General features: G+C 71.4%; 52 protein-coding genes and 1 pseudogene (2 of these 53 only partly in view). 23 read left to right on the top strand and 30 right to left on the bottom strand.

Features of this window, described 5'->3' with window-relative positions; all coding sequences use genetic code 11:
- The 7 genes from ACIBNA_RS01865 to ACIBNA_RS01835 form a co-directional block, all read right to left on the bottom strand.
- Positions 1-566 carry the 5' end (the start) of a CpaE family protein gene (locus ACIBNA_RS01865; RefSeq protein WP_399163311.1) on the bottom strand. The gene continues 712 nt to the left of window position 1, outside the view, so 566 of the gene's 1,278 nt are visible here — the first part of the coding sequence; the start codon lies at positions 564-566; its stop codon lies beyond the left edge, outside the window.
- 13 nt (positions 567-579) lie between these two features.
- Positions 580-1,284, bottom strand: a complete 705-nt coding sequence (cpaB, locus tag ACIBNA_RS01860) for a Flp pilus assembly protein CpaB (RefSeq protein WP_399163310.1) — start codon at positions 1,282-1,284, stop codon at positions 580-582.
- Between the two features lie 149 nt (positions 1,285-1,433).
- Positions 1,434-2,306, bottom strand: coding sequence for a hypothetical protein (locus tag ACIBNA_RS01855; protein ID WP_399163309.1), 873 nt, complete (start codon positions 2,304-2,306; stop codon positions 1,434-1,436).
- 203 nt (positions 2,307-2,509) lie between these two features.
- Complete coding sequence (locus tag ACIBNA_RS01850) at positions 2,510-3,826, bottom strand: Nramp family divalent metal transporter (RefSeq protein ID WP_399163308.1); 1,317 nt, start codon at positions 3,824-3,826, stop codon at positions 2,510-2,512.
- A gap of 205 nt (positions 3,827-4,031) precedes the next feature.
- Entirely contained in the window at positions 4,032-4,514 is a 483-nt protein-coding gene (locus ACIBNA_RS01845; protein WP_399163307.1) for an ATP-binding protein, read from the bottom strand.
- Positions 4,515-4,591: 77 nt separating this feature from the next.
- Positions 4,592-5,503: an anti-sigma factor RsbA family regulatory protein gene (locus ACIBNA_RS01840; protein WP_399163306.1), complete on the bottom strand. Its 912-nt coding sequence runs from the start codon at positions 5,501-5,503 to the stop codon at positions 4,592-4,594.
- 50 nt (positions 5,504-5,553) lie between these two features.
- The gene (locus tag ACIBNA_RS01835; protein ID WP_399163305.1) at positions 5,554-8,316 is read right to left on the bottom strand and encodes an ATP-binding protein; all 2,763 of its coding nucleotides are present in this window, start codon (positions 8,314-8,316) and stop codon (positions 5,554-5,556) included.
- Positions 8,317-8,585: 269 nt separating this feature from the next.
- On the opposite strand from ACIBNA_RS01835, the gene ACIBNA_RS01830 reads away from it, so the two are divergent.
- The gene (locus ACIBNA_RS01830) at positions 8,586-9,938 is read left to right on the top strand and encodes a M14 family metallopeptidase (protein WP_399163304.1); all 1,353 of its coding nucleotides are present in this window, start codon (positions 8,586-8,588) and stop codon (positions 9,936-9,938) included.
- Here ACIBNA_RS01830 and ACIBNA_RS01825 read toward each other — a convergent pair whose 3' ends face one another.
- The 5 genes and pseudogenes from ACIBNA_RS01825 to ACIBNA_RS01805 all read right to left on the bottom strand — a co-directional run bounded on the left by ACIBNA_RS01825 (position 9,939) and on the right by ACIBNA_RS01805 (position 13,279).
- A complete protein-coding gene (locus ACIBNA_RS01825; RefSeq protein WP_399163303.1) occupies positions 9,939-10,466 on the bottom strand; it encodes a hypothetical protein in 528 nt (175 codons plus the stop codon).
- Positions 10,467-10,590: 124 nt separating this feature from the next.
- Positions 10,591-10,880: pseudogene (locus tag ACIBNA_RS01820) on the bottom strand (helix-turn-helix domain-containing protein); the annotation flags it as partial.
- A gap of 184 nt (positions 10,881-11,064) precedes the next feature.
- Positions 11,065-11,478, bottom strand: coding sequence for a RidA family protein (locus ACIBNA_RS01815; RefSeq protein ID WP_399163302.1), 414 nt, complete (start codon positions 11,476-11,478; stop codon positions 11,065-11,067).
- Positions 11,475-12,236 (bottom strand): IclR family transcriptional regulator, encoded by a 762-nt coding sequence (locus ACIBNA_RS01810; RefSeq protein WP_399163301.1) that lies wholly within the window; start codon positions 12,234-12,236, stop codon positions 11,475-11,477. The genes ACIBNA_RS01815 and ACIBNA_RS01810 overlap by 4 nt, the downstream gene beginning before the upstream one ends.
- Positions 12,233-13,279, bottom strand: coding sequence for a sugar kinase (locus tag ACIBNA_RS01805; protein WP_399163300.1), 1,047 nt, complete (start codon positions 13,277-13,279; stop codon positions 12,233-12,235). Before ACIBNA_RS01805 ends, ACIBNA_RS01810 begins: the two co-directional genes overlap by 4 nt.
- A gap of 145 nt (positions 13,280-13,424) precedes the next feature.
- Between ACIBNA_RS01805 and ACIBNA_RS01800 the strand changes: the two genes are divergently transcribed.
- Complete coding sequence (locus ACIBNA_RS01800; protein ID WP_399163299.1) at positions 13,425-14,702, top strand: amino acid deaminase; 1,278 nt, start codon at positions 13,425-13,427, stop codon at positions 14,700-14,702.
- A 12-nt stretch (positions 14,703-14,714) separates the two neighbouring features.
- Positions 14,715-16,316 carry an amidohydrolase family protein gene (locus ACIBNA_RS01795; protein ID WP_399163298.1) on the top strand — a complete coding sequence of 534 codons (1,602 nt, stop codon included), beginning with the start codon at positions 14,715-14,717 and terminating at the stop codon, positions 16,314-16,316.
- 28 nt (positions 16,317-16,344) lie between these two features.
- Here ACIBNA_RS01795 and ACIBNA_RS01790 read toward each other — a convergent pair whose 3' ends face one another.
- The 5 genes from ACIBNA_RS01790 to ACIBNA_RS01770 all read right to left on the bottom strand — a co-directional run bounded on the left by ACIBNA_RS01790 (position 16,345) and on the right by ACIBNA_RS01770 (position 19,500).
- Positions 16,345-17,268 (bottom strand): trypsin-like serine peptidase, encoded by a 924-nt coding sequence (locus tag ACIBNA_RS01790; protein WP_399163297.1) that lies wholly within the window; start codon positions 17,266-17,268, stop codon positions 16,345-16,347.
- Positions 17,269-17,433: 165 nt separating this feature from the next.
- A complete protein-coding gene (locus ACIBNA_RS01785; protein WP_399163296.1) occupies positions 17,434-17,886 on the bottom strand; it encodes a hypothetical protein in 453 nt (150 codons plus the stop codon).
- A gap of 70 nt (positions 17,887-17,956) precedes the next feature.
- Positions 17,957-18,421 (bottom strand): P-loop NTPase fold protein, encoded by a 465-nt coding sequence (locus ACIBNA_RS01780; protein WP_399163295.1) that lies wholly within the window; start codon positions 18,419-18,421, stop codon positions 17,957-17,959.
- On the bottom strand, positions 18,406-18,768 hold the full coding sequence (locus ACIBNA_RS01775) for a P-loop NTPase fold protein (RefSeq protein WP_399163294.1): 363 nt from the start codon (positions 18,766-18,768) through the stop codon (positions 18,406-18,408). Before ACIBNA_RS01775 ends, ACIBNA_RS01780 begins: the two co-directional genes overlap by 16 nt.
- 36 nt (positions 18,769-18,804) lie before the next feature.
- Positions 18,805-19,500 carry a hypothetical protein gene (locus tag ACIBNA_RS01770; RefSeq protein WP_399163293.1) on the bottom strand — a complete coding sequence of 232 codons (696 nt, stop codon included), beginning with the start codon at positions 19,498-19,500 and terminating at the stop codon, positions 18,805-18,807.
- A gap of 127 nt (positions 19,501-19,627) precedes the next feature.
- On the opposite strand from ACIBNA_RS01770, the gene ACIBNA_RS01765 reads away from it, so the two are divergent.
- The 6 genes from ACIBNA_RS01765 (at position 19,628) to ACIBNA_RS01740 (ending at position 26,041) form a co-directional block, all read left to right on the top strand.
- A complete protein-coding gene (locus ACIBNA_RS01765; protein WP_399163292.1) occupies positions 19,628-20,839 on the top strand; it encodes a pyridoxal phosphate-dependent aminotransferase in 1,212 nt (403 codons plus the stop codon).
- A 112-nt stretch (positions 20,840-20,951) separates the two neighbouring features.
- Positions 20,952-21,374 (top strand): hypothetical protein, encoded by a 423-nt coding sequence (locus ACIBNA_RS01760; protein WP_399163291.1) that lies wholly within the window; start codon positions 20,952-20,954, stop codon positions 21,372-21,374.
- Between the two features lie 247 nt (positions 21,375-21,621).
- Entirely contained in the window at positions 21,622-22,686 is a 1,065-nt protein-coding gene (locus tag ACIBNA_RS01755; RefSeq protein WP_399163290.1) for a hypothetical protein, read from the top strand.
- A gap of 16 nt (positions 22,687-22,702) precedes the next feature.
- The gene (locus ACIBNA_RS01750) at positions 22,703-23,878 is read left to right on the top strand and encodes a toxic anion resistance protein (protein ID WP_399163289.1); all 1,176 of its coding nucleotides are present in this window, start codon (positions 22,703-22,705) and stop codon (positions 23,876-23,878) included.
- Positions 23,875-25,419 (top strand): substrate-binding domain-containing protein, encoded by a 1,545-nt coding sequence (locus ACIBNA_RS01745; RefSeq protein ID WP_399163288.1) that lies wholly within the window; start codon positions 23,875-23,877, stop codon positions 25,417-25,419. Before ACIBNA_RS01750 ends, ACIBNA_RS01745 begins: the two co-directional genes overlap by 4 nt.
- A complete protein-coding gene (locus ACIBNA_RS01740) occupies positions 25,406-26,041 on the top strand; it encodes a hypothetical protein (protein ID WP_399163287.1) in 636 nt (211 codons plus the stop codon). Before ACIBNA_RS01745 ends, ACIBNA_RS01740 begins: the two co-directional genes overlap by 14 nt.
- Here the strand turns inward: ACIBNA_RS01740 and ACIBNA_RS01735 are convergent.
- Positions 26,031-26,330 (bottom strand): hypothetical protein, encoded by a 300-nt coding sequence (locus ACIBNA_RS01735; protein WP_399163286.1) that lies wholly within the window; start codon positions 26,328-26,330, stop codon positions 26,031-26,033. The two genes, ACIBNA_RS01740 and ACIBNA_RS01735, sit on opposite strands and share 11 nt — an antisense overlap.
- Positions 26,331-26,495: 165 nt before the next feature.
- A complete protein-coding gene (locus ACIBNA_RS01730; RefSeq protein WP_399163285.1) occupies positions 26,496-28,325 on the bottom strand; it encodes a phosphoenolpyruvate carboxykinase (GTP) in 1,830 nt (609 codons plus the stop codon).
- Positions 28,326-28,651: 326 nt separating this feature from the next.
- Between ACIBNA_RS01730 and ACIBNA_RS01725 the strand changes: the two genes are divergently transcribed.
- The 3 genes from ACIBNA_RS01725 (at position 28,652) to ACIBNA_RS01715 (ending at position 30,848) form a co-directional block, all read left to right on the top strand.
- Complete coding sequence (locus tag ACIBNA_RS01725; protein ID WP_399163284.1) at positions 28,652-29,365, top strand: hemolysin III family protein; 714 nt, start codon at positions 28,652-28,654, stop codon at positions 29,363-29,365.
- 103 nt (positions 29,366-29,468) lie between these two features.
- On the top strand, positions 29,469-30,089 hold the full coding sequence (locus ACIBNA_RS01720; protein WP_399163283.1) for a TetR/AcrR family transcriptional regulator: 621 nt from the start codon (positions 29,469-29,471) through the stop codon (positions 30,087-30,089).
- Between the two features lie 33 nt (positions 30,090-30,122).
- The gene (locus ACIBNA_RS01715; protein ID WP_399163282.1) at positions 30,123-30,848 is read left to right on the top strand and encodes a Mut7-C RNAse domain-containing protein; all 726 of its coding nucleotides are present in this window, start codon (positions 30,123-30,125) and stop codon (positions 30,846-30,848) included.
- Here the strand turns inward: ACIBNA_RS01715 and ACIBNA_RS01710 are convergent.
- The 5 genes from ACIBNA_RS01710 to ACIBNA_RS01690 all read right to left on the bottom strand — a co-directional run bounded on the left by ACIBNA_RS01710 (position 30,845) and on the right by ACIBNA_RS01690 (position 39,563).
- A complete protein-coding gene (locus ACIBNA_RS01710) occupies positions 30,845-33,250 on the bottom strand; it encodes a galactose oxidase-like domain-containing protein (protein ID WP_399163281.1) in 2,406 nt (801 codons plus the stop codon). The genes ACIBNA_RS01715 and ACIBNA_RS01710 overlap by 4 nt on opposite strands.
- On the bottom strand, positions 33,247-34,440 hold the full coding sequence (locus ACIBNA_RS01705) for a glycosyltransferase (protein WP_399163280.1): 1,194 nt from the start codon (positions 34,438-34,440) through the stop codon (positions 33,247-33,249). Before ACIBNA_RS01705 ends, ACIBNA_RS01710 begins: the two co-directional genes overlap by 4 nt.
- Positions 34,437-36,086: an ArnT family glycosyltransferase gene (locus ACIBNA_RS01700; protein WP_399163279.1), complete on the bottom strand. Its 1,650-nt coding sequence runs from the start codon at positions 36,084-36,086 to the stop codon at positions 34,437-34,439. The genes ACIBNA_RS01705 and ACIBNA_RS01700 overlap by 4 nt, the downstream gene beginning before the upstream one ends.
- Complete coding sequence (locus tag ACIBNA_RS01695) at positions 36,083-37,393, bottom strand: glycosyltransferase (RefSeq protein ID WP_399163278.1); 1,311 nt, start codon at positions 37,391-37,393, stop codon at positions 36,083-36,085. Before ACIBNA_RS01695 ends, ACIBNA_RS01700 begins: the two co-directional genes overlap by 4 nt.
- Positions 37,394-37,529: 136 nt before the next feature.
- The gene (locus ACIBNA_RS01690) at positions 37,530-39,563 is read right to left on the bottom strand and encodes a thioredoxin domain-containing protein (RefSeq protein WP_399163277.1); all 2,034 of its coding nucleotides are present in this window, start codon (positions 39,561-39,563) and stop codon (positions 37,530-37,532) included.
- Positions 39,564-39,801: 238 nt separating this feature from the next.
- On the opposite strand from ACIBNA_RS01690, the gene ACIBNA_RS01685 reads away from it, so the two are divergent.
- On the top strand, positions 39,802-42,999 hold the full coding sequence (locus tag ACIBNA_RS01685; protein WP_399163276.1) for a tetratricopeptide repeat protein: 3,198 nt from the start codon (positions 39,802-39,804) through the stop codon (positions 42,997-42,999).
- A gap of 76 nt (positions 43,000-43,075) precedes the next feature.
- Here the strand turns inward: ACIBNA_RS01685 and ACIBNA_RS01680 are convergent, their stop codons facing one another.
- Together ACIBNA_RS01680 and mca are read right to left on the bottom strand one after the other, a co-directional pair.
- On the bottom strand, positions 43,076-43,351 hold the full coding sequence (locus tag ACIBNA_RS01680) for a hypothetical protein (RefSeq protein WP_399163275.1): 276 nt from the start codon (positions 43,349-43,351) through the stop codon (positions 43,076-43,078).
- The gene (gene mca, locus ACIBNA_RS01675; RefSeq protein ID WP_059414258.1) at positions 43,344-44,225 is read right to left on the bottom strand and encodes a mycothiol conjugate amidase Mca; all 882 of its coding nucleotides are present in this window, start codon (positions 44,223-44,225) and stop codon (positions 43,344-43,346) included. The genes ACIBNA_RS01680 and mca overlap by 8 nt, the downstream gene beginning before the upstream one ends.
- A 147-nt stretch (positions 44,226-44,372) precedes the next feature.
- On the opposite strand from mca, the gene ACIBNA_RS01670 reads away from it, so the two are divergent.
- Together ACIBNA_RS01670 and greA are read left to right on the top strand one after the other, a co-directional pair.
- The gene (locus tag ACIBNA_RS01670) at positions 44,373-44,771 is read left to right on the top strand and encodes a DUF4307 domain-containing protein (RefSeq protein WP_399163274.1); all 399 of its coding nucleotides are present in this window, start codon (positions 44,373-44,375) and stop codon (positions 44,769-44,771) included.
- 179 nt (positions 44,772-44,950) lie between these two features.
- Complete coding sequence (gene greA / locus ACIBNA_RS01665; RefSeq protein WP_399163273.1) at positions 44,951-45,448, top strand: transcription elongation factor GreA; 498 nt, start codon at positions 44,951-44,953, stop codon at positions 45,446-45,448.
- Between the two features lie 53 nt (positions 45,449-45,501).
- Here greA and ACIBNA_RS01660 read toward each other — a convergent pair whose 3' ends face one another.
- From ACIBNA_RS01660 to ilvA, 3 genes are all read right to left on the bottom strand, one after another.
- Positions 45,502-46,359, bottom strand: a complete 858-nt coding sequence (locus ACIBNA_RS01660; RefSeq protein WP_274818874.1) for an ABC transporter permease — start codon at positions 46,357-46,359, stop codon at positions 45,502-45,504.
- Positions 46,356-47,333: an ATP-binding cassette domain-containing protein gene (locus ACIBNA_RS01655; RefSeq protein ID WP_399163272.1), complete on the bottom strand. Its 978-nt coding sequence runs from the start codon at positions 47,331-47,333 to the stop codon at positions 46,356-46,358. Before ACIBNA_RS01655 ends, ACIBNA_RS01660 begins: the two co-directional genes overlap by 4 nt.
- Before the next feature lie 147 nt (positions 47,334-47,480).
- The gene (gene ilvA, locus ACIBNA_RS01650) at positions 47,481-48,710 is read right to left on the bottom strand and encodes a threonine ammonia-lyase (RefSeq protein ID WP_399163271.1); all 1,230 of its coding nucleotides are present in this window, start codon (positions 48,708-48,710) and stop codon (positions 47,481-47,483) included.
- A 163-nt stretch (positions 48,711-48,873) separates the two neighbouring features.
- On the opposite strand from ilvA, the gene ACIBNA_RS01645 reads away from it, so the two are divergent.
- The 3 genes from ACIBNA_RS01645 (at position 48,874) to ACIBNA_RS01635 (ending at position 50,474) form a co-directional block, all read left to right on the top strand.
- Positions 48,874-49,380, top strand: a complete 507-nt coding sequence (locus ACIBNA_RS01645; protein ID WP_399163490.1) for a MarR family winged helix-turn-helix transcriptional regulator — start codon at positions 48,874-48,876, stop codon at positions 49,378-49,380.
- A gap of 309 nt (positions 49,381-49,689) precedes the next feature.
- Positions 49,690-50,190 carry a sigma factor-like helix-turn-helix DNA-binding protein gene (locus ACIBNA_RS01640; RefSeq protein ID WP_399163270.1) on the top strand — a complete coding sequence of 167 codons (501 nt, stop codon included), beginning with the start codon at positions 49,690-49,692 and terminating at the stop codon, positions 50,188-50,190.
- A complete protein-coding gene (locus ACIBNA_RS01635) occupies positions 50,187-50,474 on the top strand; it encodes a hypothetical protein (protein WP_399163269.1) in 288 nt (95 codons plus the stop codon). The genes ACIBNA_RS01640 and ACIBNA_RS01635 overlap by 4 nt, the downstream gene beginning before the upstream one ends.
- A 16-nt stretch (positions 50,475-50,490) precedes the next feature.
- On the opposite strand, the gene ACIBNA_RS01630 is transcribed toward ACIBNA_RS01635, so the two are convergent.
- Positions 50,491-51,645, bottom strand: a complete 1,155-nt coding sequence (locus tag ACIBNA_RS01630) for a cystathionine gamma-synthase (protein WP_274818866.1) — start codon at positions 51,643-51,645, stop codon at positions 50,491-50,493.
- A gap of 176 nt (positions 51,646-51,821) precedes the next feature.
- Between ACIBNA_RS01630 and ACIBNA_RS01625 the strand changes: the two genes are divergently transcribed.
- The 5 genes from ACIBNA_RS01625 to ACIBNA_RS01605 form a co-directional block, all read left to right on the top strand.
- Positions 51,822-52,943 carry a hypothetical protein gene (locus ACIBNA_RS01625; RefSeq protein WP_399163268.1) on the top strand — a complete coding sequence of 374 codons (1,122 nt, stop codon included), beginning with the start codon at positions 51,822-51,824 and terminating at the stop codon, positions 52,941-52,943.
- A 660-nt stretch (positions 52,944-53,603) separates the two neighbouring features.
- On the top strand, positions 53,604-54,272 hold the full coding sequence (gene msrA / locus ACIBNA_RS01620) for a peptide-methionine (S)-S-oxide reductase MsrA (RefSeq protein ID WP_399163267.1): 669 nt from the start codon (positions 53,604-53,606) through the stop codon (positions 54,270-54,272).
- Entirely contained in the window at positions 54,269-54,865 is a 597-nt protein-coding gene (locus ACIBNA_RS01615; RefSeq protein ID WP_399163266.1) for a hypothetical protein, read from the top strand. Before msrA ends, ACIBNA_RS01615 begins: the two co-directional genes overlap by 4 nt.
- Before the next feature lie 74 nt (positions 54,866-54,939).
- Positions 54,940-56,046, top strand: a complete 1,107-nt coding sequence (locus ACIBNA_RS01610; protein WP_399163489.1) for an AI-2E family transporter — start codon at positions 54,940-54,942, stop codon at positions 56,044-56,046.
- A 99-nt stretch (positions 56,047-56,145) separates the two neighbouring features.
- A protein-coding gene (locus tag ACIBNA_RS01605) for a DUF4389 domain-containing protein (RefSeq protein ID WP_399163265.1) crosses the window boundary here: on the top strand, positions 56,146-56,209 show its start. 623 nt of this gene lie beyond the right edge of the window; 64 of the gene's 687 nt are visible here — the first part of the coding sequence; the start codon lies at positions 56,146-56,148; its stop codon lies beyond the right edge, outside the window.

The following is a 56,209-nucleotide window of genomic DNA, read 5'->3' as shown; positions in this document are numbered from 1 at the left end:
TGCAGGTCCAGGTCCACGAGGGCCGCTCTCCGGCCCGATGCCTGTGCCGCGAGCGCGAGCTGGATCGAGGCGAAGGTCGTCCCGACACCGCCCTTGGCCCCGCTGACGGTCACGAGCGTGCCGCCGGGGCCGCTGAAGACGTCCCCGCTGTTGCCGAGGTGACGGCGCACTCCGACCGCCCAGGCCGCCGCGCCCTGCACACGGCTGACCAGTTCCTCGTAACTCAGCGGCAGCGCCACCAGACCGCGCGCCCCCGAGTCCATGGCGGCCGAGATCAGACCGGGGCTCGCGTCTGTCGTGATGAGGACGACTCCGACGGCGGGGAAGCGCAAGGCGACTTCACGGATCAGTTCCAGCGCCGGCACCGGACCGATCCGCTCGTGCACGAGCACAACCTCGGGCAGCTCCTCGATCGACTCGCCGGCCAGTCGGCTGAGCGTGTCGATCAGTTGAGTGGAGTCGGCGACCGGCATCGCCGGTTCCGCGTCGGGGAGCTGGCTGAGGAGGGTCGTGACGGACCGGGCGGCGTCGGCGTCACCGACCGCCGGGAGGATCCTCGTGGGCATGTGATCCAGAACCTCACTTGTCCTTGGCGAGTTCGTAGGTCCGCTCGCTGGGACGGATGGTGGTGTCGCTGCCGGGCGCCACAAGGGCGAGCCGGACATGCTGCGCGAAGGACTCGGCATAGGCGACGCGCTGGGCGTCCATCGTGCTGAGGGCGAAGGTGATCGGCACGGCCTGTGTCGCCGCCCGCCTGTTCTCCTCGCTCGGCTCGAGGGCGGTCAGCCGGCCCACGTCGATGACCTTGGCCTTGGACACGATGATCCGCGACTCGGCGGGGTCACCCTGCCGGTCGCCCGCGAACGTGGCGAACACGTTGACGGTGGCACCCGGGGTGATCTTGCCCGCGACGCCGGTCTCGGCGTCGATCATGATGGCGATCTCCTGCTCACCGGGCTCCAGCGCGGGACGCTTGACGATCATGTCGCTCTGCAGCAGCGAGCCCTGGCGCAATTGCGTCACGGCGATCTTGCCGCTGATCTCGGAGAGATCGGTCACGGCGTTCTCCGACAGCCAGCGCTTGGGCATCGAGATCTTTTCGAACTGAGTGCTGCGCAGGTCCGTGTAGGGCGCGATATCGCTCTTGATCTGATAGGCGGTGACCTCGGGGCCGACTTTGGACTTCGCATCGCTGATGACCGAGAGCACTCCGGCGAACGCACCGAAGGCGCAGAGGACCGACAGGAGCAGGAGTATGACTCCGCGGCGCTGGCGGGAATTCATGAACCGTGCAACCTCATTGGGGGACGATGGCTGAGCGGACGTGGATGGTGTTGTTGTCGAGCGGAATTGCGTACAGCTGAGCTGGTGGCATGGGGCGAACTGCGATGAGCCGTCCCTTCGCGCGTCGCGCTGTGGCAGCCGGGGACCACTCAGGGCGCGAGTGTCTCTTGGTTCAGGACACCCCCGGCGGGAGTTTGGTTCTCGTAGACGGGCGGCGTCGCGGAGCAGAACACGCATCGGTCTCCGATGCGTTCGAGACCACACCAGTGACAGCGATCACGCCGTACGGAAGTCACCAGTTGATAGAGGACCGAGATGTCCGGCAGGTAGGAGGCGAACTCGATCAGTTTGGCCGTGCCCCACCAGCGCGCGGACTCGGCAGGCAGCGCGACCTCGCGCAACCCCTGGACCTGCCATGAGTGGGCGAGGGTGTCTTTGACCCAGTCGGACTGCAGCTGCCCCTGGGCGACCAGCAGCCAGGTGCCGAATTCCGGCCCGGTGAGGGCCGCGTCGGGGCCGATCTTCACCAACTGCGGTGCGGGGTTCGCGACCACACCGAACTGGCTGCCGGGCACCCAGGACTTCGCGTGTGACTTCAGACTGACCGGGACACGGTCGAGCTTGGCGACGGAGTTGAGCAGCGCACCCGCGTAGATGTAGTGGGTGAGCAGCCGGGCCGCAGAGGCCACCACTCCGGCGGAGAGGTCACAGACGGACAGCTGCCGCAACTGGCGGACCAGGGCGGCAAGTCCGAGCGGGGGGAGGTCTGACCTGAGCAAAGCGATGCGATCGCTCTCCAGAATCGACCGCACGGTGTGCAAGCGCCGCACGACAGCGGCGGAGGCCGCCGCCGAATAGACCACGATCACATACCCGTGCCGGTCGATCAGTACCTGCATGTCAGCGAGCGCTGCTTCCAGCGGCTGGGCTTCGGGGGGCTGTAACGGAATCGCGGTCGGGGTCTGTTGGTCTTCTGGTGGCAGCACCAGATCAGGACTGGTGACAGCGACAGCAGTCGGCACGACGAGTTCCCCGTTTCACTCCGGCCGCCACCAGACCCGGTGGCCATGGTTGTGGACAGCCCTCGAAGCTACCTCAGCACTTTATCCAGCCCCAACATGCCTAGAAAACACTTCTCTCCGACCCTGCGAGACAGTCACAGGGGGCAAATTGAGCGCTACATTCCGCTATATACTGACAGGACGGACAGGTGTGGCCCGTCCGATCAGAAGAACTCCCCCCACGGCTGGTCCCAGACCTGCTTCACGCACAGGATCAGGAACAGCAGGCCCGCGACGCCGAGCATCGCGTTGCTGAGCGGGCCGTTGCGCCACTCCCTGGGTGTGCGGGGGGAGTTCAGGAGCCAGATCAGCGTGCCGGCGAGGAAGGGCAGGAAGGCCGCGCCGAGGACGCCGTAGATGATGATCAGCCGGAAGGGCTGGCCCTCGAAGAGGAGGATCATGGGCGGGAAGGTCAGCCAGAGCAGGTAGGCGCGGAAGGGCCAGGAGCGTTCGCGTGTCCCCGAGGCGACCTCCTCGCCCTTGGCCTGGCCCTTGCCCGACAGCCGGGCCACGAAGTCGGCGAACATCAGGCTCACGCCGTGCCAGACGCCGATCAGCGAGGTGAAGGACGTGGCGAAGAAGCCGATCAGGAAGAACTTCGCCGTCGCCGTGCCGTACTCCTTCTCCAGGATGTCGCCGAGCTGGATCAGGCCCTTGTCGCCGCTCGCGATCGCGATGTTCGCCGAGTGCAGGAGCTCCGCGCCGACGAAGAGCATGGCGATCACGAAGATGCCGGTCGTGGCGTAGGCGACGCGGTTGTCCAGGCGCATGACCTTCATCCAGCCGGTGTCGGTCCAGCCCTTGGCGTTGACCCAGTAGCCGTAGGCCGCGAGGGTGATCGTGCCGCCGACGCCGCCGATCAGACCCAGGGTGTTGAGGATCGAGTCCTTCTCGTCGGGCAGCACCGGCAGGAGGCCCGCGAAGGCGTCGGGGATGTTGGGCGTGACGCGGATCGCCAGGTACACCGTCACCAGGAACATGACGCCCACCAGGACCGTCATGACCTTCTCGAACACCGCGTACTTGTTGAACCAGACGAAGACCAGACCGACCAGACCGCAGGCGATGCCCCACCACTTCAGGTCCATCACGTCGGGGAACAGCGCCTGGAGCGGCAGCGCGCTCGACGACATCGCCGCCGCGCCGTAGACGAAGCCCCAGACCACGACGTAGACGGCGAAGAACCAGGTGGTCCAGCGGCCGAGGCTGGCCCAGCCGTCGAACAGGGTGCGGCCCGTGGACAGATGCCAGCGGCCCGCCGCCTCGGCCAGCGAGATCTTCACCAGGCAGCCGATGATCGCGGCCCACAGGAGGGTGTAACCGAAGTTGCTGCCCGCGATCAGCGTGGCGACCAGGTCGCCGGCGCCGACACCGGTCGCCGCGACGACGATGCCCGGGCCGATGTACTTCCAACTCGCCTTACGCTGCGGGGGGTGTTGCGACGCCTCGTGGTCCGTGGTGTTTCCCGTGGTGTCCGCCATGCAGGTCAAGAAAGCCCAAAGGCGCCTGTGGGACAAGAGGGCGTGACCGGATCTTCACGTGATGCGCGTACAAGGCACCTTCCCGAACGGGGCCCCGGACAGGCCCCGGCTGGGCACACCGCCGGGGCCCGACCTGGGGTCCTGCCGTCAAATGCCCGTCGTCCGCCCGGAGGGCGGGCATTTGACGGCAGGACCCAGCGGAGCGTCACGGCTGTCGCCGACCACAGCCGTCCGATCCGCACGTGCCGAGCTCGAACCACACGGTCTTGCCCGGCCCGTCCTGGTGGCAGCCCCAGCGCTGGGCCAGCGCGTCCACCAGGAACATCCCGCGGCCGCTCGACCCGGTGCCGGCGTCCAGGACCCGGGGGACGCGGCGATCGGTGTCGGCGACCTCGCAGCGCAGTACGCCGTGCGCGGCGAAGAGTATGAGCCGGAAGCGGCTCTCGGCGTGCACCAGGGCGTTGGTGGCCAGTTCGCCGACGAGCAGTTCCGCCACGTCCGCCACCTCACCGCGCTCCGCGAGCCCCCACCCCTCCAGCTGCCTGCGCACCTGAGCGCGTGCCTCGCGGACGGCGCGGGGCTCGGGGGCGTACTCGACGCTCAGGTGGCCTGCTCCCAGGGGTGGTTGCAGGAACGGGCCGTACCTGGCGTCGGGGTCCGGGAGGTGGGGCCCGGAGAATTGCGGCATGGCTCCAGGGTGTCCCGGGGGCCGGTCCGGCACAGGGGGAGGACTACCCGATCCCCTACCTGCATGTGCCGGTGGGGTCACCCGTACTGGAGGCGGACCGTGGCTCCCTCGGCGTCGTCGCGGATGTCCACGTACGCGCAGACCTGGCGCGCGTACCACAGGCCCGGGCCGGGTTCCGGGCTGGTGGGCCGTGGCGGGACGAAGCCGGCGAGCGGGTCGCCGACGGGGCGGGCCGAGCGCAGTTCGCAGACGCAGGCGGGTGCCTCGCCCCACAGCAGGGCGGTGCCGTCGAGGGGCGCCAGGGCCGCCGCCGTCTGAGCGACGGCCGTGGCGAACAACTCGGCGTCGGCGGCGGGCAGCCCCCGCCCCTCCGCCCAGGCCTGCACGGCCGCGGCGTGCGGCTCGGCCAGGGGCTCGGCGCCGGCCGGGGGCAGCGGCAGCGGTACGGCGTCGAGTTCGGCCGCGAGCCGCACCGGGTCCTGGTACACCTCCGTGCCGGGGTGGGCGCGGCGGGCCGCGGCGACGACGGCGGGCCCGGCGGTGCGGATGCCGTACGCGCACAGGGCGGTCGTGGCCATGGGCGCGAAGAGGAGGTTGGCGAGGGCCTCGTAGCGGATCCATTCGGTGGTCTCGCGGGCCGAGCGGCCGGCGCGGCCGCTCCATACGGGTTCCATGAGCAGGTGGATCCGGCCGCCGGGTGCGGCGTGGGCGGTGAGGTAGGAGGCTGCCTGGGCGACGGCGTTGGCGGCGGAGCCGGTGTACCAGTCGGTGTGCGGGATGCAGGTGACGTCCTTCGCGTCCCCGCCGAGGGCGTCCCGCAGCAGGTCCAGGTTGCGGGGGTCGGCGATGGCCACGGGGGGTGGTTCGTCCGGGGCGGCGAGGCCTTCGCCGAGGAAGGGCAGGGCGGCGGCCACGAAGTCGTCGTCGGTGTCGAAGACGGCCATGCGGTGGTCGAACGCGGCGGGCGTGGGGGGCTGTCGGGTGGTCATGGGTTCCCCTCGGGGTCTGCGGTACGGGCGGGGGTCTGCGGCAGGGCGGGTCAGCGCTGTGCCGTCACCCAGGCGGCGATCTGGCTGCGGTTGCTGAAGCCGAGCTTGCTGAGGATGCGTTCGACATGGCCTTCGGCGGTGCGGCGGGCGATCACCAGACGGTCGGCGATCTGCTGGTTGGCGAGGCCTTCGGCGACGAGCCGGGCGACCTCGGTCTCGCGGCGGGTGAGACGGACCGCGGTGTCGTCGTGCGGTGTCCGGGACTCGCCGGGGTGCGGACGGGCCGGTTCCTGGAGCGCGTGGCCGACGAGTTCGGCGAGGCCGAGGTTCCCGCCGCGCCGGTGGGCCCGTTCGAAGGCGGCCCGTCCCAGGGCCCGGCAGGCCCGCTCCTCGCTGTCCCGGCGTACGGAGTTGAGGGTGTGCGCGCCCCAGCGGGCGGCGTCGATGTCGGCCCAGACCCGGTCGGCGCCGCCCAGCAGCACGGCCGCGTGCCGGTGGGCGCCGCGTTCGGTGGCGATCGACGCGAGCAGGTCCAGGGTGAGGGCGATGCCTATGGCGTCGTGGACGGCGAGCTTGAGACGCAGGGCCTCGCGGGCGTGCCGCTCGGCCCGGGCCCAGTCGCGGCGCACGCTGTGCGCGAGGGCGAACATGCGCAGCACGTACGACCGTACCCACTGCTCGCCGTGCCGCTCGCACAGCCCGAGGGCCCGCTCGCACACCTCGACGGCCCGGTCGGCCTGGCCCAGGAGCCCCAGCGCGCAGGCGAGTTCGACCTGGCCGAGGCCTACGACGCTGAGGTGCTGGCCGGGCACGGGGCCGCGGGCGACGGTGGTCTCGAAGTGCCGCAGCGCGCCGGGCAGGTCGTCGCCGAACAGCCTCAGGACGCCGATGACGTACTCGGCGTGGGCGGCCTCGGCGGCGTCGCCCAGGACCCGGGCGAGGGCGAGGGCGTCCCTGGCGTGCCGGCGGCCGCGGGGGAAGTCCTGGGTGGCGGCGGCGAGCAGCCCGGCGGCCCAGAGGCCGCGGGCCCGCTCCGGGGTCGGCTCGGGGGTGGCGGCCAGGGCCCGGCCGAGCCAGTACAGGCCCTCGCGCGGGGCGCCGCAGGCGTGCCAGTAGAACCAGAGGGTGCCGGCGAGCCGCAGCCCGGCGAGTGCCTCGCCCGGGGTGGAGAGGCTGAAGTCGAGGGCGGCGCGCAGGTTGTCCCGGTCGGCGCGCAGCCGGGCGACGGTCTCCGGCTGCCCGGGCCCGAACCAGCCGCGCTCACACTCCTCGACCCACCGCAGCATCCAGTCCCGCTGCCGCCGCCGGACAGCGTCCTCCTCCCCGACGGTCCGCCGCAACTGCTCCAGCCCGTACTGCCGCAGCGTGTCGAGCATCCGGTACCGCACCCCACCGGGCCCCGGCTCCCGGCACAACACGGACTTGTCCACGAGCCCGGCGACGGCGTCGAGCACGTCGTCGGCATGAAGGGCTGGGGCAGGCCACCGGGCGGTCAAGGCGCCTGCGGCGTCTGCGGGCGGCGGGGGCGAGTCGGGGCCGCCTGGGTGGGGCACGGGCGGGGGCAGCGTCAGCCCGTCGACGGTGCTGCCCTCGGGGCGGGAGGCGATCAGGGACTCGGGGCGCATCACGGGCAACGGCACGGGCCCGCCGGGCGGCCCCGGCACGGGCGGCGCCGCGTTCCCCGGACCGCCGTCGAGCGGGGTCAGTGTGAGGGTCCCGGCGAGCGCTCGTGCGGGTCGGGTACGTTCACCGGAGCCGCCCGCGAGCCGGGCGCCGCCCGACGGCACGTCGGAAGGTGCTCCGCCCTGGACGCCACCCACGAACGGCCCGCCGGCCCCGTGTCTGCCACCTCGCAGGAGACTCTCCGTCGGCGCCAGGCCCGTTCCCCACCCGGCGTCCGGCTCCCCGGTGTCGTCCGCGCACAGCGCCTCCGCCGTCTCCAGGTCGAAGCCGCCCGCCAGGACCGACAGCCGCGCCCACACCGCCTGCTCGGAGGCGGTGCACAGGTCGTGGCTCCAGGCGACCGCCGCTCGCAGGGTCTGGTGGCGGGGCAGGGCGGCGGGGCTGCCGGTGGTGAGGAAGCGGTAGCGGTCGTCGAGGCGGTCCAGGAGCTGGTCGACGTCGAGGACACGCATGCGGACGGCGGCGAGTTCGATGGCGAGGGGGAGGCCGTCCAGGCGGCGGCACAGACGGGCCACGGAGGCGCGGTTGTCCGGGGTGAGGCGGAAGCCGGGGACGACCGCGGCGGCCCGGTCGGCGAAGAGCGTGAGGGCCGGGTAGCCCTCGGCGGCGGAGAGGTCGCCGTCCGGGTCGGGCACCGGCAGCGGCCGCACCTCCAGCAGGTGCTCCTCGGTGAGGCCGAGCCGGTGCCGGCTGGTGGCGAGGATCCGGACGCCCTCGGTGTCGTGCAGCAGCGCCGCGGCGAGTTGCGCACAGGCACCCGCCAGGTGCTCGCAGTTGTCGACGACGAGCAGCAGCCGCCGCTCTCGCACCTGCTCGACGAGGGCGTCCAGCGGCGGCTGGGCGGAGTGGTCGTGCAGCCCCAGCGCGTCGGCGGCGGCGAGCGGCACGAGCGCCGGGTCGTGCAGCCCGGAGAGGTGCACGAAGCGCACGCCGTCCGGGAAGGCCCGCTGCACCCGGGCCGCGATGCGCGCGGCGAGCCGGGTCTTGCCGACGCCGCCCGGCCCGGTCAGCGTCACCAGCCGTGCCCGGGCCAACAGCTCGCGTCCCTGGGTCAGTTCGCCACGCCGGTCGACGAAACTGGTCGTCTCGACCGGCAGCTGGTGGTCCCGTCGTGGCGCTGATCCGCCCATGATCAGCCAGTCCTCTGGGGGGTTCCGAGGATCCGGACACCCCGGCTCCTCTTGCGCGGACCCTCACTCTCCCCTGCCACGTACACATATGCACGCCCGGGTCACACCCGTGGGTGCACTTCCGCCGGGACAGCTCGCCCGCCACGCCACACGCGTACACTACGCGTCCGCTTTCGGTCTTGACCTGCTCATGTCATTGGCAGAACGATGTGCGCCACCCGCACCACGTACGTCGCAGTGAACAACCCCACCTCCCACAAGGAGATTTCATGCGACTCCGCATACGAGGCTCCGGTGCCCGCACCGGCAGACGCACCGCCGCCCTCGCCGCCCTCCTCGCGCTCGCCCTCGCGGCGCCCCTGACGGCGACGACACCGGACGCCACCGCCGACAGCGCCCGCAAGGCGGCTCCGTCGGCCGACGACGTCCGGCAGTACGAGATCCATATGCACTCGACGGCAAAGGACCGCACGGCACTTCAGCGCACCGGCGTGACCGTGGACGAGGCCCACGGCCACGGTGTCGTCGTCTCCGGACGCGCGGACCAGATCAAGAAGCTGCGCGCGCTGGGCTACGAGGTCACCCCGCTCGGCGCGGTCCCCGACCGGTCCGCCGGCGAGGACGACGTCCGGATCCACGACTTCCCGTCCGCCGACTCGCGCTACCACAACTACGCGGAGATGACGAGCGAGATCAACTCGATCGTCTCGGCCAACCCCTCCATCGCGAGCCAGCGCGTCATCGGCAAGTCGTACCAGGGCCGGAACATCGTCGCCATCAAGATCAGCGACAACGTGGGCAGCGACGAGTCCGAGCCGGAGGTGCTGTTCACGCACCACCAGCACGCCCGCGAGCACCTCACCGTCGAGATGGCGCTCTACCTGCTGCGCGAGCTGACCTCCGACTACGGCTCCGACTCGCGCGTCACCAGCATGGTGAACAACCGTGAGATCTGGATCGTCCCGGACATCAACCCGGACGGCGGCGAGTACGACATCGCCACCGGGTCGTACCGCTCGTGGCGCAAGAACCGCCAGCCCAACAGCGGCAGTTCGTACGTCGGTACCGACCTCAACCGCAACTGGAACTACCGCTGGGGCTGCTGCGGCGGCTCCTCCGGCTCGACGTCCTCCGACACCTACCGGGGCTCCGCACCCGAGTCCGCGCCCGAGGTGAAGGTGGTCGCCGACTTCGTGCGCAGCCGGGTCGTGGGCGGCAAGCAGCAGATCAAGGCCGGGGTCGACTTCCACACGTACAGCGAGCTGGTGCTGTGGCCGTTCGGCTACACCAACTCCGACACGACGACCGGGATGACGGCCGACGACAACGCGGCGTTCAAGGCCGTCGGACAGAAGATGGCCGCGAGCAACGGGTACACGGCGGAGCAGTCCAGCGACCTGTACATCACGGACGGGTCGATCGACGACTACCTCTGGGGCACGCACAAGATCTTCGGGTACACGTTCGAGATGTATCCGAGGTCCGGCGGTGGTGGGTTCTACCCGCCCGACGAGGTGATCGAGCGGGAGACCTCTCGTAACCGGGACGCGGTGTTGCAGTTGCTGGAGAACGCGGACTGCATGTACCGGTCGATCGGCAAGGAAACCCAGTACTGCCGATAGCTACTCGGCGTCTTCCTCGAAGTAGGCGTCCAGTACCACGTCCAACTGCTCGTCCCACTCCGTGAAACGGCTCCTGGCCGGCGCTTCGATCTCGATCGGGTACCAGCGCCGGTCAGGGGTGTGGACGGTGACCGTGTAGCGCTTGCCGAAGCGGGCGGTCTCCGTTTCGACCGCCCCGATCTCGTCCCAGCGGAACTCGCATTCCTGGTCGTCCAGGGACAGGCGTACGCCTCTGTGGTCGGCGACTATCCGCGCGCGGCGGTCGGACGCCTCGAAGACGGGGCCGTCGACGTCGGCCTCGTCCTCCTCCGGCCCGGAGGGGGACGTCTGCGCCGTCTCCTCCGGCTCGGGGGCGGCATCCTCGGCTTCCTCGACCTCGGCGACCTCGGGCTCCTTCTCCGGCCCGTCGTCCTCCGTCCGGCCGGACGCGGGTGACGTGAGCCCGGGGATGAAGGCCGGGTCGAATCCGGCGCCCTTCACGGGCTCGGCCTTAAGGGGCTGGCTGCTCGAACCTATGCGCTGCTCCACAGCGGAGCAGTATGGTCGACGAACCTGTGCCGCACACAGTCGGCCCCCGCATCGTTACACGATGATGCTCAACACCGCGGCCACGACGAACCCCGCTACCGACGTGCGAGGCGAAGGTGACTCCTCCGTTCTTTACCTGGCGGAAGAACGCGACGAACGCCTTGTCCAGGCGGCGCGGTGTGGCCTGCTGGGAGGAGAATGACCAACGGCCCTGATGCTCCGGGTCGAGCGCTCGGATGTCTTTGAGCTGCGCGGACTGGTCCCCATAGCGGATAGTGGTCTGCGAGACCGGTAGGCGTCTCGCCGCTCCTGGAGCGCGCCGTTGTACAGCGAGCAGTGGTCGGTCAGCATCTCCCGCAGGGCCTGCTCCTGCCGCAGGGTCGGACGCAGGAGGAACTTGTAGGCACGGATCATGAGCCGTACTCCATCGCCTTCCGCCGGGGACGCTCCCATTGGATGTCGATGCACCGCAGCACCATCTCGACACTCACCGCACAGACAGAGGCCTCGAAGCGAAAGCACAGCCGGGCGGGGCGGATCCCGGCAGGGCGTCCCGGGGGGGCGCCCTGCCGTGCACGGCCTGCGAGAGTTGAGAGGGTCAGCCGAGGACGGCCAGCGCGTCGATCTCGACCAGGAGACCCGCCCCGGGCAGGCCGACGTAGACCGTCGTGCGCGCGGCGGGCGGCTGGGTCAGGCCCTGCTCCTCGAAGTACGCGTTGTAGATCTCGTTGAACTCGGCGAAGTGGGCCACGTCCGTCAGGTATACGCGGATCATCATCGCGTCGTCCCAGCCGGCGCCGCCCTCCTGAAGGATCGCCTTGACGTTGGCCAGGGTCTGGAGCGTCTGCTCGCGCAGGGTCGGCCCGGCGGGCGTGGGCGGCTTGCCCTCCTCGGCGGGCAGGAAGCCGACCTGACCGGCGACCTGGAGGATGTTGCCCTTCTTCACACCGTGCGAGAACTTCGCCGGCGGGGTGGTGTGGGTCTTGGGGGTGAGTGCGGTCTTGTCCGTCATTCGGTGCCCTTCACTGGTGTTCTGCCGGAGTACTCGCCGCTGATGGCGTCCGCCGTACGGCGCACCAGCGGCAGGAGGGTGAGGAGTTCGTCGGCGGTGACGACGACGTTCGGCGCGGAGACCGACATCGCGGCGACGACCCGGCCGTCGGCGCCGCGGATGGGCGCCGCGACGCAGTTGATGGACTCCTCGTGGCCGCCGAGGTCGGTGGCCCAGCCCTGTTCGCGCACCTTCTCCAGCTCGCGCAGGAACGCGTCGGCGTCGGGTGTCGAACGGGACGTGTACGCGGGGTAGTCGAGCTTCTCCGCGACCGCCCGCCGCTCGTGCTCGGGCAGGTCGGCCAGCAGCAGCTTGGCGACCGCGGCGACGGTGATGGCGACGGGCTTGCCGATGCGGGAGTACATCCGCACCGGGTAGCGGCTGTCGACCTTGTCGATGTAGAGGACCTCGTTCTCCTCGTACACGGCGAGGTGCACGGTGTGTCCGCAGCTCTCGTTGAGGCGGACCAGGTGGGGATGGGCGATCTCGCGGACGTCGAGGTTCTCCATCGCCTCCTGGGCGAGGGCGAAGAGGCGGGCGCCGAGGCGGTAGCGCTGGTCGGACTGGCGGTAGACGAGGCCGTGCTCGTGGAGGGTGCGCAGCAGGCGCAGCGCCGTGGACTTGTGCACGCCGAGGCGGTCGGCCACCTGCCCCAGGTCGGCGGGACCCTCGGCGAGCAGCGGCAGGATGCTGAGCGCGCGGTCGACGGTCTGGCTCATGGCGTACGTACCTCCTCCTCGGCCCGTGCGACGGCGTGGTCGACGGCTCGCGTCCAGCCGGGGCCGAGTCGCAGTCTCCCCCACGCCGCGTCGTCCAGGGCGGCGAGGCGGTCGGCGTGCTCCCGCGCGGGCGGCGCGGCGAGGTCGCCGGGGACGGTGAGGGCGGCGGCGGCCAGCAGGTGCCCGTGCCGCAGCCGGTCCCGGACGGGCAGCCCGCGCAGGGTGGCGGAGAGGAACCCGGCGGCGAAGGCGTCCCCGGCGCCGACGGCGGCGACGACGTCGACCCGCGGGGCGGGCACGAAGGTGACGTCCCGCTTGTCGAAGACGGTGGCTCCCGCCGCGCCCTGCTTGACGACCAGCACCTCGGGTTCGGGGAGGGCGGCGCGGACGGGCTCGGCGCCGCGCAGCCCCCAGGCCTCGTCCTGCCCGACGAACACGAGGTCCGCGCCGCGCGCGAGGTCCCGCAGCACCTTCGGGGCGTCCGTGTCGTGCCACAGTCCGGGCCGGTGGTTGACGTCGAAGGAGACCAGGGGGCGGCCGGGCCGGCGCGCGGTCAGTTCGCGCATCAGGTCCAGGCAGGTCCCGGACAGCGCGGCCGTGATCCCGGACAGGTGCAGCACACGGCCGGCGCGGACCGCGTCCAGGTCCACGTTGCCCGCGGACATGGCCGAGGCCGCGGACCCGGCCCGGTAGTACGCCACCTCGTGCGCGTCGGTGGCCCGGTCCCCGGCGGTGCGGAAGTAGATGCCGGTGGGGCGGGCGGGGTCGCGCCGGACGTGTTCCACATCGACCCCGTACCCGCCGACGGCCTCGACCAGGTGGTCGCCGAACGGGTCGTTCCCCACCCGGCTTACCCACCGCCCGGAATGCCCGGCGGCGGCCAGCACGCACACCGTGTTGGACTCCGCGCCGCCGATGCCCCGGTCGAAGGAGGGGACGTCGGCGAGCCGGCCCGGCCGGGACGGCAGGAACGTGACCATGGACTCGCCGAGCGCGACGACGTCCACGACGTCGGGGGCGTTGCAGGGTCCGGTGGGGGTCACGATGCTCGTAGCTCCTGGTTGCTCGGCGGGGGCGGCGTGCGCGGCCGCTTTCGTTGACCCCGGGTGGCCGAGATGTTAGACAGCGTTGAGCGATATACGCAATGAGTGTTGCAATATATGCAACAGCCCTGATCAGGGAGGCTCCATGACAGCCGTTAGCGCCGCCGAGTCCCTCGCCCGGCTCGCCGCCGAACGCGTCGACCACCGCTTCAAGGGCCTCCCGCCGGACGCCGACGGCCTGACCGTGGGCGAGCTGGCCGCCCAGCGCCGGAACCTGTTCACCGGCGGCTTCGCCACGCCCGTGCTCGCGCTGTCCGCCGAGCGCCTGGAGCACAACCTGAGGCTCATGGAGTCCTACGCGGACCGGCACGGCCTGGCCTTCGCGCCGCACGGCAAGACCTCCATGGCGCCGCAGCTGTTCCAGCGGCAGATCGAGCACGGGGCGTGGGGCATCACGCTGGCGGTGCCGCATCAGGTGCGGGTGGCGCGCGCGTTCGGGACCCGGCGCGTGTTCCTGGCGAACGAGCTGGTCGACGCAGCGGCCCTGCGCTGGGTCTCGGCCGAGCTCGACGCCGACCCGCAGTTCCGCTTCGTCGCTTACGTCGACTCGGTGCGCGGGGTGGAGCTGATGGACGCCGCGCTGAGCGGTGCCCGGCGCCCGCTGGACGTCGTCGTCGAACTCGCCGCCGGGGAGGGTGCCCGTACCGGGGTGCGGACGGAGGCGGAGTGCGCGGCGGTCGCGGACGCGGTGGCGGGCACGCGGTCCCTGCGGCTGGTCGGCGTCGCGGGCTACGAGGGCGAGGTGCCGAAGGCGGACACGGAGCGGGTGACGGCGTGGCTGCGGCGGCTGGTCGCGCTCGCCGCGGACTTCGACAAGGCCGGACGGTTCTCGGGTGTGGACGAGATCGTCGTCAGCGCGGGCGGCAGCGCCTGGTTCGACGCGGTCGCCGACGTCTTCGCGGAGATCCCCGAACTCTCCCTGCCGGTCCTGAAGTTGCTGCGCTCGGGCGCCTACGTCTCGCACGACGACGGCCACTACCGCAAGCTGACCCCGTTCAACCGGGTGCCCGAGGAGGGCGCCCTGGAGCCGGCGTTCCGGCTGTGGACGCAGGTGGTGTCACGGCCCTGTGCCGAGCAGGCCTTCGTCAACGCGGGCAAGCGGGACGCGGCCTACGACCTCGACCTGCCCTTCGCCCAGGTGATCCGCCGCGACGGCGCCGAGCGCCCGGCCACCGGCGTGTCGGTGACGGCCCTGTCCGACCAGCACGCCTGGCTGAGCACCACGCCGGAGGCGGATCTGGAGGTGGGTGACTGGGTGGGTCTGGGTCTGTCCCATCCGTGCACGTCGTTCGACAAGTGGCCGCTGATCCCGGTCGCCGAGGCGGACGGCACGGTCGTCGACTACGTCCGTACGTTCTTCTAGGAGGCCGGCGCGATGGAAGAGCTCGTCATCCGGGACGCGGACGTCGTGGACGGCTCCGGCGAACCCTCCTACCGGGCCGATGTCGTGGTCGACGGCGGCCGGATCGTGTCGATCGTCAAGGAGGCCGCGGCGGCCGGCTGCCTGCGGCCGAAGGCGCGCCGGGAGCTGGACGCCGAGGGCCTCGTCCTGTCCCCCGGCTTCGTCGACATGCACGCCCACAGTGACCTGGCGCTGCTGCGCGACCCCGACCACAGCGCCAAGGCCGCGCAGGGCGTCACGCTGGAGGTCATCGGCCAGGACGGGCTGTCGTACGCGCCCGTCGACGACCGCACGCTCGGCGAGGTGCGCCGGGCGATCGCCGGGTGGAACGGCTTGGGCGACGACATCGACTTCGACTGGCGGACGGTGGGCGAGTACCTGGACCGCCTCGACCGCGGGATCGCCGTGAACGCGGCCTACCTGATCCCCCAGGGCACGGTCCGCGCGCTCGTCGTCGGCTGGGAGGACCGGGAGGCCGCCCCGCACGAGCTGGACCGGATGCGGCAGTTGGTCGCCGAGGGCATGGAGCAGGGCGCCGTCGGCATGTCGTCGGGGCTGACGTACACGCCCGGTATGTACGCCAAGGACGCCGAACTGACCGAGCTGTGCCGGGTGGTGGCGTCGTACGGCGGCTACTACTGCCCGCACCACCGCTCCTACGGGGCGGGCGCCCTGGAGGCGTACCAGGAGATGGTCACGCTGACCCGTCAGGCGGGCTGCGCCCTGCATCTCGCCCACGCCACCATGAACTTCGGCGTGAACAAGGGCCGGGCGCCCGAGCTGCTGGACGAGGCGCTGGCGACCGGGGCGGACATCAGCCTCGACACGTACCCCTACACCCCGGGCTGTACGACGCTGGCGGCCATGCTGCCGAGCTGGGCGAGCGAGGGCGGTCCCGAGCAGGTCATCGAGCGGCTGGCGGACGAGGAGACGGCCGAGCGGATCCGCCACGGCCTGGAGGTCACCGGCTCGGACGGCTGCCACGGCGTGCCCATCGAGTGGGACACGATCGAGATCTCGGGCGTGGGCGATCCGGCGCTGGCCGAGTTCGTCGGCCATACGGTGCGGGAGTCGGCGGACGTGCGGGGCGAGGCCCCCTGGGTGACCGCGCGCGGGCTGCTGCTGGCCGACCGGCTGGCCCCGACGATCCTCCAGCACGTCGGCCACGAGGAGAACGTCCGGGCGATCATGCGCCACCGCGTGCACACCGGCGGCTCGGACGGCATCCTCCAGGGCGCCAAGCCGCACCCGCGCGCGTACGGCACGTTCCCGCACTACCTCGGGCACTGCGTGCGGGAGTTGGGGGTGCTGTCGCTTCAGGAGTGCGTCGCGCACCTCACCTCGCGCCCGGCGGCCCGGCTCCGGCTGCCGGACCGGGGCCTGGTGCGCGAGGGGTACGTCGCCGACCTGGTGCTCTTCGACCCGGCGACGGTCGCGGCGGGGTCGAGCTTCGCCGAGCCGCGCGTGCTCCCGACGGGCATCCCGTACGTGCTGGTCGGCGGGCGGTTCGTGATCGAGGACGGGCGTCGCACGGACGCCCTGGCGGGCCGGGCGGTCCGCAGGACTCCCGCGTGACCGCCCGCCCCGGGGACCTGCCCTTGCCTTACGGCTTGGGCAGGGTGCAGCCGCTCGCGCTCAGGTCGAGCTTGTTGTCGATGCCGAAGCAGGCCGGGATCTGGTAGGTCTCCTGGCCGTAGTTGATGCCCTTGCGGACCGTCACGTTGCCGTTCGCGTCGACTTCACAGGGGTTGTTCACCGTGCAGCGCTCGCCGTCCTCGTTGCCGGTGTTGTTGACGGCGACGACCTTGCCGGTGGCCTCGTCGACGACGGGCGAGCCGGACGTGCCCCCGATGGTGTTGCAGGCGGAGGTGTAACGGACCGAGTCCTTCCAGGTCCAGTCGCCCTCCTTCAGGGTGTGCGCGAACCCGTCGATGTCGCAGCTGTAGACGCGCTTCCAGTAGCCGGAGGGGATGCTGATGGCGGTGCCGGCCACCGGGTGCTTGTCGTTCAGCGTCAGCGGGTTGATGCCGTACGAGCTCTTGATCTGCCCGTAGGTGGTGGTGAGCTGGTAGAACGCGACGTCCGTGTCGGTCATCGTGCCGTACGCGAGCTTGGCGGCGCGCAGGGTGGCGACGCGCGAGCCGGAGGCGTTGAGCAGGCTGAAGGTGCGGCTGGACGCCTTGTCGACGAGGACCTCGCCGGGGCCGGGGAAGCCGGACTCCAGACAGTGGCCGTTGGTCATCACCAGCGCCGGGTCGTTGGCCTCCGAGTCCGGCATGCGGACGACGGAGCCGGAGCAGTTGCTGAGCGCGACCGTGCCGGCGAGGTTCACGGCCTTGGCCGACGGGTTGAGCCCGGACAGCGTCTGCTCCACGGACGTGACCACGTCCGAGACGGCGGACGTGGCCGAGCCCGTGTCCGCGACCTTGCCGACGCCCGTGGGGGCGGCCTCGGCAGCGGTCGCGGGAGCCGCGCCGGCCCCGGCTATCGCCAGGGCGCAGAACGCGGCTGCGAGAGGTTTTCTCATGGGGGGTCCCCTCTTGCGACGGAGGCGGCCGGAAATCTTCCGGCCGCCTGCGGTGTTGTCATGCGCATTGTGAGGGGGCGCACCGCTGGGACACAAGGAGCGGCATCCGGTACGGGCAGCGCCGCCCTGCCCGCGGGGGAGTCGCCATCGGCCCAAGCAGTTGTATCAGGCCCGGTGTTGGCGGATGTCGGCGACCGCCGCGTCGATGTACTGCATGAGCGTCGCGCAGCCGGCCGTGATCCGCGCGCCCAGCTCACGGCACCGCTGCTGACGGGCCGGAGTGACCCGGCCGGCGAAGAACACGACCGGGCCGTCGAAGAGTTGGCGCTCGCGCCAGCCCTGGAGGTCGCTGAACCCCGCGCATCCGGCTCCCCCCCCCCCCCGTCCGTCCTCCTCGTCGGGGGCCGCGATCACCGGGGCCACCCCGCCCTCCTGAAGCTGCCTCACCAACTCGTCGACCTGCGGGAGCCGCATCCATTCCTCGATGAGGTGGACGAAGCCCTGGTCGCGCGCCAGCGCGGGGAACCCGGTGGGCAGTTCCTCCTCCAGCCGGGCCAGGGTCGTCGCCCGGCTGTCGATGTCCTCGGGCTCCGGTGCCGCCAGCCCGTGCCCGGTCACCGAGTCAACCGTGATCCGCCACGACTCCTGGTCGGCCCGGGCCCGCCTGGCTCAGCACTCTCCGGGGAACTCACGGGCCGCGTGCGCGTAGTGCCGTTCCGGACACCAGGAGCCGGTAGAACTCGGCGTGTGGGGAGGAGCGGTCGGCGATCAGCCTGACAAGGTCGTCGTCCAGCAGTTCCCGGAGACCGGAGCGCTCGGCCCAGTGACGGACGTACGCCTCGACCTCCTCACGGCCCGGCACCGGCAACCGGTAGCTCGTCTGGAAGATCTTCTCCATGAAGGCCGACCCGGCCGGCCCCAGGTCCCGCAGCAGCCCCTGCGGCCCGAGGGCCGACCGGTCGCAGCCGATCACGAAGGCGAGCCCCGGCACGTCCAGGTAGACCTTCACCGCCTCGCAGACGGCGAGCACGGTCTCCTCCGAGCAGCGGTCGAGGTCGTCGATGAAGACGACCAGCAGCAGGTCGCGCCAGAACTGGTCGACGACCCCAGCCGCCCCGAACGGCGCCGCGGCCACCGTCAGCGTCGCGCGCACCGCCCGGAGCAGCGTGCCCCGCGCGGAGGCGTGGTGCAGCGCCCGCCGCAGCAGCCGTCGGTCGAAGCTCGCCAGGACGGGAGCCCCTCGAGCGCGTCGGACCCCGTGGAGGTCCAGGCGTTGTACCAGACGGTCGCCACGTCCCTGTGCTGCCGCAGCTCCGCCTCGACCAGCCGCATCAGGCTGCTCTTGCCCATGCCCCAGCCGGCGTCCACCGCGAGGGTGAACGGCGTGGCCGTCCGCGAGGCGTGCAGCAGTCCCGCCGGCTCGCGCGCGGCCCGAGCGGTGCCCAGCAGGTCGGCCTCCAGGTCCGTGACCGGCTCGTCGTTGAGCAGCGCGAAGTCCATGTCCCGCCTCTCCCCCGTGCGGTGGACAGGCTCAACCTACCCAGTCCGACCGCCACTTGGGTCCTTGGTGCTGCCGTGGCCGTGTCCGGGCTTGCGGTCGGAGTTGCCCGGCGCGGACGTGGTGGTGGGGTCGGTGGGCGTGGACGGGGCCGTGGCGGCGGAGGCGGGGGTCCCGGCCGAGGGCTCCGTCGCCTTCGCCCCGCCTTCGGAGGACGGGCGGCTGGTCTCGGCGGCCGGGCTCGTAGGCGCTGTCCCGGACGACGGATCCTCCCCGACGGCCGGTGCCCCGGTGGCCGGCACGCGGGAGGGCGTGCCGGGCGTGCCCGTGGGGCTCGCGGGATCTCCCGCCGTCGGGCCCGTACGGCCGCCCTCGCCGCTGCGTGTCCCACCGGAGGGCGCACCCGAGAGGGAGAACCAGGCGATCAGCGCGGCCACCGACGCGGCACCGGCGGCGACCGCCACGCGGCGCGTACGCCACGGGCTCGGCCTGCGCCGGGAGCGGTGGCCCCCACCGGTGCGGCCACGCGCCGGCACCGGCGGCAGCTCGCGGGTGTCGCCCATGCCATCCGTGGGCTCCGCGTTGTCGTACGCGTCCTGCCATCCGTGCGCCGCCGCCGGATCGGCGTACGCGTCGTACGTTGGAGGCGGGTCCGGCTGCGGCAAGTACACGTTCGGCGGGCCCTGGGGCTCACCGTTCGTCGCTCCGTCGGCGTACTCGGATGGCCTGAACATGGCGGCGAATTCTAGGCACCGATGGTGCTGGTGGGACAGTGCGCGGGCGATATCCACCTAAACCCACGCGTCTCACGTGGCGGAAAACACGACCCGTGACGCATTACCGGGCCGTAAGCTCCCAGACATGCAGGTGATCCAGTCGACCAAGCTCGCCAACGTCTGTTACGAGATCCGGGGCCCGGTGCTCGAGGAGGCGATGCGGCTGGAAGCCGCCGGTCACCGCATCCTCAAGCTGAACACCGGCAACCCGGCCGCGTTCGGCTTCGAGTGCCCGCCCGAGATCCTGGAGGACGTCCTCCGGAACGTGTCCTCGGCGCACGGGTACGGAGACGCCAAGGGACTGCTGGCCGCGCGCCGCGCGGTCGTGATGCACAACCAGACCCTCGGCATCGAGACGGACGTCGAGCACGTCTTCATCGGCAACGGCGTCTCCGAGCTGATCGTGATGGCGATGCAGGGCCTGCTGGACGACGGGGACGAGGTGCTCGTGCCCGCCCCGGACTATCCGCTGTGGACCGCCGCCGTCTCCCTGTCCGGCGGCACCGCCGTGCACTACCGGTGCGACGAGCAGGCGGACTGGATGCCGGACCTGGCCGACGTCGAGCGCAAGGTCACCGACCGCACCAAGGCGCTCGTGATCATCAACCCCAACAACCCGACCGGGGCCGTCTACGACGAGGCGATGGTCAAGGGGCTCACCGACATCGCCCGCCGCCACAACCTGCTGGTCTGCTCGGACGAGATCTACGACAAGATCCTCTACGACGGCGCCACGCACACCCCGACCGCCGCCGTCGCCCCCGACCTGCTGACCCTCACCTTCAACGGCATGTCGAAGGCCTATCGGGTGGCCGGCTACCGCGTCGGCTGGATGTCGATCTCCGGACCCCGCGCGCACGCCGACTCCTACATCGAGGGTCTGACGATCCTGGCGAACATGCGGCTGTGCGCGAACATGCCGGGACAGCACGGCGTCGTCGCGGCGCTCAGCGGACGCCAGACGATCAACGACCTGGTGCTGCCGGGCGGGCGGCTGCGCGAGCAGCGGGACGTCGCCTACGAGCTGCTGACCCAGATCCCGGGCGTGACCTGCGTGAAGCCGAAGGGGGCGCTGTACCTCTTCCCGCGTCTCGACCCCAAGGTCTTCAAGATCAAGGACGACCGGCGGATGGTCCTGGACCTGCTCCGGCGCGAGAAGATCATGGTCGTCCAGGGCACCGGCTTCAACTGGCCGGAGCCGGACCACTTCCGGGTGGTGACCCTGCCGACGGTCGGGGACCTGCGGGACGCGGTGGGCCGGATCGGGCACTTCCTGGACGGTTACAGCCAGGCCTGACGGGACACCTCGCTCACCGTACGTGTGCAGCCAGTCCGGGTTTGTGAACAACTCAACTTTAGACGAAATCTAAGCTAGGATGGCTTCCTGTAAGCACTCAGGAGGCCCTCCCATGTACGAACCGATCCGCACCAAGTCGGTCCACAGCACGGTGGACGGCCCCGACCCCGACTTCCCGCACCGTTCCCGCGAGGAAGAGTTGGACATCCAGCTCGCGGGCCATCTCGCCGCCCTGCTCGCCGTCACGGACGAGCTGCGTGCGACGGGGACCTCGGCCGACCTGGACACCGCGGCGGAGCGGCTCGCGGAGCAGGTGGGCCGGCTGCGCGGAGGGCGCGCGCCGGTCCGCGTGCCGATGAGCAGCACGCGCCGCGAGCGCAGCGCGACGGCCCTGCACCAGCGGGCGCACGCCCTGGCGGGCCGCGCGCTGGTCGTCGCCGCCTCCCGCGCCGACACGGCGGCCGCCATCCTGGCCGCCGAGCGGATGGACGCGCACGCTGCGGCTCTGGAGCCGCGTGAACTTGCGTCCCGCTGAGCCCCTGAGGGGCTCCCCCCGACGGCCCCGGTCCGCGCGCACCCGCAGCGACGCGCGGACCGGGCGCCACTAATCCCTCCGCGAGGGCCCTCGGACCCCTTCAGAGGGGCCCTCGCAACCCCTTCGTGAGGGCCCTCGGGTACCACATCCGGAGCCCTCCATTCCTGTTGCATACCGGGATCGCCCGGTCATCCCCCGTTCACCCGGACCGTCCAGGAACGTTGGATTCCAGGAGCACGCTCCCGGTGTGAGACGTATCGCAGGAATCGTCCTCGCGGTCGTGCTGATCGGCGGAGTGGTGGCAGCCGTCGTGGCCGGCCGGCAAGGAGAGGACACGGGCACGGCAACGAAGACCGTGCGCGCGGTGATCGGATCGGAGAAGGCGGAGTTCTTCGCCGATCCCGACGTGGTGAAGGCCCTCGCCGCCAAGGGCTACACCGTCGAGGCGGAGACCTCCGGGTCCTGGGCCATGGAGGGCCTGGACCTCAAGGGGTTCGACCTCGCCTTCCCGTCCAGCCAGGCCCCGGCCGTCGAACTCGCCGGACGGTACAAGGTGCGCGGGACGCTGCCCCGCCCCTTCTACTCGCCCCTCGTCGTCGTGGCCCATCGCGCCGCCGCCGAGGTCCTGGCCGCGAACAAGCTCGCCACGCTGGACGCCGAGAACCGCGGCACGCTCAGGATGGGCGCCTACCTCGACGCCGCCCGGGACGACCGCACCTGGCAGCAGCTCAAGGGCGCGGACCGGCACGGGGAGCTCAGCGGCACCCTCTTCGTCTCCAGCACCGACCCGCGGACCTCCAACTCCGGCGCCCTGTACCTCGCCGCCGCCTCCGTCGTCGCCAACGGCGGCCGGGTGGTCGCGAGCGAGGCCGACCTCGACCGCACCGCACCCCTGCTGAAGAAGCTCGTCACCGTCCAGGGCGCGCAGCAGTCCAGCTCGGACGCGGTGTTCCGGGACTTCGTCAGCGGCGCGGGCAACCCCCTGGTGCTGGTCTACGAGTCGCAGGTCGCCGCACTCCTCGCGGGCGGGCAGCAGCCAGGCGACCTCGCCGTGCTCTACCCCGACACGACCGTCAACAGCGACCACACCGTCGTGGCACTGAGCGAAGCCGGGCGGGCGCTCGGCGAACTGCTCGGCAGCGACCCGAAGGTGCGGGAGCTCGCCGTCCGGCACGGATTCCGGCCGCAGGGCGCCGCCGCCGGGTTCCCCTCGGCCGCCACCTATCTCAAGCAGGAACTGACCGGTGTCCGGCAAGCGCCCGTGCCCACCTCCGAGGTGCTGCACGAGATGGCGCGCCGGGCACGCGGATGACAGGGGGAAACAGCACGTGACCAGCAACGACTCCGACTTCACGCTCACCCCGCCGGAACCCGTCACGCCCGTGGCCCGGGAGAAGGCGGGCGGGCTCGTCCCCGTCGAGGAGACCGTCCGCACGGACGTGGCCCGCAAGGCCGCCGCCTACGTCGAGGGGCTCGCCGCACTCGACGCCCGCTCGCCCGAGTTCGCCGGCAAGGTCGGGGAGATCACCGCTCTCGGCGCGGGCGAGATGCGGTCCGCCGCCGCCCAGTCCAACCGCATGCTGGAACGCACCGTGCGCAGCCTGCCGGACCAGGGCGGCGACGCCCAGTCGCAGGTCGCGGGCTCGCTCGTGGAACTGCGGCGCGTGGTCGAGGACCTGGACCCGCGCGACCTCCCGGCGAGCAAGGGCCGCAAGTTCCTCTCCCGGCTGCCCGGCGGCAACAAGCTGCGCGACCACGTCGCCAAGTACGCCTCCGCGCAGGGCACCCTCAACCGGATCGTCGGCTCGCTGCGCGGCGGCCAGGACGAGCTGCGCCGCGACAACGCCGCCTTGCAGACCGAGCGGGTCCGGCTGTGGGAGACCATGGGCAAGCTCCAGGAGTACGTGGTGCTCACCGAGGCCCTCGACACGGCCGTCGAGGAGCACGTCGCCGGCGTCGAGGCGACCGACCCGGCCCAGGCCGACACGCTGCGCGCCGACGTGCTGTTCCCGGTGCGGCAGAAGCACCAGGACCTGCTCACCCAGCTCGCGGTGTGCGCGCAGGGCTACCTCGCCATGGACGTCGTACGCCGCAACAACGAGGAGCTGATCAAGGGCGTCGACCGCGCGGCCACCACGACCGTCTCGGCCCTGCGCATCTCCGTGATGCTGGCCTCCGCGCTGGAGAACCAGAAGAAGGTCGTCGACCAGGTCAACGCGCTGCGCGGCACCACCGAGGACCTGATCCGGGGCAACGCGGAGATGCTCGCCACGCAGAGCGGCGAGATCCAGCGCATCGCCGCCGACCCGGCGGTCGGGGCCGAGACCCTGCGGTCGGCGTTCCAGCAGATCTACCGCACGCTCGACGCGATCGACACCTACAAGGTCCAGGCGACCGAGGCGATGGCGGTGACCGTCGAGTCCCTGACCTCCGAACTCCAGCAGGTGAACACGTATCTGGAGCGGAGCCGGGCGCAGGGCGCGCTGGAGGGAGGACGGCCATGAGACGACGAGGCCTCGCCGTAGCCCTCGCCGCGGTCACGGTGCTGACGGTGGCCTGCACGGCCGAGCAGCGGGACCGGTCCGCATCACCCGGCGCCGCCGAGCCGGGCACCCTGCGCGTCCTCGCCTCCAGCGAGCTCAGCGACATGACCCCCGTCCTGGACCGGATCCGCGAGGACACCGGCATCACGGTCCGCCCCACCTACATGGGCACCCTCGACGCCGTCGAACTCCTGGCGAAGGGCGCGGCGGACGGGACGTACGACGCCGTGTGGCTGTCGTCCAACGACTATCTGCGGCTGCGCCCCGACGCGGCACGCAAGGTTCTGTCGGAGACACCCGTCATGACGAGCCCGGTCGCCATCGGTGTGAAGGCGGCCACCGTACGCGAGCTGGGCTGGAAGCCACAGGACGTCACCTGGTCCCAGGTCGAGCGGGCGGTCCGGGACGGCAGGCTGACCTACGGCATGACGGACCCGGCCCGCTCCAACTCCGGCTTCGCCACCCTGGTCTCGGTCGCCTCCGCCCTCTCCGGCGCCCAGTCCGCCCTCACCGACGCCGACGTCACCGAGGCCGCGCCCCGGCTCAAGGAGTTCTTCCGGGGGCAGCAGCTGACGTCGGGTTCGTCGGGCTGGCTGGCGGCCGCCTACCAGCGGCGCGGGAACGTCGACGCGCTGCTGAACTACGAGTCCGTGCTCAAGGGCATCCCCGGACTCACCGTGATCCGCCCCCGCGACGGCGTCGTCACCGCCGACTACCCGCTCTCCACCCTCGCCTCCACCCCGGCCGCGACCCGCGAGGACGTCCGCCGGCTGACCGAGGCGCTGCGCGCACCCGAGGCCCAGCGGGACATCACCCGCCGCACCCACCGCCGCCCCGTCGTCGCCTCCGTCCCGCCCGCGCCCGGTCTCGGCACCGGCCGTCGGCGCGAACTGCCCTTCCCCGGCAGCCGTTCCGTCGCCGACGGGCTGCTCGACTCGTACCAGAACGAACTGCGCCGCCCGTCCCGCACGGTGTACGTCCTCGACACCTCCGGCTCGATGCGGGGCGACCGGCTGAAGCGGCTGAAGACCGCGCTCACCGGCCTCACCGGGGACTTCCGCGACCGGGAGGAGGTGACGCTGATGCCGTTCGGCTCGCAGGTGAAGAGCGTACGGACCCACGCCGTGGACCCGGCCCGGCCCCGGCAAGGGCTCGACGCCATCCGCGCGGACACCGCCCGGCTCACCGCCGAGGGCGAGACCGCGATCTACACCTCCCTGGAGAAGGCGTACGACCATCTCGGCACCGGTCCGGACACCTTCAGGTCGATCGTGCTGATGACGGACGGCGAGAACACCACGGGCGCCGAGGCCGGGCAGTTCGAGGACTTCTACGAGCGGCTGCCGCGCGAGCGGGCCGAGATCCCGGTGTTCCCCATCCTGTTCGGCGACTCCGACCGGGCGGAGCTGGAGCACATCGCCGAGCTGACCGGCGGCCGGCTCTTCGACGCCCGCAAGGGCTCGCTCGACGGCGCCTTCGAGGAGATCCGTGGCTACCAGTAGGTCCGACCGCTTCGTCCGCTACCTGGAATCCCGCAAGAACATCACCGGCAGCGCCTGCGGAGTCGCGGGCCTCGCCCTGACCTTCGCGGGCGTGGCGGGACCGTACTGGCCCGTCGTCGTCGCGGGCCTGTACGGGGCGGGCGCGCTGATCGCCCCGCCGGAACGGCCGGACCCGCCCGCCTTCCCGGACCCGTCGGCCCAGCTCGACGAGGTGCGCGCGGACCTCGGCAGGCTGCGCTCCTACCTGGCCGGCGTCGACCTGCCGCCCGCCACCACGGCACGGCTCGGCGAACTGACCGACCTGCTGGCCGCGTTGCTGGACCCGGGCTGGACCACGGAGCTGCTCGCACACGATCCGGAGGGCGTGCACACGCTGTCCCGGACCGTGCGCCGGGACCTGCCGGAGTCCGTCGACGCCTTCGTCCGGACCCGCTGGTGGTCGCGGCTGGCACCCGGGGCGGAAGCACCCGAGCGTCATCTGGAGCGTCAGCTGGACCTGCTGCGCGAGGAGGCCGAGCGCCTGGCGGCGGGACTGCGGGAGACCGAGGCCCGCCGCCAGGAGTCCGTCACCCGGTACCTTCAGGACCGGGGCGGGCCGGCGGCGGGCGGGTTCAGCGCCTGACGTACACCTCCGCCGACGCCGTCGACCCGTTGTGCAGGTCGTCGCCGGGCCAGCTGACCGTGTAGGTCACCTCGCGGCGGGTGCGCGGCACGTCGGCGATCGTGAACGTGCCGTCGGCGGCGACGGTCACCGACGACAGCGTGCCCGTGCCGAGCCGGTCCTCGCGTACGACCTTGAGCAGGGCCCGCTCGGGCAGCGCCTCGCTGCCGCCGGACGTGCTCGCCTCCTCGGGGGCGGTGAGCGCGATCGCGGCGGGCGCCGGACCGTCCTGCTCCAGCCTGCCGCGCACGGCCAGCGGCTGTGAGCAGGGGGCGCGACGGAAACGGCGGAGGCAGGGGCCCGCACGCCGTTGTGCGAACCCCTGCCTCCATGGTGCTGTCACCGCGGTCGGCCGTGACGATGTTGCTGGTCAGGGCACGATCGGAGCCGGCCGCGGCGTCGGTGGGGGGCTGTCTCAGCCCAGGCGCTGCACCAGCGCGCGGTACTCGTCCCACAGCTCCTTGGGCGTGTGGTCGCCGAAGGTGTTGAGGTGCTCGGGGACCAGGGCGGCCTCCTCGCGCCAGACCTCCTTGTCGACGGTGAGCAGGAAGTCCAGCTCGGAGCCGGACAGTTCGAGGCCTTCGGTGTCGAGGGCGTCCTTGGTCGGCAGAACGCCGATCGGCGTCTCGACGCCCTTCGCCGTGCCCTCCAGGCGTCCGACGATCCACTTCAGGACGCGGGAGTTCTCACCGAAGCCGGGCCAGACGAACTTGCCCTCGTCGTCCTTGCGGAACCAGTTGACGTAGTAGATCTTCGGCAGCTTGGACTGGTCCTTGTCCTTGGCCACGTCGATCCAGTGGGCCATGTAGTCGCCCATGTTGTAGCCGCAGAACGGCAGCATCGCGAACGGGTCGCGGCGCAGCTCGCCGACCTTGCCCTCGGCGGCGGCGGTCTTCTCGGAGGCCACGTTGGCGCCGAGGAAGACGCCGTGGTTCCAGTCGAAGGACTCCGTCACCAGCGGTACGGCGGTGGCGCGGCGGCCGCCGAAGAGGATCGCCGAGATCGGCACGCCCTTCGGGTCCTCCCACTCCGGCGCGATGATCGGGCACTGGGAGGCGGGGACGGTGAAGCGGGCGTTCGGGTGCGCGGCCGGGGTCTGCGACTCGGGCGTCCAGTCGTTGCCCTTCCAGTCGGTGAGGTGGGCGGGCGGCTCCTCGGTCATGCCCTCCCACCAGACGTCGCCGTCGTCCGTCAGCGCCACGTTGGTGAAGACCGCGTTGCCCCACAGCGTCTTCATCGCGTTGGCGTTGGTGTGCTCGCCGGTGCCGGGCGCGACCCCGAAGAAGCCCGCCTCGGGGTTGATGGCGTACAGCCGGCCGTCCTCGCCGAAGCGCATCCAGGCGATGTCGTCGCCGATGGTCTCGACCGTCCAGCCGGGGATGGTCGGCTCCAGCATGGCGAGGTTGGTCTTGCCGCAGGCGCTCGGGAAGGCCGCCGCCACGTACTTGGACTCGCCGCGCGGCGGGGTGAGCTTCAGGACCAGCATGTGCTCGGCCAGCCAGCCCTCGTCACGCGCCATCACGGAGGCGATGCGCAGGGCGTAGCACTTCTTGCCGAGCAGGGCGTTGCCGCCGTAGCCGGAGCCGTAGGACCAGATCTCGCGGTCCTCGGGGAAGTGCGAGATGTACTTGGTCGTGTTGCAGGGCCAGGGGACGTCCTCCTGGCCGGGCTCCAGCGGGGCGCCCAGGGTGTGCACGGCCTTGACGAAGAAGCCGTCGGAGCCGAGCTCGTCCAGGACGGCCTGGCCCATGCGGGTCATCGTGCGCATGGAGACGGCGACGTACGCGGAGTCCGTGATCTCGACGCCGAGCGCGGACAGCGGCGAGCCGAGCGGGCCCATGCAGAACGGCACGACGTACATGGTCCGGCCGCGCATCGAGCCACGGAACAGGCCGCCCTGGCCCCCGGAGCCCTGGAAGATCTCCCGCATCTCGGCGGGGGCCTTCCAGTGGTTGGTCGGGCCCGCGTCCTGCTCCTTCTCGGAGCAGATGAACGTCCGGTCCTCCACGCGGGCGACGTCGGTGGGGTCGGAGGCCGCGTAGTAGGAGTGGGGGCGCTTGATCGGGTCGAGTTTCCGGAAGGTGCCCTTCTGGACGAGCTCCTCGCACAGTCGCTCGTACTCGGCCTCGGATCCGTCACACCAGACCACGTTGTCCGGCTGGGTCAGCTCGGCGATCTCGTTCACCCACGAGTTCAGGCCCTGGTGGGTGGTGGGGACGGTGGGAGCCGCGATGTCGCGCGCCACGATTGCTCCTAAATGAGGGATTTTTTTGATGTGGAGGCCCCGTGGGGGCTGCGACCCGGATGCTTCACGGTGAAACTTGGCGCTCATCCGGTGCCGACCGCACTCATTTGATCATCCGACGCGCGCGCCCATCTGTCCAGAGGAGCGCACAAGTGAGCAACGTGAGGATCGCCACGGTTTCTCGCGCCCCTTTACGTGCACTTTGGGTTCACCTGACCGTCCGTTTGCGTAACCATCGTTCGGCCACAGTGAGAGGATGGCCACTCTTCGTCGGCCAATCGGCCGGACCGATAGGTCACTTACGGTTCCGTAGCTACCATTCGGCCATGACTGCGTTCGCCCCCGACGCGCCTACGGACACGCCGGCCGACGGCCGCGGACCGACGGCGCTCTCCCTGCCGCACCCGGTGAAGCCCAAGCTGCGCGGCTGGCTTCACCTCGGTATGTTTCCGGCCGTCCTCGTCGCGGGCCTGGCACTGACCGCCCTCGCCGACTCGACCAGAGGGCGCATCGCCTGCGGGATCTTCGCGCTGACGGCGTGCCTGCTGTTCGGTGTGAGCGCGCTGTACCACCGGGGCAACTGGAGTCCGCGCATGGACGGCGTCCTGCGCCGCCTGGATCACGCCAACATCTTCCTGATCATCGCGGGCACCTACACGCCGCTGACCATGCTGCTCCTGCCGGCCGCCAAGGGCCAGTGGCTGCTGTGGGGCATCTGGGCCGCGGCGGCGGCCGGCATCGCCTTCCGCGTCTTCTGGGTCGGCGCCCCGCGCTGGCTCTACACGCCGTGCTACATCGCCATGGGCTGGGCGGCCGTCTTCTACCTGCCGGACTTCATGCGGACCGGCGGCATCGCCGTCCTGGTCCTCGTCATCGTCGGCGGCCTGCTCTACAGCGCGGGCGGCGTGATCTACGGGATCCAGCGCCCCAACCCGTCACCGCGCTGGTTCGGCTTCCACGAGGTGTTCCACTCCTTCACCCTGGCGGCCTTCATCGCGCACTACGTGGGGATCTCGCTGGTGGCGTACCAGCACGGGTAGAACCCGCCCGACCTTCCCGGCCACGGCTTTCGGGCCGTGGCCGTTTTCTTTGCACCCGAGGTGAAATTGACAGTGGGTGATGACTGAGAGTTACTGTCGATTCATGGCCAGTGTCACCCCCGCCGACCGGCCCCCACTGGGACTCCGGGAGCGGAAGAAGATCAAGACCCGCCAGGCGATCCGCGCCGCGACCTACGCGCTGATCGAGGAGCAGGGTTACGACGCCACGACGATCGAGCAGATCGCCGACCGGGCCGAGGTGTCGCCGTCGACCGTCTTCCGGTACTTCCCGGCCAAGGAGGACATCGTCATCACCGACGAGTGGGACCCGGTGATGCCGGCGGAGCTGCGGGCCCGCCCGGAGGACGAGTCGTGGGCCGACGTCCTGCGGCACGTGATGCGCACGGCCCTCGACCTGAGCCTCGCCGAGGAACCCGAGGTGACCCGACTACGGGCCCGGCTCGGGGTCGAGGTCCCCGCCGTCCGCGCCCGCACGATGGAGAGCATGGCGGCGACCGGCCGGCTGCTCCGCGAGGCCCTCGCCGAGCGCTCCGGGCTCGACTCCGACAGCCTGGAGCTACGGGTCTTCGCCATGTCCGTGATGGGCGGACTGATGGAGGTCTCCCACTACTGGGCCGAGACCGGCCACCGGGACGACATCCGGGAGCTCGTCGACCGTGCCCTGGACGTCCTGGAGCACGGCCTGCCGACCGGAAAACCCTGAGGCCGGCGCCCGCCACCGTGACATCCTGACCGGGTGAACGGTCCCGAGATCCGCGTCGAGTTCGCCCCCGAGCTGTACGTGTTCGTCCCCCAGGCCCGGCGGTCGGGCGCCCTGCGGGCCACCACGGACGGCGTCTCCAGCCTGGGCCACGTCGTCGAGTCGCTGGGTGTGCCGCTGACCGAGGTGGGCGCCCTGGTCGTGGACGGCCGCGAGGTGCCCGTCTCGCACGTCCCGGCGGCCGGCGAGTCGGTGACCGTACGGACCGTCGCCCGCCCCCAGCGGGTGCCGGGCGCTCCCCTGCGCTTCCTCCTCGACGTACACCTCGGCACGCTGGCCCGCCGGCTGCGGCTGCTCGGTGTCGACACGGCCTACGAGTCGACCGACATCGGCGACCCGGCGCTGGCCGCTCGCTCGGCGGCCGAGCAGCGGGTCATGCTGAGCCGCGACCGAGGGCTGCTGCGGCGCCGCGAGTTGTGGGCGGGGGCGTTCGTCTACAGCACCCGGCCGGAGGAGCAGCTGCGGGACGTCCTGGACCGCTTCCAGCCCGAACTGCGGCCCTGGACACGGTGCACGGCCTGCAACGGGCTGCTCCGCGAGGCGACCAAGGACGAGGTCGCCGACCAGCTCAAGCACGGCACGCACGCGACGTACGACGTGTTCGCGCAGTGCGCCGAGTGCGGCCGGGCGTACTGGAAGGGCGCGCACCACGAGCAGTTGGAGGCCATCGTGGAGCGCGCCCTCGCCGAGTTCGGAAGCTAACCCCTTCCCACGTCTGCCTTGCCGCAGGCGATCCCGTCCCCGTTCCGGTCCAGGCGCAGCGGGTCGTCCTTGCCGTTGACCTTCAGCCGGCCGTAGTCGTTCGCCTTCAGCCACGCACAGCGTGCCGCCGTCGACTTCTTCACCTCCGCGGGGAAGTCGGTCGGCACGCAGACGTTGATCGAGCCGTAGTGGCGGTCGCAGCCGGAGATCGTCGGGCTGACCTTCTGCGACGTGCGCTTCTTGCCGGGCCCCGCGACCTTGCCCTCGGGCGCGTCGGCGAAGTCGTGGACATGCGCCGAGGCGTCCGTCGCCGTGAGGGCCTGCGGGCCCCGGAGGTGCACCCACTTCGCCACCGACGGCACCCCGTTCGCGTCCACCGCGAAGAGCATGTACCAGCCGGGCGGGGCCAGGTTGGGGTTGCTCGTCACGTTCAGGTCGACGTTGTTGCCGTCGACGGACAGGGGCAGGTCCACGAACCGCTGGTTCGGGTCGGAGGAGTGCGTGACGGCGGCCGGGCGGATCAGCTCGGCCTTGGCGATGGGCCGGTCGACGGTGATCCGCTGGGTGTCGCCGTAGTTCCACTCGGTGTCGATCACCGAGGTGATCTCCGGACGCGGGCCCTTGAACAGATAGGGCGGGCTGTAGACCGACACGTCGTGGTTCCAGGAGCCGTTGCCCGGATTGTCGCCGGTGGTCATCACGCGGCCGTCGGGGAGCAGGAACGCCGAGGAGTGGTAGCCGCGCGCCTCGGGGTCGACGGCCACCGGGTCGAAGGTCTCCGTCTCGGGGTCGAAGAGCGACGTCTCGAAGACCGGGTTGGCACGGTTGTGCAGTGCGCCGCCCGTCTCCAGCACCTTGCCGTCGGGCAGGAGCACGGCGGAGAGGTACATCTTGCCCTGGTCGCCGGTCTGCGGCACCGGGCCGTCGCCCAGGTCGACCGTGCCCCGCGGGATCGGCGGCCCGGCCACGTAGGACGGGTCGGGCTGCTTGAGGTCGATGATGTCGGTCAGGCGGTTCGCCTCCGGGTTGGAGTCGATGTTGCCGCCGCCGAGGGTGAGGACCTTCTGGTCCTGCGCCGGGGGCAGCAGCACGCTCGCCGACTGGTCGCGCTCGTCCTTCTTCTGCAGGCCCGGCACCTGGGTGATGGTGTTGGCGCCGTAGTCGTAGATCGCCGAGCCGGTGCCGGGGGTGTTGTTGCCGAAGACGTGGCTGCCCGAGTAGAAGAGGCGGCCGTCCTGCATGAGGATCATCGACGGGTACAGGCCCCAGTACGACCAGGTCTGGTTGACCTTCCAGGTCGGCTGCCACTGCTGCTCGGCCTCGGAGAACAGCTCGGCGGTGACCGAGCCGGTGGAGTCCTCGCGCAGGCCGCCGAAGGAGATGACGTCACCGTTGCCGAGGATCGTCGCCGACGGGTACCAGTGGCCGTCGTTCATGTCGTTGGTCTTCGTGTAGGTCTCGGTCTCCGGGTCGAAGATGTACGAGTCCTTGTAGCCCTGGTAGCCGACGCGGCCGTCCCCCGACGGGTAGCCCTTGTTGCCGCTCATCACCAGCACGCGCCCGTCCTGGAGCTGCACATGGCCGGCGCAGAACATGTCCTTCGGTGTGGGGATGACCTTGTAGGAGCCGTCCGACGGGTCGTAGACCGCCGAGGTGAAGGTGCCCGCCTCGAACATCGACTCGTCGTTGCCGGAGCCCGCGATCAGCAGCACCTTGCCGTTGTGGAGGACGACGGAGTGCATGGAGCGGACCGGGTTCTGGGTGGGCAGCACGTCCCACGTGCCGTTCGCGCACTGTTCGGCCGTGCCCGTGCACTCCGGCGGCAGGACCGGGTCGGGGACCTGGTCCATCGTGTAGTCGTCGGTCGTGGCCGAGCCGGTGCCGTAGACGGAGACGCCCCAGGAGATGCGGTCGGTGCCGGCCGGGACCTCGGGGGTGCGGACCGAGGCCTCGGTCCAGTCGCCCGCCAGGTCCAGCGTCTTGAGGTCGGTCCAGTACTGCCAGCCGGCCGTCGCGTCGTGCCGGAACAGCGTGATCGACGCGTCGGGCGTGGTCGTCTTGTACCAGAGGCCGAGGTCGTACTGCTTGCCCGGCGTCACCACCGGGGCGCACTCGGCGGACTCCGTGATCAGCGCCTTGCGGTCGCCCTCGACGCGGCGGGTCAGTTCGACCTTCATGGCCTTGCCGCCGCTGTGCGCGTCGGTCGTGGTGGTGAAGGTGAAGTCGTTGTCGCCCCAGCCGGACTTCTCCCAGCAGTACGGCATGTCGCCGGTGCCGGCGGTCTCGAAGCCCGGGTTCCTGATGAGGTTGGCGGCGGAGGCGGGCTGGGGCGCGGTCAGCAGGAGGCCGGCCGTGAGCGCGCCCACGCCGGCGAGCGCGGTCCTTCTCCGGTACTTGTTCACACGGCTCTCCTCGCGGTACGGCTTACCCGCACGGGCTTGTCAGTGCCCCGGCGCGGCAGATAGACCAGCGCTTCGGTGGCCGCGAAGCGCAGGACGAACGTCGTCACCAGCGCGAGCGCGGTGGCGGACAGCACGCCCAGGTGGAACTGGTGCACGAACAGGGCGATCAGCGGGATGCGCAGCACCAGATCGGCGTTGGCGAGCAGCGCGAACCGGCCGGCCCGGTCCCACCAGCGGCGGTGCCGGCGCCGCTCGCGGAACAGCAGGTGCTCGATGAGCAGGAAGTTCCAGGCGACGCCGAGCTGGTTGGCGAGGACCTCCGCCGGTATGTAGTGCATGCCGACGGCGGTCAGCGCCCACAGGCCCAGCAGGTTCGGTACGAAGCCGGTGAGCCCGATCAGGCCGAAGCCGACCATGCGCGCGACCGGCGAGGCGGCGCGCAGCCCGGCCAGGTGGCGCAGGAACCGGAAGCCCTCCTGCGCGGTCGACTTGGACTCCCCGGCGAACCGGTCCTGGAAGACGAAGGGCACCTCGGTGACCGCGCGGGGGCGGCTGCGGACGGCGAGTTCGAGGAGGATCTTGTAGCCGAACGGCTGGAGCACCTCGGCCGTGACCGCGCTGCGGCGGATCGCGAAGAAGCCGCTCATCGGGTCGCTGATGCCGTGCAGCCGGCGCGGGAAGAGCGCCTTGGTCAGCCAGGTCGCCCCGCGCGAGACGGCGACGCGGTAGCTGCCCGCGAGCCCGGCCCGGCTGCCGCCCTTGATGTACCGGGAGGCCACGACCAGCCCGGCGTTCGCCCGCTCGCCGGTGGCGACCAGGTCGGGCACGAGGGACGGCGGGTGCTGGCAGTCGCCGTCCATGACGACGATCCAGTCGGACGTGGCCGCCTTCAGCCCCTCGACGACCGCGCCGCCGAGCCCGCCCACCGGTTCCTCCCGGTGCAGGACGGTCACCGGGAAGGGGCAGTCCTGCGCCGCCTGCTGGATGACCTCGGGCGTGTCGTCGGTGGAGTCGTCCACGAAGACGACCTCGCAGGGCAGCCGGGCCGGCACGGCCTCGGTGATCTGGCGGAGCAACTGCCGTACGTTCGCCGACTCGTTGAACGTCGGTACGACGATGGTGACGGCGCCCGGTTCGGGGATCTCGGCGGTCTCGACGACCTCGCCGGGGACGGTGGACTCCTGGCTCATCGCGTGCCTCCGGCGGTGGTCTGGATCTGGCGTATCTCGATGCGGTCCGCACCGGTGCCGAAGGTGGCGACCGGGGCCGAGTGCTCCATGGCGGCCTTGACGTTGGGCAGGTCGGCCGCGTCACGCCGCACGGTCGGCGAGGCGACGACGTAGTCGAGGTCCTTCCAGCCGCGCGGCATCGTCTTCGTCACCGCCGGGTCGAGGTCGGCCTTGTAGAACCAGATGACGCCGAGGCCCGGCCGGTAGCCCTGGTGCACGAGGTCGAGCCAGAGTGCGTCGTCGACCAGCACACGGGTGCGCTCCGGGTTCTCGACCTCGGTGGCCAGCCACTGGGAGGCGGCCGTGTAGGGGGCGTTGGCGTCGGTGGTGACGGCGGTGCGGGCGCCGTCGTACCAGTGCGGTACGACGTAGGCGCCGGCGGCGAGGGCGAGGACCGTGGCGAGCGCGTACCGGCCCACGCTGACGTACCGTTTCTCCGTCTCGGAGCGCCAGCGGCTCAGCACGGCGTGGGCGACGGAGGCGGTTCCTCCGGCGAGGACGAGGGCGAGGAACGGCAGGGCCTGGATGATGTACATCGCGGGCAGGTAGCCGTTCGGGCGCAGGGCCAGCGCGGCGAAGATCGCGACGGCCAGGGCCGGTCCGGCGAGGGCCCGGGCGGTGACGGACCAGCGCCAGGTGACGAGCAGCAGCAGGGCGCCCGCGAGGCCGCCGAGGGGCAGGATCTTGTCGTAGTACAGCCACGACTGGAGCACGCCCCAGGAGCCGGAGCCCTGGTCCAGGATGAAGCCCGAACCGGGCCTGGTCATCTGGTACTTGACGCCGTCCCAGAGGGAGACGTGGCCGCTGCCCGGCAGCAGCTCGCCCTTGAGCAGGGCGAACAGCGGGTACGCGAAGCCGATCAGCGCGCAGGCCGTGACGGCTCCGGTGAGGGCGAACTTGCGGGTGTCCTTGTGGCTGTGCCGCCACATGGTGAGGAACAGCGCGGGCAGGACGACGAGCATCGTCTCCTTGGTGAGGACGGCCGTCGCCGCCGCGATCCCCGCGCCGAAGTGGTGCCAGAGGTGGCGGCTCGGGGAGGCGGCCAGGGTGAAGGCCAGCAGCGTCCACATCACCGCGAGGTTGTCGAGGAAGATCTCCCGCTGGAGGACGACCGCCAGCGGCGAGAGGCCGAAGAACACCATGCCGAGCGCGGCCGCCCAGCGGGGCAGCGCCAGGCGCCGGCCCAGTACGTAGACGAGGACCGCGCTGATGCCGCTGATCACCAGCATCGCGGCGCGCATGGTGCCCACCGTCATCGACTCGGGGCTGATCAGCGCGGGGATCCAGGTCAGCACGGCGATCTGGATCCAGCCCAGCGGCGGGTGGTCGTACCAGTAGGTGTAGTGGGCGAGGCCGTTGCCCTGCTGGACCGACCAGGCCTGGGCGAGGTAGGTGCCCTCGTCGTCGCTGAGGGCCGGGTAGTCGGCGATGTTCCAGCCCTGCACGACGAGGATCGCCACGAGGAGGACACCGCACAGGAGCAGGTCGGGGCGGGAGGAGCGCAGCCGGCTCGGCGGCTCCGGGCGCCGGTGCGCACCGGTGCGGGGCGCAGGCCGGCGCTGCGCGGGGACCTTGGCAGTGGTCACCGCGGGAAGGGTGGAGGTCACGCGGGAACGTCCTCTCGGGTCACGGGAACGTTCTGCCGGGCCACGGGAACGTCCTGCCGGCTCACGGCCGTCTCGTCGAGATGCGCGCCGACATGGCTCGTCAGCTCCCAGTCGGTGCGGCCGCGCTGCTCACGCCACACGGCACGCACGGCCGCCCCGGCGAGCAGGACCTGGTAGAAGGGGCCGCCCACGATCAGCTTCAGATAGTGGCCGAACCGCACGCGCAGCCCGTACTGCTTGCCGAAGTCGTGCAGTCCGACGATCTCGAAGACGAAGGTGACCAGGGCGGTGACGGCCGGCAGGAAGGTGATGAAGGCGATGCCGACCGGCACGTCCAGGAACAGCGCGATCGCCACGTTCAGCGGGATGATCAGGCCGGTGAAGGCCTGCATGAACGGCGTCATCAGGGTGTAGCGGGCGAGCAACCGCTGCCCGAGGGTGGGCAGTTGCTTCCAGTCCTTCTTCCGGTACACCTGCAGGAACCCCTGGTTCCAGCGGGTGCGCTGCTTCAGCAGGGACATCAGCGAGCCCGGGGTCTCCTCCCGGGTCACCATGTCGGAGTCGTAGGCGACGACGACCTTCTTGCCGACGCTGGAGAGCCTCACGCCCAGGTCGCAGTCCTCGGCGAGGCAGCTCGGGTCCCAGCCGCCGGCTTCCCTGAGGACGTCCGTGCGGACGAAGACGGTGTTGCCGCCGAGCGGAATGAAACCTTTCTGCGCGTGCAGGTGGAGCCGCGAGCGGAACCAGAAGAAGTACTCCAGGCAGTTGCGCAGGCTGTACCAGCTGGAGTGGAAGTTGATCAGCTGCACCCCGCCCTGGACGACGTCCGCGCCGGTGGTGCGAAAGGCGTGGTCGACGTGGGCGAGGAGCTCGGGGTGGACCTGGTCCTCCGCGTCGAAGACACCGACGACATCGCCGCGGCAGTGCGGCAGGGCCGTGTTCATGGCCTTCGGCTTGTTCTTCTTCTCGTGCGTGTCGACGACGACACGGACCCGTGGATCACGTGCCGCGGCCTGCTCGGCCACGGCGGTGGTCTCCGGGTCGTCGTGCCCGACGATCACGATGATCTCGAAGTCGGTGTGGCTCGACTCCAGCAGCCGCTGGATCGTGTGGTCCAGCACCGCCTGTTCGTGCCGGGCCGGCAGCAGCAGCGAGAAGGAGACGTGCTCGTCCCCGTCCGGACTGCTGAACCGCGTGGAGGCGAGCACTTCCGGCGTACGCCAGGCGTGCATCTGCCACCACAGAGTGAACGCCGCCATCCAGAACAGGGCCAGTGAAACGGCAGCGATGAAGACAGACGTCAGCAAACAGATCCCCCCAGATCCCAGAACCCCCCGCCGTAACGGTCACCTCATCTGTCACGGCACTGTGCAGAGATTAGGGGGGAACTGTGAAGCCTGGGGGCTGTTCAGATAAAGAGCGTGTTTCCGTTGATTCCCGACTTCAGCCGCTCAAGACCGCACGCAACCTTTCAGCGTCGGTCGTCGGGGCGTCGCATGTGAAGTTACGGCAGACGTACGCGGCCGGTTCACCGCCGACCAGCGGACGGTCGCTGAGCAGCGGAAACTCGTCGCTGTCCGGGGCGCCGACGGCGACGACCGCGCCGGGCGCGGTGCCCAGCAGTGCCGTGCGGTGCAAGGTCCTCGTGCCCTCGTGGTCGAGGGACGGTCCCACGATCGCGACCTCGCGCGGCCCGTCCAGCGCGGCTTCCGCTGCGGCGAGCCCCCAGCCGATGAAGCGGGGCACGCGCGGCCCGAGCGCCTTGACGACGCCGAGAGCCCTCTCGGCTGCGGTGCGGTGGGGCTCGGCCCCGGTGTGCGCGGCGTAGCCGAGCAGGGCGCTCGCCGCCGCGGTCCAGCCGGACGGGGCGGCGTTGTCGGTCGGGTCCTGCGGGCGGCGGATCAGCCGCTCGGCGTCGGAGGCGGTGTCGAACAGGGCGCCCGACTCCTCGTCGGTGAAGCGGGCCAGGACGTGGTCGAGGAGGAACCCGGCGAACTCCAGCCAGACGCCCTCCCCGGTGACGGACGCCAGCGCGAGGAAGCCCTCCGCCACGTCGGCGTAGTCCTCCAGGACGCCCGCGTTGGCGCCGGCGTGGCCGTCCTTGCTGGTGCGGGTGAGCCGGGCCTGCTCGTCGAGGTGCAGCCGGACCAACAGGTCGGCGGCGGCGAGGGCGGCCTCGACGAGGTCGGGCCGGTCGAAGTAGGCGCCGGTCTCGGCGAGCGCGGCGATCGCGAGGCCGTTCCAGGCGGCGACGACCTTGTCGTCCCGGCCGGGCGCGGGACGCCCGGCCCTCTTCGCCAGCAGCCGCTCCCGGATCGAGGCGATCTTCCCGGCGTCGAACAGGCCGTCCTGCTGCGGCAGTTGGAGGACGGACTGGCCGTGCTCGAAGGTGCCCTCCTCGGTCACGCCGAAGTACTGGGCGGCGAGTTCGGCGTCCTGCTCGCCGAGGACCTCGCGCAGCTGCTCCGGCGTCCACACGTAGTACGCGCCCTCGACGTGCTTGCCCGTTCCGTCGTCGCTGTCGGCATCCAGCGCGGAGGCGAAGCCGCCCTCGGCGGTGCGCAGTTCGCGCACCATGAACTCGGCGGTCTCCAGGGCGACCCGGCGGGCCAGCTCCGAGCCGGTGGCGCGCCACAGGTGGGCGTAGACCCGGCACAGCAGGGCGTTGTCGTACAGCATCTTCTCGAAGTGCGGCACGATCCAGTCGCGGTCGACGGAGTAGCGGGCGAAGCCGCCGCCGAGCTGGTCGTAGATGCCGCCGCGGGCCATGCGCTCGCAGGTGTCCCGCGCCATCTGCAGGGCGCCCTCGGCACCGGTGCGGGCGTGGTGGCGCAGCAGGAACTCCAAGGCCATGGACGGCGGGAACTTCGGCGCCCCGCCGAATCCGCCGCGCTGCGGGTCGTACTCGCGGGTGAGCGCGAGCAGCGCCTGCGCGAGCTCCTGCTCGCCGGGGGTCTGGGCGTCGCCGTAGGAGATCTCCCGCCCGGCCAGGTCGCGGACGATCTTCCCGGCGACCTCGGTGACCTCGTCCCGCCGCTCCTCCCACGCCTGGTGGACGCCCTGGAGCACCTGCCGGAAGGACGGCATGCCCTGGCGCGGGGCGGGCGGGAAGTACGTGCCGAAGTAGAACGGCTCGGCGTCCGGGGTGAGGAAGACGGTCATGGGCCAGCCGCCGTGCCCGGTCGCCGCCTGTACGGCCTCCATGTAGACCGCGTCGACGTCCGGGCGCTCCTCGCGGTCGACCTTCACGCTCACGTAGTGCGCGTTGAGGTACTCGGCGGTCTCGTGGTCCTCGAAGGACTCGTGTGCCATGACGTGACACCAGTGACAGCTGCTGTAGCCGACACTGAGCAGCACGGGCACGTTCCGCTTGCGGGCCTCCTCGAAGGCCTCCGCCGACCAGGGCCACCAGTCCACGGGGTTGTCGGCGTGCTGAAGGAGGTAGGGGGACGTCTCGTGCGCCAGTCGGTTCGGCATGGTGTCCATCCTGCCGCAGTACCCGGCCCGGCACGCGTCAGGCGCCGCGCGGGCGCCGCCCGGGGCGCACGCCCGACGGACGCGCGGCGCCTCAACCCGCCCGTGTCTTCACACAATCGGGCCGGTCACGCCCCCTCGCCCCGATGCGCCGTCGGCAGCACACTTGACCAGGAAAACGACCGAGGGAACGACCGAGGTGACTAGCGAGCACGCCGTTGCCGCCGGAGGGGGACGTGACATGCGGGACAGTCATCGGGCGGATGCCGAGCGGCTGTTGGCACGGGCCGTGGAGGAGGAGGTACGCCGCACGGGCGGGCGCACCGACGGGAAGGTGCTGCTCGCGCGGGCGCGCGGGGCGCTCGACGCGATGGCGCAGAGCGCGGCCGAGGAGTACGAGGCCTACACGCGCGCCCTGGACGAGGCGGCGGCCGGACAGCTCACCTTCGGGCAGCGCTACGCCCGGGAGGGCGCCGGGACACCGCTGCTGGTGGCCGGGGTCGCGGCGGTCGCGGCCGTCGTCGCCGACATGGCCCTCGGCACGAGTACCGGGACGGCGCTGGGCGCGGGCGTGACCGTGGGTGTCGTGGGCGCCGCGGCGACCGTCGTGAAGGTCGTCGGCTCGCATCTGCCCGCCGCACACCACCGGGCCGGGGCCGTGAGCCAGCCGGGCGGGCCCGAACAGCTGCGGCTGCAGTGGCTGACGGCACTGGAGGTGCGGGGTATCCGGCCGTTCCTGGACCAGCAGCGGGTGCTCGCCGCCTCCACGGGGCCGAAGCAGACGGGGCCGCGGCTGCGGGGCGCCGACAAGAGCGCGGCGGCGCGCGGGCGCAACGTGCTGGAGCAGTCCTTCGCGCAGCTCCCGGAACCGGCTCAGCCGTTCGCGGGGCGGCGGCACGAGCTGGCGCAGATCCGGCAGTGGGTGCAGGCGGCCCGGGCGAGCACTCAGACCCAGCCGACGGTGGTCGTCCTTCACGGCACGCCCGGCAGCGGCCGTACGACCCTCGCGGTGCACGCCACGCACGATCTGAAGGACTACTTCCGCGGCGCCTGCGTCGTCGACCTGCGCTCCGACAGCCCGGGCGAGTCCCCGCTGTCCACCCGCGACGCCCTGCTGCACCTGCTCAACCGGCTGGGAGCGCCCCGCGAGCAACTGCTGTTCCGCGAGCGCTCCTCCCCCGACCAGCAGGTCAAGCGGCTGAGCGAGCTGTACCACCAGCATCTGACCGGCCTGCCGGTCACGGTCGTCCTGGACGACGCCTCGGACGCCGAGCAGGTCCGGGCCCTGGTCCCGGAGCGGTCCGACAGCCTGGTGCTGGTGACCGCGCGGGGCCCGCTGGAGCTGGGCGGCCTGCCCGCGCGGGTGCATCGGCTGGCGGTGGAGCCGCTGGACGCTGCCGGTGCGGAGGAACTGCTGGGCGCGGCGGCGCAGGACCGCTCCGGGCCGTACGACGCCGAGTCCGCCGACCGGGTCCGGGAGCTGTGCGGCGGGCTGCCCCTGGCACTGCGCATCGCCGGCTCGTGCCTCGGCCCGCGCTCCCCGCGCGCGCTGGCCACGGACCTCGGCGCGTACGGCCCGGTCGAGCCGGTCGAACGCGCCCTGTGGCTGCGCTACACCGACCAGCCGGAGCCCGTACGGCGGCTGCTGCGCCGCCTGGCCCTGGCCGGCCGGGCCTCGCTGGGCGCCGCCGCGGCCGCCGCGCTGCTGGCCACCGACGAGGCGGAGGCGAAACGCCATCTCCAGGCCCTGACCCGCGCGGGCCTGATCGACCACGTCCGGGGCGACCGCTACCGGCTGCACGACCTGGTCCGCGCCTTCGCCCAGGCCCGGCTCCTCGACGAGGAGGAACCGGCCGAGCGCACGGCGGCCCAGGAACGGCTGATCGTGAACTACGCCGAGCTGGCCGACTCGGTGCTGCGCATGGTCGACGGCAACATGTCGACCCGCACGAACCGCTTCAACCCGTACGGCTTCCCCTCCCTCGACGAGGCGCTGCGCTGGCTGGACGACGAGTCGAGCTTCATCACGGCGGCGCTGCGGCACGCCGAGGGCGTGAACCAGGCGGCGGTCCTGAACCTCCTGGGCGCCCTGTGCGACTACTGCCTGCTGCGCGGCGACCTCTACCGCCTGGGCGAGATCAGCGAGCTGGCCCAGGCGGTGGACCAGGGCCTGCTGGTCCGCTCGGTGCAGTGGCGCACCGGCATCGCGGCCCGGCAGCTGGGCGAACTGGACAAGGCCCGCACCACCCTGACCTCGGTCGTGGACCTCTACCGGGAGGCCCATCACGACGCCGGTGCCGCCCGCGCCCTGTGCTCCCTCGGCATCACCCTGCACCACCAGGGCAATCTGACGGAGGCGTCGGCGAAGCTCCGCGAGGCCCTGGCCCTGCAGTCCTCCCCCGAGCTGGCGACGGACCGGGCCTGGACGATGCACGCCCTGGCGGCGGTGGAGCGGGACCGCGCCCGGCTGGCCGAGGCGCTGGAGCTGCTCACCGAGTCGCTGGTGCTGCACCGCGCCGGCGAGTCCGTGCACGGCCAGGCGTGGGCCCACTTCCAGCTCGGCCAGCTCGGCCTGCGCATGGGCGACGTCCCGCGCGCCGAGTCAGAGCTGCGCGCGGCCCTGGAGCTGTACGGCCGCACCCGCGACGCCCGCGGCGAGGCCTGGGCCCTGACCCAGCTGGCCCGCGCCCGGCTGGTCGCCGGTGACGCGTCCCCGGCCGTGGAGGAACTGCGCGGGGCCGCCGCCCGGCACCGCGAGAACGAGGACGCCCGCGGCGAGGCGTGGACGCTGTACTACCTGGGCCAGGCCCTGGAGGAGACGGGCAACCTGGACCAGGCGGTCCGCGAACTGGAACGCTCCCGCACGATGTTCTCCCGCATGCGGGACGTCTACGGCCTGGCCTGCGCCCGCCACCACTCGGCGCGCGTCACCCGCGACCAGCGCGCGGCCCAGACGGGCTCGCTGCGCAACTCGGGCTTCGCCCGCCAGCTCCTGGTCGACGCCCGAGCCGACTTCCAGCGCATCGGCGTCGCCCACGGCGAGGCGTGGACCTGCCTGGAACTGGCGGTCGTGGACGCGGGCAACGCCCGCACCCAGCAGGCGCTGACGCTGTGCGACGAGGCGGCGGACCTCTTCACGTCGTACGGCGACCGCCGGGGCGAGGACTGGGCCCGCTTCCTGCGCTGCACGCTGCTGCCGTACGCGGCCCCCGGCGGCATGGAGGTCGGCACGGCCGTGGCCCAGGAGGAACTGGCGCAGCTGTCCCGCGCGAGCCATCCGCTGCGCGACCAGAAGCTGGACGACTACCTCGACGCGTACGCCCTGCTGCTGGAACGGGGCGTGACCCTGGAGGCGGGCTGGCAGGCCTGGCGCCTGGGCATGGTCCCCAACCGGCATGCGCGGGAGGTGATGGGGGTGGCGGTGGAGTCGAAGACGTAGGGCACGCGACACCCGTCGGCGGCGAACGGCCGCCGACGGGTCCCCCGGGGAGAGACGGTCGCCCCGGGAGGGGGCGTCAGCCCTGCTGCTTGGCCTGGCCGGAGGCCTCCGCGTCCGCGGGCTCCGACTCCGCCTGCTCGGCCTGCTCGGCCTTGGGGTCCGGGACCTGGGTGAAGTCGACCCTGTTCATGTGCCGGCTCATGGACTTCATCAGGGCCCATACCGCCAGGGCCATCGCCGCGAAGACGATGAAGCCGAGGACGCCGGGGGTGACCTTGTCCTCGTCGACCTCCTTGGCGAAGGAGACGAGATGCGTCATTGCCAGGCTTGCGCTTGCGCTCATGTCAGGCATTGTCGCGGACGCCCGCGAAGAGGTCGTCCTCGGGGAGGGAGGTATCGACGAGGGACTTCGCCAGCTCGTACTCCTCCGTCGGCCAGACCTCCCTCTGGATGTCCATCGGCACCTTGAACCAGCCGCCGTCCGGGTCGATCTGCGTGGCGTGCGCGATCAGCGCCTTGTCGCGGATCTCGTAGAAGTCGGCGCAGGGGACGTGCGTGGTGAGCGTGCGCTGCTTCATGCCGAACTCCTCCCAGCGCTTGAGCCAGTCCCCGTAGGGCGACTCCAGGCCGCGGTCGAGCATCGCCTGGTGCAGCGCCTCGGTGCGCGGGCGGTTGAAGCCCTGGTTGTAGTAGAGCTTCTGCGGCTGGTACGCGGGGCCGTACTCGGCCTCCGGGTACTTCTCGGTGTCCGCCGCCCCCTCGAACGCCACCATCGAGATCTTGTGGGTCATGATGTGGTCGGGGTGCGGATAGCCGCCGTTCTCGTCGTAGGTGGTGATCACCTGGGGACGGAAGGCGCGGATCTTCCGCACCAGCTCACCGGCCGCGTGGTCGACGTCCTCCAGGGCGAAGCAGCCCTCCGGCAGCGGCGGCAGCGGGTCGCCCTCGGGCAGGCCCGAGTCGACGAAGCCGAGCCACTCCTGCTTGACGCCCAGGATCTCCCGGGCCTCGTCCATCTCCTTCTTGCGTACCTCGTGGATGTGCTCCTCGACGTACTTGTCCCCCTGGAGCTTCGGATTGAGGATGGAGCCGCGTTCCCCGCCCGTGCAGGTCACGACCAGCACGTCCACCCCCTCGGACACGTACTTCGCCATGGTCGCCGCGCCCTTGCTCGACTCGTCGTCGGGGTGGGCATGAACGGCCATCAGTCGCAACTGGTCAGTCAAGACTCAATCCTCAGTAAGTCGGCGCCCTGTGTGCGTCGGCGCAATCAGCGGCTTCTATAGTGACCGAATCGGGGGGCGAATAATTCCGGGACCGGGTCCCGGGCCCCCTTACGGGACGTTCGTCCCGGCCCTGTCTGGAGGACGATCATGAGCACGGCGAGCACGCGACCGCCCGAGGGACGTTACGGCCGTTCCTCGGACGAGCGCGCCGACCGCACGCTCAAGGTCGTCGGCGCCGTCCTCGCGGTGGCGCTGCTGGGGCTCGTCGGCTGGTTCGGCTACCACTACGTCGCCCAGAGCGAGATCAGCGCCGAGGTGATCAGCTTCGAGCCCGGCAAGGATTCCGTGCAGGTGCACCTGGAGGTCCGCAAGGACGCCGGCACCGACGGCTACTGCACCGTGCGCTCGCAGGCCGAGAACGGTGCCGAGGTCGGCCGGGCCGATTTCCGCTTCGACGGGGACGCCACCCGCATCGACAAGGTCGTCACGCTCCGTACGACCTCCCCGGGGACGACGGCCGAGCTGCTGGGCTGCCACACCGGCTGAGACCCTGCCGGAGTCACCTGCAATACGTTGCGCCTGACCTGCGCTGACGTGAAACTGGTGGCTTATGTCCTCCCCCTTCCGCTCCTGAATTGTTAGGCTCGTGGTTTCGCCCATCCGTGAAGGAACATGCTTCTGGGTAGGGCGATGCTTTGTATTCCCAGTACCTACGAGGAGCACCTGTGACCCAGACCAGCGAGAACGTCACCTGGCTGACCCAGGAGGCGTACAACAAGCTCAAGGCTGAGCTTGAGTACCTTACTGGTCCCGCGCGGGCGGAGATCTCCGCGAAGATCGCTGCCGCGCGCGAGGAGGGCGACCTGCGTGAGAACGGCGGGTACCACGCAGCCAAGGAGGAGCAGGGCAAGCAGGAACTCCGTGTGCGCCAGCTCACCCAGCTCCTCGAGAACGCCAAGGTCGGTGAGGCCCCCGCGGCGGACGGCGCCGTGGCGCCCGGCATGGTCGTCACGATCGCGTTCGACGGTGACGAGGACGACACGCTGACGTTCCTGCTCGCCTCACGCGAGTACGCGAGCGCCGACATCGAGACGTACTCCCCGCAGTCCCCGCTGGGCACCGGCGTGATCGGCCACAAGGTCGGCGAGGACGCGCAGTACGAGCTGCCGAACGGAAGGAAGGCCTCGGTGAAGATCCTCAAGGCCGAGCCGTACGAGGGCTGATACAGCCGACGTCTTGACCTGCCCCCGGCAGCCTCGCGGCGCCGGGGGCAATGTCATGCCGTCGCGGAGCGGTACTTGCGCACCGCCAGCGTCCGGAAGACGACCAGGATCAGGATCGAGTAGATCAGCGAGGCCCACACGGGGTGCTGCATGGGCCAGGCGTCCGACTGCGACTGGCCCGGGTTGGCGAACAGCACGCGGCAGGCCTGGACCGTGGCGCTGAAGGGGTTCCACTCGGCGATATGGCGCAGCCACGGGGTCATGTGGCTGGTGTCCACGAACGCGTTCGAGATGAACGTGACCGGGAAGAGCCAGATCAGCCCGCTGGAGGTGGCCGCCTCCGGGGTCCGGACGGACATGCCGATCAGGGCGCCGATCCAGGTGAACGCGTAGCCGAGCAGGAGCAGCAGGCCGAAGGCCCCGAGCACCTTGCCGAGGTTGGTGTCGCCGTCCGACCCGACGCGCCAGCCGACCAGGAGGGCGACCACCGCGAGGACGACCAGGGTGAGGGCCGTCTGCACGGAGTCGGCGAGGGTGCGCCCGGTGAGGACAGCGCCGCGTGCCATGGGCAGGGAGCGGAAGCGGTCGATGAGGCCCTTGTGCATGTCGTCGGCGATACCGGCGCCGGAGCTGGCGGTGGCGAACGTGACGGTCTGCGCGAAGATGCCCGCCATCAGGAAGTTCTTGTAGTCGACGGCGCTGGTGCTGCTGCCGATCTGCATGGAGCCGCCGAAAACGTAGGTGAACAGCACCACGAACATGATCGGCTGGATCAGCCCGTAGATGATCATCTCCGGGATCCGGGACATGCGGATCAGGTTGCGTTTCGCGACGACCATCGAGTCGCGGATGGACTGGCTGACCGGGTTCGCGGCCGGCGCGACCCGCACGGTGTCGGTGACGGCGCTCACTTCGCGGCCTCCTCGTCGGTCTCCTCGTTCTTCGCCTCGGCCACGTGTCCCGTCAGTGACAGGAAGACGTCGTCGAGGGTCGGCCGGCGCAGGCCGATGTCGTCGATCTCGATGCCCCGGGTGTCCAGTTCGCGGATGACCTCGGCGAGGAGCTTGGCGCCGCCGGTCACGGGCGCGGTGAGCTTGCGCATGTGCTCCTCGACCGTGGTGTCGCCCTTGCCGAAGCCGGCGAGCACCTCGGCGGCGGCCAGGATGTGCTCGCGCTCGTGCACCACGACCTCGACGCGCTCGCCGCCGGTGCGGGCCTTGAGCTGGTCGGAGGTGCCCTTGGCGATGACCCGGCCGTGGTCGACCACCGCGATGTCGTGCGCCAGGTGGTCGGCCTCTTCCAGGTACTGCGTGGTCAGCAGCAGCGTCGTGCCGCCGGAGACCAGGTGCTTGATGACCTCCCACAGCTGCTGGCGGTTGCGGGGGTCGAGGCCGGTCGTCGGCTCGTCCATGAACATCACGGGCGGCGAGACGACGAGGGCCGCGGCGAGGTCGAGCCGGCGGCGCATGCCCCCGGAGTAGGTCTTGGTGGGACGGTCGGCCGCGTCCGTGAGGTGGAACTGCTCCAGCAGCTCGGCCGCGCGCTCCTTCGCCGCCTTGGCCTTCATCTGGTAGAGCTGGCCGACCATCTGCAGGTTCTCGCGGCCGGTCAGGTACTCGTCGACGGCCGCGAACTGGCCGGACAGGCCGATGGAGCGGCGGACGGCATCGGGCTGTTTGAGCACGTCGATGCCCGCGACGACCGCCCGTCCGCTGTCGGGGCGCAGCAGGGTGGTCAGGCAGCGGACGGTGGTCGTCTTGCCCGCGCCGTTCGGCCCGAGCAGGCCGAGGACCGTGCCCTCGGGCACGTCGAGGTCGACGCCGTCCAAGGCCCTTACGTCACCGAAGGTCTTGACCAGACCTTCGGCATAGATGGCGCCTGGCATATGAGTCTCCACGTCTTCGGGGATCGCCGGACAGGTGAATCACGCTTCGCACGAACACACCATAACGCGATGTATCGCGTCTCACAACGAAGTTTTCCCGTTGTGCTTCATGCGACGAAAGGATCTTGAACCCGGCTCCGGAGGCGGTCAGCCCATGACCGTGTAGCCCGCCTCGCGCAGTGCCTGGCCCACCTCGGCGCAGTGCGCCGGGCCCTTCGTCTCCAGGTGCAGCTCGACCTCCGCCTCCGTGAGCCCGAGCCGCGGGTCGGTTCGTACGTGGCTCACATCGAGGACGTTAGCGTCGACCACTGACAACACGCCCAGGAGTGTGGCCAGAGCGCCGGGCCGGTCCGTCAGCCGCAGCCGGACGGCCAGGTAGCGGCCCTGCGCGGCCATGCCGTGCCGCAGCACCCGCTGCATCAGCACCGGGTCGACGTTGCCGCCGGACAGCACCGCGACGACCGGGCCCTCGAAGGAGCCGGGCCGGCTCAGCAGCGCCGCGACCGGGCTCGCCCCGGCCGGCTCCACGACCAGCTTGGCCCGCTCCAGGCACAGCAGCAGCGCGGCGGACAGCTCGTCCTCGCTGACCGTGCGCACCTCGTCGACCAGATCGCCGATGATCCCGAACGGCACGTCGCCGGGCCGCCCGACCTTGATGCCGTCGGCCATCGTCGCCGGGTTCTCGACCGTGACGGGCCGGCCCGCCGCCAGCGAGGGGGGATAGGCCGCCGCGCCCTCCGCCTGGACACCCACGATCCGCAGATCCGGCCGCAGCGCCTTCACCGCCACCGCGATCCCGGCGGCCAGCCCGCCACCGCCGATGCCGACGACGATCGTGCGTGCCTCCGGGCACTGCTCCAGGATCTCCAGGCCGACCGTGCCCTGGCCCGCGATGATGTCGGGGTGGTCGAAGGGGTGGATGAACACCGCGCCCGTCTCGGCCGCGTACTCCTGCGCGGCGGTCAGCGTCTCGTCGACCACCTGGCCGTGCAGCCGCACCTCGGCCCCGTAGTCACGGGTGGCGCTGACCTTGGGCAGCGGGGCGCCCTTGGGCATGAACACCGTGGAGCGCACGCCGAGCAGCGCGGACGCCAGGGCGACGCCCTGCGCGTGGTTGCCGGCGCTCGCTGCGACGACACCGGCGGCGCGCTGCTCGGGCAGCAGACCCGCGATCCGGACGTAGGCGCCGCGCAGCTTGAACGAGCCGGTCCGCTGGAGGTTCTCGCACTTGAGATGCACCGGCGCGCCGACCAGCTGGGACAGGTGCCTGCTGCCCTCCATCGCGGTCACCCGCGCCACGCCCGAGAGCATCTTCTGGGCGCCGCGCACGTCGTCGAGGGTGACGGGCCGCAAGGAGTCAGCCGTGCTGTAGCTCATGACTCCAGCATCGCAGTTCACGGGCGGGAACGGCCGTTGTGACCAACCTCCGAGACCCGCTTTGCGCAGCGCCGGTACGACCCGCGCCCCGGCCGCGTACCCTGTCCCCCAATCAGCCAGCCCTCCACGAAGTGAGCCCCCGGCCATGCCCACAACACCTGAAATGTCGATGGACATGACGACCGTCGGTGACACCGGTCTTCTCGACACCCTCCAGCACGAGGTGGCGGTGTTCGCCCGCCGTGCCGAACAGACCCGGCTCGGCGGGGTCGGGCAGGTGCGCAACTCCATGGACCGCGCCGCGTACCTGCTGCTCAACCGTCTCGACAAGGAAGGCCCGATGGGCGTCAAGGCGCTCGCCGCGAGCATGGGGATCGACTCCTCGACGGTCACCCGGCAGGTGGCTCCGCTCGTCGACACCGGCCTGGTCAAGCGCACGTCGCACCCCGAGGACGGGCGGGCGGTGGTGCTCCAGCTGTCCCCGCGCGGGCAGGCGCGACTGGAGGAAGTGCGCTCGTCGCGGCGGCAGTTGATGGCCGAGCTGACCGAGGACTGGGAGCCGGCGGAGCGCGAGGCGTTCTGCTCGCTCCTCACGCGCTTCAACAGCGCGCTGTCCGCCCGCATGGCGGCGTCGGGGGTACCGGGGCCGGAGGCGGAGTCGCCGTCCTGAGCGCCGTACGACGCGGCTTGTGAGCGCCGTTCGCTCTCCGGGGGCGCCGTACGACGCGTGCGCGGCACGCGCGCGTGGCGGGTACAGGGGCGAGGCACACGTGGGCAGTGGCCGGCCGGGCCCGGGGGGCACTTGGTCACGGGGCCGCCCGCGCCGGCCGGGTCATCCGCCGTTCCGAGCCGGTGCGCGGCTCTTGACCGCGGGGCCGTCCCTGGCCTGATATGAGACCGGGTCCCCGTCGTGCGCGGCCGTCGCGCCCGTACCCGGCCGGGCCCGCATCCTCAGGGTCGCCGTCCGGCGGGAGGCGCGGTGCGACAACGGCATGCGTCCCAGGCGGCGCGTCGAGCCCGGGAGTTCGAGGCGTTCGTCGCGGGCGCGGCCGGGCGGCTGCTGCACGCCGCGACCCTGCTCACCGCGGAGGCCCCGGACGACAACCCCCGCGCGCGACGCCTGCTGACCCTGTCGCTGGCGCACACGTACGCGTGCTGGGACCGGCTGCGCGGCGAGGATCCGTACGACCGCACGCGGCAGTACCTGGCCACCCGCTTCGCGCGCGGCGCGTGGCACCACCACGGCGGTCTCGGCCGCTCCCGACCGCACCCGGCGAGTCCCCTGGCCCCGCTCACCCCGCAGGAGCGGCTGATCCTGGTGCTCAGGCTCTACGAAGGCGTCGCCGAGGAGCAGACGGCGGCCCTGCTCGGCCTGTCCACGGAGCGCGTACGGGCCATCTGCCACCGGGCGACGACGACCCTGCTGCACCGCTCACGGGGCCAGGCACCGGCAGTGACGGCCGCGAAGGCGGCGTCATGAGACCGCCGGACCAGAGCCCTGTCGGCCGGAGCCCTGTCGGGAACGACCGTGAGGCGGCCGTTCGGCGGCTGCTGGAGCAGGGGTCGTCGCGGTCCGTGCCGGCCGAGATCCAGGCGGAGGCGGTGCGCCGGGGCGGCCGGATGCTGCGGCGCAGGACGGTCGCGCGGCGCCTGCTGTGGCTGCTGATGTTCGCGGCGGCCGTGGGATTCACGGTGTGGGCTCTGACGGCCCGCCCGTGGGTGGAGCCGCCGTCGGACACGACTCCACCCCTCACCGGCTGGTGACCCCGCCGGGGGCGACCTAGCCGAGCGCCTGCTGGAGGTCTTCCAGCAGATCGTCGGCGTTCTCGATGCCGACGGACAGCCGCACCAGGTCGCCGGGCACCTCCAGGAGCGAGCCGGCCGCGGAGGCGTGCGTCATCCGGCCGGGGTGCTCGATCAGCGACTCGACGCCGCCCAGGGACTCGCCCAGCGTGAACACCTTGGCGCGGTTGCAGATCTCGACGGCCGCCTCCTCGCCGCCCGCCACGCGGAAGGAGACCATGCCGCCGAACGACTTCATCTGCTTGGCGGCGACCTCGTGACCGGGGTGCTCCGGCAGGCCCGGGTACAGGACGCTTGTCACGCGCGCGTGCCGGGTGAGCATGTCGGCGACCTTGGCGGCGTTCTCGCTGTGCCGGTCCATGCGCACCGCGAGCGTCTTGGTGCCGCGCAGCACCAGCCAGGAGTCGAAGGGCCCGGCGACCGCGCCCATCGCGTTCTGGTGGAAGGCCAGTTCCTCGCCCAGCTCGGCGTCGCCGGTGATCAGTGCGCCGCCGACGACGTCCGAGTGGCCGCCCATGTACTTGGTCAGCGAGTGCACGACGACGTCCGCTCCGAGCGAGAGCGGCTGCTGGAGGTAGGGCGTGGCGAAGGTGTTGTCGACGACGAGGCGGGCGCCCGCGTCCCGGGTGATCTGAGCGACGGCGGCGATGTCCGTGATGCCGAGGAGCGGGTTGGAGGGGGTCTCCACCCAGACGGCCTTGGTCTTCGGGGTGATGGCGGCCCGTACGGCGGCCGGGTCGCTCGTGTCGGCGACCGACCACTCCACGCCCCAGCGGGCGACGACCTTGGCGAACAGGCGGAACGTGCCGCCGTAGGCGTCGTTGGGGATGACCACGTGGTCGCCGGGGCTGAGCAGCGTGCGCAGCAGGCAGTCCTCGGCCGCCAGCCCGGACGCGAACGCGAGACCGCGGCGGCCGCCCTCCAGGGCGGCGAGGTTCTCCTCCAGCGCGGTCCTGGTCGGGTTGGCGCTGCGGCTGTACTCATAGCCGCCGCGCAGGCCGCCGACGCCGTCCTGCTTGTAGGTCGACACCTGGTAGATCGGCGGGACGACCGCGCCCGTCAGGGGGTCGGCGGTGTTGCCCGCGTGGATCGCGAGCGTCTCGAAGTGCTGACTGATATGCCTGTCGCTCATGGGCACCGAGGGTAGTGCGCCGACGCGCTGAGTGCCGGGGGACGAGGCCACACGGGCCACGGAGCCGGGGTTTCCACAGGGCGACGGGCACGGCGGCGGGTGCCGCTCGGCCGGGTTTTCCACAGGTTCGCGGATCAGGTTGGCCAATTGTCGGCGCGGTCTGGTTCGCTTGTCGCATGGAGATTCTCTGGGTCCTGATCGCACTGGTCATGCTGGGCTTCGTGCTGCTTCCCTTCCTGCGGCGCAGGCGCGGGGGCGCGATCGGGCTGGTCTCGCCGGACCACCCGGACGCCGCGGACCCGGCGAACTACGGCTTCGTCCGCGAGGAGGAGCTGGACATCCGCATGCCCGGCCCCGACCAGGACCTGCTGGACGTCCTGGACGTGGTGCAGCGCACGCAGGACTACCGCGCGGCGCAGCAGCTCCTCGCCGGGACGGAGACGGAGGGCGAGCGGCGCTGGCAGCGCGTGCAGGCCTTCGCGGGCGCTGCCTCGCTGGAGCTCTCCCAGCGGCCCGGCGGGGTGAGCGAGGCGCCGGGCGGGCAGTGGCTGCGGGTGTGGCGGACCGAGGCGCCCAAGGACGCGGGCGGGGCCGCGGTGCACGCCGAGTTCCTGGTGCAGCAGGCGTGGCGGACGGCGACGCCCGGGACGGACGAGTTCCGGATCATCATGGAGGAGGCGAAGGCGGCGTGCGGCGAGGCGGCGCTGCTGGCCCCCGGCGACCCGATCCCGTACATCGTCGAGCTGTCGGTGGCCCGCGGGCTGGGCTACTCCCAGAAGGACTTCGAGCAGGTCTGGCTGAAGATCCTGGACCGCGCCCCGGCCCACATGGGAGCGCACCTGGCCGCGCTGCACTACTGGTGCGAAAAGTGGCACGGCTCGCGTGAGCTGGCGTACGAGTTCGCGGAGGCCGCGGCCGCCCGCGCGCCCAAGGGCTCCCTGCTTGCGGCCATGCCCCTGTTCGCGGTGTTCGAGCACCTCCCCGAGGTGACCCTGGTCAGCAGCTTCTGGCAGACCGAGGTCGTCACGAAGGCGGTCCACGGCGCGCTGCACTCGGTGCACTCGGCCCGCCCCGACGACCCGATGCTGGCGCACGTGCGGCACATGCTGGTCTTCTTCCTGGTCCGCAGCGAGCGCTGGGCGGAGGCCATGAACCAGCTGGTGCACATCGACGGCCACGTCGGCGCCCTGCCCTGGACCCTGTCCGCCGACCCGGCGGCGGAGTTCGCCGTGTACCGGGCACTGGCGGTGGCAGGCTACGAGGCGAACGGCGGCAACCCGGCGAGCCTGCCGCACTGAGACGCGGACTCGGGCGCACGGGGACGCGGGCTGGGGCGCACGGGGACGCGGGCACGGCAGCACCGAGAGTCGGTCCGGTCGCCCGCGACGCGACTCCGGCCGCCGGGATGCCAGCTCGGGTGCACCGAGACGCCGACTCGCGCCGGCCCGACGCCGACTCCGGCCGATCAGACGCCCACTGCGGCAGCCCGGGACGCCGACTCGCGCCGCCCGGACGCCAACTCCTGCCGCCCCGACGCCGACTCGGGCCGCCCGAGACACCGGCCACCACCGCGTGAGGCGCAGGCTCACGCCGCCCGAGACACCGACTCCCGACCGGGCGAAACGCGAGCCTCGGCCGCCCGAGACACCGATTCCCGCCGGGCGAAGCGCTGGCCCGGGCATCCCCGCGACCCTGGCCGGACCTCCCGAAACACCAACCCCGACCACCCGAAACACCGGCCCCCACCGCACAAGGCACGGGCCCCGACCACCCGAAACTCCGGCCCCCACCGCACAAGGCACGAGCTCCGGCCACCCGAAACGCGGGCCCCAACCGCCCGAGACACCGAATTCCGGCCGGGGCCGCCCCGAGGCGCGGCCCCGGCCGGAATTCCCGTCGGCATCCGCACGTTGAACGTGGCGTCGCCCCGCGTGGGTGTCGCGCCGATTGGAGACCGCATGTTCCTGCACAGCCGTACGCCCCAGCTGCCGACCCCCGAGCAGGCGCTGCCCGGCCGCCCGGAGCCGGCGTTCACGGTCCCCGACCGACACACCGTCCTCGGCAACCCGCTGCTCGGCCCGTACCCCGAGGGCCTGGAGAGCGCCGACTTCGGCCTGGGCTGCTTCTGGGGCGCCGAGCGCAAGTTCTGGCAGCTCCCGGCAGGGGTGTGGACGACTCTGGTCGGCTACCAGGGCGGTTACACGGAGAACCCCACGTACGAGGAGGTCTGCTCGGGCCTGACCGGCCACACGGAGGTCGTCCGCGTGGTCTACGACCCGAAGCTGATCTCGTACGAGCGCCTCCTGAAGACGTTCTGGGAGTCCCACGACCCCACGCAGGGCTTCCGCCAGGGCAACGACGCCGGCACGCAGTACCGCTCGGCGATCTACACCCACACCCCCGAGCAGGCGGCCACCGCCAAGTCCTCCCGCGAGTCCTACCAGAAGGTCCTCACCTCTTCCGGCTACGGCGAGATCACCACGGAGATCGTCCCGGCGGAGGGCCGCCCGTTCTACCCGGCGGAGGGCTACCACCAGCAGTACCTGGACAAGAACCCGGCGGGTTACTGCGGCATCGGCGGTACGGGCGTGTCCTGCCCGATCGGCGTGGCGAAGGCCGAGGGGTGAGCGTCGGCGTCACGCCCGAGCTGCTCGCTGCGCTGTGGCGGGAACGACGACCGTCGGGCCCGCCCATCGCGCATACCTTCCGCAGTACGTACGCGGACCACTGGGTGCGTTTCCACAGCCTCCCCGGCTCGAAGCGCTACGCGGAGTCCGAAGACGAGTACGCGATCGTGCTGGAGCGTTACAACACGGTCCTCGACGAACTGTTCACGGGCCAGGAAGTGTTCGTCGTGACCATGGACTGGTCGTACACACCGACCGGTCCGGCCGGCTACCCGACACCACGATCGGAACTGCACCCCCGTGGCCTTCGCTGGTGGACCGAGACGGATGACGACGACCCGGACCCGGAGTTCCGCATCCACACGCGCCTCTACGCCGTTCGGCGCCGGTGGCGACACGGCTGCGTTGACGACCTGCTGCGCGCCGTCGCCGGCGAGGCGCTCGTCGAGGTGTTCATCACCGACACGGGACTTCGACGCATCCACCATCCGTACGACGGCGGCGCCGACGTCATCCTCGCCACGCCCACCGAGCGGGACGAGCTTCGCGACCGGCATGCAGCCTGGCTCTCCAGCCACCCCGCCGGCCTCTGACAAGTTGGAAAACCGCGGAACCACTGGAACTCCTGGTGCGCCGGGGCAATAAGGTGCCTGGCGTGACTGCGCCCTTGAGTTCCACGAAGACCCGTGACGCGCTCCGGATATCGGCACGCGTCTCCGCAGAGCTGTTGCTGGTGTTGGCCATGCTGGCGGTGGCTCTGTGGCTGCTGGGCCGGATGTGGTCGGTTGTCTGGCCGCTCGTCGTCGGGTTGCTGCTGACCACGCTGACCTGGCCCATGGCCCGTTTCCTGCGTCGTCGCGGGTGGCCGCCCGCGCTCGCCGCGTCGGTCGTGACCGTGCTGTTCCTGCTGGTCGCCGTGGGTGTCGTGGCGCTGATCGCCGTGCCGGTGGCGTCCCAGTCAGGTCAGCTGACCGACGGCGTGGTCGAGGGCATCCAGAGGCTGCGCGAGTGGGCCGCCGGGCCGCCGTTGAACATCGGTGACGCCCAGATCAACAAGGCGTTCGACACCGCGGTCGCCCGCGCGCAGGAGGGCCTCGGCAGCATGGTCGGCGCTGTCGTCACAGGCGTGAGCACCGTGGTGAACGGCTTGGTCACCACCGTCCTCGCCCTCTTCCTGATGTTCTTCTTCCTCAAGGACGGCCCGCGGTTCCTGCCGTGGCTCTCCCGTCAGCTGCCCGGCCGGCTCGCCACCGACCTCCCGACCGTGTTCGAGCGCGGCTGGAACACGCTGGGTTCCTTCGTACGGTCCCAGGCGGCCGTCGGCCTGCTCGACGCCGTGCTGATCGGACTGGGCCTGTGGATCCTGGGCGTACCGCTGGTGCTCCCGCTGGCGGTGCTGACCTTCGTCTCCGCGTTCGTGCCGATCATCGGCGCCCTGTTCGCCGGTTTCGTCGCGGTCCTGATCGCGCTCGTCTCCAACGGCCTGACGGACGCGCTGATCGTGCTGGCCATCATCGTCGTGGTGCAGCAGCTCGAGGGCAACGTGTTCCAGCCCATGATCCAGAGCCGTGGGCTCGGCCTGCACGCGGCCGTGGTGCTGCTGGCGGTGACGCTGGGCGGCAGTCTGGCCGGCATCGTGGGCAGTCTGCTGGCCGTCCCCGTCGCCGCGCTGATCGCGGTGGTCTGGAACTACGTGCGCGAACAGCTCGGCGATCCGCCGCAGGAACCGGACGACACCGACGAGCCGGACAGCGCCGCCCCCGTCCCGTCGTAACGGTCGCGGACGCGAAACGGCCCCGGACGCGAACGGCCCAGCCCAGCTCGCGGGGCTCCTCCTCGCCTGCGAGTCTGCAGGCGAAGGGAGTTCAGCCTCATGATTCCTGTCACCGCGTCGCCCGTACGTCTGGAGGCGTCCGTCGACGCCCGGTTGTCCCGAT

Origin of the sequence: Streptomyces sp. NPDC050164 (assembly GCF_044459945.1) — a bacterium.
Classification (GTDB): Bacteria; Actinomycetota; Actinomycetes; order Streptomycetales; family Streptomycetaceae; genus Streptomyces; species Streptomyces coeruleorubidus_A.
This window is presented reverse-complemented; position numbering and strand designations above follow the sequence as displayed.

Bases quoted from the DNA above. Each gene is read 5' to 3' on its own strand.
- cpaB (WP_399163310.1), bottom strand. From the start codon at position 1,284: ATGAATTCCCGCCAGCGCCGCGGAGTCATACTCCTGCTCCTGTCGGTC.
- ACIBNA_RS01850 (WP_399163308.1), bottom strand. From the start codon at position 3,826: ATGGCGGACACCACGGGAAACACCACGGACCACGAGGCGTCGCAACAC.
- ACIBNA_RS01845 (WP_399163307.1), bottom strand. From the start codon at position 4,514: ATGCCGCAATTCTCCGGGCCCCACCTCCCGGACCCCGACGCCAGGTAC.
- ACIBNA_RS01840 (WP_399163306.1), bottom strand. From the start codon at position 5,503: ATGACCACCCGACAGCCCCCCACGCCCGCCGCGTTCGACCACCGCATG.
- ACIBNA_RS01835 (WP_399163305.1), bottom strand. From the start codon at position 8,316: ATGGGCGGATCAGCGCCACGACGGGACCACCAGCTGCCGGTCGAGACG.
- ACIBNA_RS01830 (WP_399163304.1), top strand. From the start codon at position 8,586: ATGCGACTCCGCATACGAGGCTCCGGTGCCCGCACCGGCAGACGCACC.
- ACIBNA_RS01815 (WP_399163302.1), bottom strand. From the start codon at position 11,478: ATGACGGACAAGACCGCACTCACCCCCAAGACCCACACCACCCCGCCG.
- ACIBNA_RS01810 (WP_399163301.1), bottom strand. From the start codon at position 12,236: ATGAGCCAGACCGTCGACCGCGCGCTCAGCATCCTGCCGCTGCTCGCC.
- ACIBNA_RS01800 (WP_399163299.1), top strand. From the start codon at position 13,425: ATGACAGCCGTTAGCGCCGCCGAGTCCCTCGCCCGGCTCGCCGCCGAA.
- ACIBNA_RS01795 (WP_399163298.1), top strand. From the start codon at position 14,715: ATGGAAGAGCTCGTCATCCGGGACGCGGACGTCGTGGACGGCTCCGGC.
- ACIBNA_RS01790 (WP_399163297.1), bottom strand. From the start codon at position 17,268: ATGAGAAAACCTCTCGCAGCCGCGTTCTGCGCCCTGGCGATAGCCGGG.
- ACIBNA_RS01775 (WP_399163294.1), bottom strand. From the start codon at position 18,768: ATGGACTTCGCGCTGCTCAACGACGAGCCGGTCACGGACCTGGAGGCC.
- ACIBNA_RS01770 (WP_399163293.1), bottom strand. From the start codon at position 19,500: ATGTTCAGGCCATCCGAGTACGCCGACGGAGCGACGAACGGTGAGCCC.
- ACIBNA_RS01765 (WP_399163292.1), top strand. From the start codon at position 19,628: ATGCAGGTGATCCAGTCGACCAAGCTCGCCAACGTCTGTTACGAGATC.
- ACIBNA_RS01760 (WP_399163291.1), top strand. From the start codon at position 20,952: ATGTACGAACCGATCCGCACCAAGTCGGTCCACAGCACGGTGGACGGC.
- ACIBNA_RS01745 (WP_399163288.1), top strand. From the start codon at position 23,875: ATGAGACGACGAGGCCTCGCCGTAGCCCTCGCCGCGGTCACGGTGCTG.
- ACIBNA_RS01725 (WP_399163284.1), top strand. From the start codon at position 28,652: ATGACTGCGTTCGCCCCCGACGCGCCTACGGACACGCCGGCCGACGGC.
- ACIBNA_RS01720 (WP_399163283.1), top strand. From the start codon at position 29,469: ATGGCCAGTGTCACCCCCGCCGACCGGCCCCCACTGGGACTCCGGGAG.
- ACIBNA_RS01705 (WP_399163280.1), bottom strand. From the start codon at position 34,440: ATGAGCCAGGAGTCCACCGTCCCCGGCGAGGTCGTCGAGACCGCCGAG.
- ACIBNA_RS01690 (WP_399163277.1), bottom strand. From the start codon at position 39,563: ATGCCGAACCGACTGGCGCACGAGACGTCCCCCTACCTCCTTCAGCAC.
- ACIBNA_RS01685 (WP_399163276.1), top strand. From the start codon at position 39,802: ATGCGGGACAGTCATCGGGCGGATGCCGAGCGGCTGTTGGCACGGGCC.
- ACIBNA_RS01680 (WP_399163275.1), bottom strand. From the start codon at position 43,351: ATGCCTGACATGAGCGCAAGCGCAAGCCTGGCAATGACGCATCTCGTC.
- ACIBNA_RS01670 (WP_399163274.1), top strand. From the start codon at position 44,373: ATGAGCACGGCGAGCACGCGACCGCCCGAGGGACGTTACGGCCGTTCC.
- ACIBNA_RS01655 (WP_399163272.1), bottom strand. From the start codon at position 47,333: ATGCCAGGCGCCATCTATGCCGAAGGTCTGGTCAAGACCTTCGGTGAC.
- ilvA (WP_399163271.1), bottom strand. From the start codon at position 48,710: ATGAGCTACAGCACGGCTGACTCCTTGCGGCCCGTCACCCTCGACGAC.
- ACIBNA_RS01645 (WP_399163490.1), top strand. From the start codon at position 48,874: ATGTCGATGGACATGACGACCGTCGGTGACACCGGTCTTCTCGACACC.
- ACIBNA_RS01635 (WP_399163269.1), top strand. From the start codon at position 50,187: ATGAGACCGCCGGACCAGAGCCCTGTCGGCCGGAGCCCTGTCGGGAAC.
- ACIBNA_RS01630 (WP_274818866.1), bottom strand. From the start codon at position 51,645: ATGAGCGACAGGCATATCAGTCAGCACTTCGAGACGCTCGCGATCCAC.
- ACIBNA_RS01625 (WP_399163268.1), top strand. From the start codon at position 51,822: ATGGAGATTCTCTGGGTCCTGATCGCACTGGTCATGCTGGGCTTCGTG.
- msrA (WP_399163267.1), top strand. From the start codon at position 53,604: ATGTTCCTGCACAGCCGTACGCCCCAGCTGCCGACCCCCGAGCAGGCG.